This window comes from Pseudomonas sp. Y24-6 (assembly GCF_020295325.1).
GTDB lineage: Bacteria > Pseudomonadota > Gammaproteobacteria > Pseudomonadales > Pseudomonadaceae > Aquipseudomonas > Aquipseudomonas gregormendelii.
This window is the reverse complement of the sequence record NZ_JACBXG010000013.1, coordinates 54,972-110,339: the sequence shown is the minus strand read 5'-3', so window position 1 is coordinate 110,339 and position 55,368 is coordinate 54,972. Positions and strand designations below refer to the sequence as shown.

The window sequence follows — 55,368 nt, the reverse complement described above, 5'->3', positions numbered from 1 at the left end:
CCCGTACCCACGGCAACCTGTACCAGGCGATTCGCATGGAAAAAGCCATGATCGGCCTGCTGTTGCTGCTGATTGTGGCCGTGGCCGCGTTCAACATCATCTCCACCCTGGTGATGGTGGTGAACGACAAGAAGGGTGACATCGCGATCCTGCGCACCCTGGGTGCGACGCCACGCACCATCATGGCGATCTTCATGGTGCAGGGCACGGTGATCGGGGTGTTCGGTACGCTGATCGGCGCCGTGGTCGGGATTTTCGCCGCGCTGAACGTCAGCGCAGCGATCTCGGCCCTCGAAGGCCTGATTGGCCACAAGTTCCTGAACGCCGATGTGTACTTCATCGATTACCTGCCGTCGCAAGTGCAGAGCCAGGACGTGGTGATGGTCTGTGCCGCCGCGTTGATCCTGAGTTTCCTCGCCACCCTGTATCCAGCCTGGCGTGCCGCGCGCACCCAGCCTGCGGAGGCGCTACGTTATGAGTGAATTGGGCATGAGTGAAAAAGCAATCCTGAGCTGCCGCAACCTGGGCAAGTCCTACGAGGAAGGTCCGGAATCGGTCGAGGTCCTGGCGGGGCTGCAACTGGAGTTGCACCCAGGTGAGCGTGTCGCCATCGTCGGCACCTCGGGTTCGGGCAAGAGTACCTTGCTCAACCTGTTGGGCGGCCTCGATACGCCGACCCAGGGCAGCGTGTGGCTCGACGGGGAAGAGCTGTCGGCCCTGAGCGAGAAGAATCGCGGCCTGTTGCGCAATCGGTCGCTGGGTTTCGTCTACCAGTTCCACCACTTGCTGCCGGAATTCACCGCGCTGGAAAACGTCTGCATGCCGCTGCTGATTGGCAAGACTGCGATCCCCGAGGCGCGCCAGCGTGCCACGGCGTTGCTGGAGCGGGTAGGGCTGGGCCATCGCCTGGAGCACAAGCCGGCCGAACTGTCCGGTGGCGAACGCCAGCGTGTGGCCATCGCTCGCGCCCTGGTGAACAAGCCTGGCCTGGTGATGCTCGACGAGCCCACCGGCAACCTCGACTCCCACACCGCCCAGGGCATCCAGGACTTGATGCTGGAACTCAGCACTTCGATGCGCACGGCGTTCCTGGTGGTGACTCACGACATGAACCTGGCCCGCCAGATGGATCGCGTCCTGCATCTGCAGGAAGGCCGCCTGACGCCTATCTGACTGGTCGAAACCCGGGGTCTGCAACGACCTCGGGTCATTTATTTTTATACGGTGCCCCAGCGAATGTTCAGACCGTTATCGATCTTCATCGGCGCGCGCTACACCCGCGCCAAGCGTCGCAATCGCTTCGTGTCCTTCATCTCGATGACCTCGATGATCGGTCTCGCCCTGGGCGTGCTCGCCATGATCGTGGTGCTGTCGGTGATGAACGGCTTCCAGCGCGAGATGAGCTCGCGCATCCTCGGCATGGTGCCGCATGCGACCATCGTCGGCGTCAACCCGATCGACGACTGGCAGCCGGTGGCCGCCGCCGCCATGAAAAACCCCGAAGTGACCGCCGCCGTGCCGTTCACCGAGATGGAAGGCATGCTGTCCTACAAGGGCACGATGCAGCCGATCCAGGTCAGCGGCGTCGACCCGGCGCTCGAAGGCCAGGTGTCGATCGTCGCCAAGCATATCGTCCAGGGGCGCCTGGATGCGCTCAAGCCAGGTGAGTTCGGCGTGGTGGTCGGTGAAATCACGGCCCGGCGTTTTCGCTTGAACGTGGGCGACAAGATCACCCTGATCGTGCCGGAAGTGAGCACGGCGCCGGGCGGCATCACGCCGCGTATGCAGCGCCTGAACGTGGTGGGTGTGTTCAAGGTTGGCGCCGAGCTGGACGGCTCGATGGCGCTGATTCATGTGGCCGATGCCGCGCAGATGCAGCACTGGCAGCCGAACCAGGTACAAAGCGTGCGCCTGGCGGTGAAGGACTTGTACGCGGCACCGAAGGTCTCCAGCGATATTGCCGGCAGTCTCGGCAGCGCCTACCGGGCGGATGACTGGACCCACACCCAGGGCAGCCTGTTCAGTGCGATGAAGATGGAAAAGACCATGATCGGCCTGCTGTTGCTGATGATCGTCGCCGTCGCCGCCTTCAACATCATTGCCACCCTGATCATGGTGGTGAACGACAAGGGCGCGGACATCGCGATCCTGCGCACCATCGGCGCCACGCCACGGCAGATCATGGCGATCTTCATGGTGCAGGGCACCGTGATCGGGATCGTCGGGACCATGATTGGTGGGGTGCTGGGCGTGATTGCAGCGCTGAACGTCAGCGAGCTGGTGGGTTGGGTGGAGCGCGTGAGCGGGCAGCACATCTTCAGTTCGGATGTGTACTTCGTCAGCAACCTGCCTTCGGAACTGCAGGCTGGTGATGTGCTGTTGATCTGCTCGGCGGGGTTCGTGTTGAGCTTTTTGGCCACGGTGTACCCGGCGTGGCGAGCGGCGAAGATCGAGCCGGCGCATGCTCTACGGTATTCGTAAGCCCTGACCCCGCCCCCCCGTAGGAGCTGCCGCAGGCTGCGATCCTTTGATCTTGCTCTTAAAAAACAGGATCAAAAGATCGCAGCCTTCGGCAGCTCCTGCCGGGGCGGGGGTCAGACTCCTTTTGGCAGCTCAATCAAAAACCGCGTCCAGCCATCCCCCGATTCACACCGAATCTGCCCGCCATGGGCCCTGATGATCGACTGGGTAATCGCCAGGCCCAGCCCCGCATGTTCACTGCTGCCTTCCTGCCGCGCAGGGTCCGCCCGATAAAAGCGGTCAAACAAGCGCGGCAGCAGCTCGGCGGCAATCCCTTCGCCCGTGTTCTCGACCACCAGTTCCAACACCTTGGGTTGCTGGCTGATCCGCACGCGCACCTCACCCTCCGCCGGGGTAAACCGCAAGGCATTGTCCAGCAGATTGGAGAGCGCGCCGCGCAGCATGTTGCGATCACCCTCCATACTGGCAGTGCCTTCACGGCTCAATGTCACCCGTGCGTCTTCCGCCAGGGGGGCGAAAAACTCCAGCAGCACATCCACTTCCTGTCCAAGGTCGAGCGGTTCGCGGGTGGGCATCAACAACCCGTGATCGGCCTTGGCCAGGTACAGCATGTCGTTGACCAGCTGCGCCATCCATTGCAGCTCTTCAAGATTGCTGTGCAGCGCCTCGCGGTAATCCTCCAGCGGTCGCGGGCGCGTGAGGGTGACCTGGGTGTGGGTCAGCAAGTTTGACAGCGGCGTGCGCAGCTCATGGGCGATGTCGGCGGAGAAAGCCGACAGTCGCTGGAATGAGTCGTCGAGACGTTCCAGCATGGCGTTGAAGTGGTGGGCCATTTGCGCAAGTTCGGGTGGCATCTGCTCTTCGGGCAATCGGGCGTTCAGCGACTGGGCCGACACCCCGCGCGCCACTTCGCTCATGCGCCGCAGCGGCCGCAAGCCACTGCGCGCCGCCCAGGCCCCAAGCAGCGCAGTGGCCAGCGCCGAGAGGCCGACGGTCAGCCAGATCAGGCGCTGCATGCGCTGCAGGAAGTGCTGGTGATGGGTGATGTCGAGCAGCAGGGTCAATTGCGGCGAGTCGGGTTGGCCCGGATAGAGCGGGGCGCTGAGCACTCGATAGTCGGTGCCTGCGTGGCGGGTGGTGGACAAGCCTGCTGTCAGTGGAAGTTGTTCCGGCAGCTGCGCCGAGCTGTCGTACCAGCGCCGGCCGTCAGCCCCGGTGATGCGCAGTGCCAGGTCGGCCTGGCGGCTCAATTCATCGGCGAGCCTGGCCTGGCTGTCGCTCGATTGAATGTCGTGCAGCGCCCGACGCAAGCCAATCAATTTGCCGTCCAGCAACTGTTGATCCAACTCGATGAAATGCGCCTCGCTGGCACGGCTGAACAGCACGCCGGCGATCAGTGAAACCACCGCCGTACAGGCAGCAAACAGCAGCGCCAGGCGGCTGCTCAAGGACAGACGAGGCATCAGGCAGAGCGCTCTTCGAGGACGTAACCCATGCCGCGCACGGTGTGGATCAGCTTGTTGGGGAAGTCATCATCAATCTTCAGGCGCAACCGGCGGATCGCCACTTCGATAACGTTGGTGTCGCTGTCGAAATTCATGTCCCACACCTGTGAAGCGATCAGCGACTTGGGCAACACCTCGCCCTGACGGCGCAACAGCATTTCCAGCAAGGCAAATTCCTTGGCGGTGAGGTCGATGCGCTGCCCACTGCGTTCAACCCGGCGCCGGATCAGGTCCAGGCGCAGGTCCGCCAGTTGCAAGCTGGTGTCCTGGGGCGGGGCGCTGCCACGGCGTAACAGGCTGCGCACCCGCGCCAGTAATTCGGAGAAGGCAAAGGGTTTTACCAGATAATCGTCGGCCCCCAGCTCCAGGCCATGGACCCGGTCCTCCACGGCGTCACGGGCGGTGAGAAACAGCACTGGCGTGTCGAGGCCTGCGCCGCGCACGGCCTGCAAAATTTGCCAGCCATCGCGCCCGGGCAGCATCACATCAAGAATCAACAACGCGTATTCGCCGCTCAGTGCCAGCTGTTGACCAGTGCTGCCGTCGGCCACCAACTCGGTATTGAACCCGGCCTCGGTCAGGCCCTGGCGCAGGTATTGGCCGGTTTTCGCTTGGTCTTCGACGATCAACAGTTTCATGGAGAGCTCGGGGTCAATGGAACGAAGGCTTTATACCGTGGGCCGCGCGAGTGCAGGCCAACCTGACAAAGTTGTAATCTGCCTGTCAGGTTATGGGCAGTCGTGGCAGTTTAGAGTTTTCTACAGGCTGAACCTTATCTTGTTGGAGAAGACCCATGTTTTTGCGCAAACCCGTGCTGTTGACCGCATGCCTGCTGGCGCTGAGCGCCCCGGCGTGGGCGTCGCCGGCGCACTCCGTCGATTTTGGTCAGCCGGCCCCGGCAGCCAAGGCGACCCGCAGCATTGAAGTGGTCATGGGTGACATGTCGTTCGATCCTCGGGCAATCAAGGTCAAGGCGGGGGAGACCGTCCGTTTTGTGTTGGTCAATAAAGGCCAGTTGCTGCACGAGTTCAACCTCGGCGATGCAGCCATGCATGCCCAACATCAACAGGCCATGCTGCAGATGCAGCAAAGCGGCATGCTGACACCGACCGGCATGAAGGGCATGGATCACGCCGCCATGGGGCATGGCATGAAGCACGATGACCCCAACAGCGTGCTGGTCGAGCCCGGCAAAACCGCCGAACTGACCTGGAACTTCACCAAACCCACCAGCCTCGAGTTCGCCTGCAACATCCCCGGCCACTACCAGGCCGGCATGGTCGGCAAACTAACCATCGAATCCCCGTAGCCGCTGCGCATGAGCTGTGTAGGAGCTGTCGAGTGCAACGAGGCTGCGATCTTTCCAAAACCACCCAATTCCCAATCCCCAACCCCCAACAAAACCCCTGAACACTGATAGAATCCCCTGATTCTTCAGTCAGGTTTCCGCCATGCATCCCGCAGCCGAACACTCGCCGCTGGGTAAATCCAGCGAATACATCGCCACCTACACGCCGTCCCTGCTGTTCCCGATCCCGCGCACCGCAAAATGGGCCGAGCTCGGCCTGACGGCGCAAACCCTGCCGTACACGGGTGTGGACTTCTGGAACTGCTTCGAGCTGTCGTGGTTGCTGCCTTCCGGCAAGCCCGTGGTGGCGATCGGCGAATTCAGCATTCCGGCGGACTCGCCGAATATCATCGAGTCGAAGTCGTTCAAGCTGTACCTCAACTCGCTGAACCAGACGCCATTCGCTGACACGGCAAGCCTTGAGGCAACCCTTGCCAAGGACTTGTCCGCTGCCGCCGGCAAACCGGTGGGCGTGCGCATCCGCAGCCTGAAGGAGGTGGAGGCCGAAGGCGTCGTCGCATTGCCGGGCGTGTGCATCGACGACCTCGATATCAGTGTCAGCAACTACGAACACCCGCGTCCGGAGCTGCTGCGTTGCGATGATTCGCGCATCGTCGAGGAGAGCGTCCACAGCCATCTGCTCAAATCCAATTGCCCGGTCACCAGCCAGCCGGATTGGGGCAGTGTGGCAGTCGAATACCGTGGTGCGGCGCTGGATCACGCGAGCCTGCTGGAGTACATCGTCAGCTTCCGCCAGCATTCGGACTTCCATGAGCAGTGTGTTGAGCGGATCTTCCTTGACCTGCAACGGTTGCTCAAACCCGAGAAGCTGACCGTGTATGCGCGTTATGTGCGCCGTGGCGGTCTGGATATCAACCCGTATCGCAGTACCGAAGCCGTGCAACTGCCGAACCACCGCCTGGTCCGCCAATAAAGAACTCGTGCTCCCACTGGGAAAGCATTGCACATTGCGCACAATAAAAAGCCCCGCCATCACTGGCGGGGCTTTTTTGTCTCGGGCGAATTCAGATACCCATGTTGCCCAGCGCCTGCACAATGTTGCGCAAGGTGCCAGCAAGGGTCGGGTGCTCGATTTCGAAGCGCTCGACCGCCAGGTTCACATTATCGGACAAGCTTGAATCCTGGGTTTTGGTCTCAAGCTCAAGCTCAAGTTCGATCTGCTGCATCAGTACGCGCAGGTCTTCACGCTCCACTTCCGTCAGTGGCGGATTCTGTTCCAGTTGCTCGCGCAGGGTATTGAGCTGTTCTTGCAGTTCGCGGGCAGGCATGACGTTCTTCCTTTTATCGATAGGCACTGGCATAGACCGCAGCAGCGCGCCAAAGGTCTATGGCTTGCCTTTAGATTAATCCACTCGCGGGCAACCTGCATGCGTTGATCGTGGCGAGGCGCCAATCAGGGCTTTTCGCCCTTGAGCCGGCGCAGGCTGATGTCCGCCAGGCAAGTGTCGAGTTCGCCCAGGTGGTCGATCACTGAATGCACGCCCAGGCCGAACAGTTGCACGGTGGCCTTGCCGCGTTTGAGCTCGCGCTGCTGTGCGCTCAACGCCTGCCATTCATTCGGCGCCAGCCCGCACAGCGATCCGCAGGAGGCCAGGCCGATGGTCCACAAACCGGCGTTCAGGCCTGACTGCAGCAGCCGCGGCTCACCGCTCACCAGCACGCAGCCATCCAGTTGGGCAACGTTGAGGGCCATCAAGGCTTCCCAGCAGGCATGGGGGGACGGCCATGGATTGTTTGTTGCAAGTTGTGTCGAAGGTTTGATCCATTCCGGCAACGCGAGCGCCAGGGAGTGGCTGAGGGCAGGGGGCAGTTCATCGAGCCAGGCACAGGGGATTTGCTGTCGCTGCAAGCTGTGCAGACTGTCCAGGGCGCCAGGCGTGGCTTCGGCATGCTCCCCTTGATGGCCGGCGTGTTGGCGGGTGCGCGCGCCGAAATCCACCAGGCAGCCACTGAGGCCAAACAACACGGCGGTCAGGCGGGGCGCGGCGAGGGGCAAGGGTTCGGCGTGCGGCATTTCAGCATCCTTGAAATAGTACCGAGGCTATTGGACGCGGGTGACAGTTGAGTGACACTGCTGTTATCGACCGTAAGGCCACCTGTACTTGCGCGCGGGCTTACGGCGATGCTGCCTAAAACGGCCTTTACGTCTTATACTAGCCAGCTCAACGCTTGGGCCCAGAGCCCGCGTCAGTACAATCCAAGGAGTTTTTCTATGCGCTGGAGCAACCTTCTAGCTCAGCTGTGTGTGTGTTCCAGCGTGTTGCTGGTGCCTTTCGTTGCCCAGGCAGCCACGGAAGAAGACCCTTGGGAAAGCGTCAACCGCCCGATCTACAAATTCAACGACGTACTCGACACCTATGCGCTGAAGCCATTGGCCCAGGGTTACCAGTACGTGACGCCGCAGTTTGTCGAAGATGGCATTCACAACTTCTTCCGCAACATCGGTGACGTGCGCAACCTCGCCAACAATGTGCTGCAGGCCAAGCCGGCTGCAGCGGGCGTCGATACTGCGCGCCTGATCTTCAACACCACGTTTGGCCTGCTGGGCTTCATTGACGTCGGTACCCGCATGGGCCTTCAACGTAACGATGAAGACTTTGGCCAGACCCTGGGTTACTGGGGTGTCCCGAGTGGCCCGTACGTGATGCTGCCGTTACTCGGCCCGAGCACCTTGCGCGATGCGCCGGCCAGGTACCCGGACTCCTATGTCGGCGCCTATCGCTATGTCGACGACGTCGCCGTGCGCAACTCGTTCATGGCGCTGGATGTGGTCGATGCCCGCGCCAGCCTGCTGTCGGCCGAGAAGCTGATCAACGGCGACAAGTACGTGTTCATCCGTAACGCCTACCTGCAGAATCGTGAATTCAAGGTCAAGGACGGTCAGGTCGAAGACGATTTCTGATTTCGACCAGGCATAAGGAAAGGCGGCCATTGTGCCGCCTTTTTCAATGTCCGGATCACGCAAACTCCAGGTTTTACGGGGCTGGGCATGCGTTTTGCGCACCGAGTCTTACCTAACATTGAGTTACGGTTTTAGCGGTTCTTATAACTACTGGTCATTTGCCAGGTAAAGTCCTCAAGTGACCTTCGCCACGAGCTTGAAACGCCCAGCGGATGGGAGTACCGTCTGCGCCTTAGAGGGCACCTCTGGTGTGAGCTGTGCGTAGGGCAAAAGCCCGAAACCGGCGCGTCAGAGAGGCTAGAAAGCGAATCCAGTAGTGAGAGCCGGGTCTGAACCCCGCCTGCTACGCCAACCTAATTCTGGCGCCGTTTGCCCACATGCCAAAAACCAGTGCCACGCTGCTGATAATCGATGATGACGAAGTAGTGCGCGCGAGTCTCGCCGCCTATTTGGAAGACAGTGGTTTCAGCGTCCTGCAGGCCAGCAATGGCCAGCAAGGTCTTCAGGTATTCGAGCAAGACAAGCCCGACCTGGTCATCTGCGATCTGCGCATGCCACAGATGGGCGGACTCGAACTTATCCGTCAGGTCACCGAGCGGTCTGCGCAAACCCCGGTCATTGTGGTTTCGGGTGCCGGCGTGATGAATGACGCGGTCGAGGCCCTGCGCCTGGGCGCGGCTGACTACCTGATCAAGCCTCTCGAAGATCTGGCTGTGCTCGAGCACTCCGTGCGCCGGGCCCTGGATCGCGCGCGCCTGCTGCTGGAGAACCAGCGCTACCGTGAGAAGCTGGAGAAAGCCAACCGCGAGCTGGCAGCCAGCCTCAACCTGCTGCAGGAAGATCAGAACGCCGGTCGCCAGGTGCAGATGAACATGCTGCCGGTCAGCCCCTGGACCGTCGATGAGTTCCAGTTCGCTCACCAAATCATCCCGTCGCTGTACCTGTCGGGTGATTTTGTCGACTATTTCCGTGTCGATGAGCGTCGGGTAGCCTTCTACCTGGCGGACGTTTCCGGTCACGGCGCTTCGTCAGCCTTCGTCACCGTGCTGTTGAAGTTCATGACCACGCGCTTGCTGTTCGAATCCAAGCGCAGCGGTACATTGCCGGAATTCAAGCCTTCAGAGGTGCTTGGTCATATCAACCGAGGCCTGATCAGTTGTAAGCTGGGTAAACACGTCACAATGGTCGGTGGAGTCATCGACGAGGAGACAGGTTTGTTGACCTATAGCATCGGTGGTCATTTGCCGTTGCCTGTGTTGTACACGCCAGACAGTGTTCGTTATCTGGAAGGGCGCGGTCTGCCGGTGGGCCTCTTCAATGAAGCCACCTACGAAGACCACGTACTGGAACTGCCACCGACCTTCAGCTTGACGCTGATGTCCGATGGCATCCTGGACCTTCTGCCAGAGCCTACACTGAAGGAAAAAGAAGCGGCTTTGCCCCAGCGGGTCAAGGCAGCGGGCGGCACCCTGGATGGGTTGCGGCAGGTTTTTGGATTGGCCACGCTTGGGGAGATGCCGGATGATATCGCCCTGTTGGTGTTGAGCAGGAATCTTTAATGAGTACCGGTAGAATCCAGTTCGCCGAGCAGGACGGCACCTTCGTCCTGAAGTTCGTCGGTGAAGTTCGCCTGACCCTGTGTTCGGCGTTGGATGCGACTATTGAGCGGATCTTCACGGCGTTGAATTTCAACGCCATCGTGATCGACCTGACCGAGACCCGTAGCATCGACAGCACCACCCTTGGCCTGCTGGCCAAATTGTCGATCCTGTCGCGGCAAAAAGTCGGCCTGCTGCCGACCGTCGTCACCACCCACGAAGACATCACCCGTCTGCTGCAGTCCATGGGCTTCGAGCAGGTGTTCAACATAGTTGACCGCCCGATCCCGTGCCCTGAGTGCCTGACCGACCTGCCAGACCAGGATCAGTCGGAAGAAGTGGTGCGGATCAAAGTGCTGGAAGCGCACAAGATTCTGATGGGGCTCAACGACTCCAACCGTGAAGCCTTCCATGACCTGGTGAACGCGCTCGAGCGCCACTGATACTGTCAAATTCCCACACTGGAATTCACACACAAAAAAGGCGAACCCCTGAGGGTTCGCCTTTTTGCACTGCCTTGGACTAGATCACAGCTTGGCTTGCAGAAGCGACTCAAGCTTTTCCTGATCCCGGGCAAACTGGCGAATCCCCTCAGCCAGCTTCTCCGTCGCCATTGCATCCTCGTTGGACAACCAACGGAACTGCGCTTCATTCAAGCTCAGGCGCGCCTCACCGGCATGCCCAGGGGCCAACTTGCGCTCCAGCTTGCCGTTGTCCGCCGCCAGTTTCTCCAGCAGCTCCGGGCTGATGGTCAGGCGATCACAGCCTGCCAGTTGCTCGATCTGGTTCAGGTTGCGGAAGCTCGCGCCCATGACCACGGTCTTGTAGTCATTGGCCTTGTAGTAGTTGTAGATACGGGTCACCGACTGCACGCCCGGATCGTCCGCGCCGGTGTAGTCGCTGCCATTGGCTTTCTTGTACCAGTCGTAGATGCGGCCCACGAACGGCGAAATCAGGAACACGCCAGCGTCGGCACAGGCCGCTGCCTGGGCGAACGAGAACAGCAGGGTGAGGTTGGTCTGGATGCCTTCCTTCTCCAGCTTCTCGGCGGCACGAATGCCCTCCCAGGTAGAGGCGATCTTGATCAGCACGCGGTCACGGCCCACGCCTGCCTTGTCATAGAGCTCGATCAGGCGGTGCGCGCGCTTCAATACCGCGTCAGTGTCGAACGACAGGCGCGCATCCACTTCAGTGGAAATCCGCCCCGGTACTACCTTGAGAATTTCCTGCCCGACCGCGACGCCAAAACGATCGCTGGCCAGCCCTACGTCACCTTTGCAGTCATGCACACACGCATTCAGCAACTCGGCGTAGCCAGAGATTGCAGCGGCTTTGAGCAGCAGCGAAGGGTTAGTGGTAGCGTCTACCGGCTTGACCCGGGCAATGGCTTCGAAGTCGCCAGTGTCGGCAACCACGGTGGTCATTTGTTTCAGTTGTTCCAGCTTGGAAGTCATGGGCGTGCTCTGTCCTTTGGATCTGATGACATTACCCGAGCGCTGACAGCCACTCAAGGGCGCGTGTACCTATCGAAGGCCCCAGCGGCAACAACCTGAAAACGGCTGTTTGAAAGGTGGGGCACGGTGTTGATAAATACGATGCCGAAATGCGGAACTGGTTCAACCGAGCTGACCAAGCAGTAAAAGCCGTAGCAGCGTATAAGCGTAGGAGCGTAGGAGCTGTCGAGTGAAACGAGGCTGCGATCTTTTTAAAAACGGCTGCGATCACCCCCCCCCCCGGCATCAACGCCCCTCCAGCAACTCCGCCGCCTGATCCAGCAACGCCAAAGGCTCCTTGGCCTTGTGAATATCCACCGACAACAACTGCCGAAACCTGCGCGCGCCAGGGAATCCCGTACCCAACCCCAGCACATGCCGGGTGATATGGTGCATCGACCCACCCGCAGCAATATGCGCCGCAATATACGGCCGCAACTGCGCCAGCGCCTCAGCCCGGCTGATCACCGGCGCAGTGCTGCCGAACAGCTGTTGATCCACCTCGGCCATCACATAGGGATTGTGATACGCCTCGCGCCCCAGCATCACCCCGTCGAAAGTCTGCAAATGCTCACGGCAGGCCTCCAGCGTCTTGATCCCGCCATTCAGGATGATCTCCAGATCCGGGAAGTCAGTCTTCAACTGCGCCGCCACGTCATAACGCAGCGGCGGAATATCGCGGTTCTCCTTCGGCGACAACCCCTCCAGGATCGCAATCCGCGCATGCACGGTAAAACTCGTGCACCCGGCATCCCGCACAGTGCCTACGAAGTCGCATAACTGCTCATAACTGTCCCGGCCATTGATGCCGATCCGATGCTTCACCGTCACCGGAATCGACACCGCATCACGCATCGCCTTCACACAATCCGCCACCAACTGCGGATGCCCCATCAACACCGCGCCAATCATGTTGTTCTGCACCCGATCACTCGGGCAGCCCACATTCAGGTTCACCTCGTCATAGCCGTGCTCCTGGGCCATGCGAGCGCAGGCAGCGAGGTCCAGCGGGACGCTACCGCCCAACTGCAGGGCCAGCGGGTGCTCGGCTGCGTTGTGACGCAGGAAACGCTCGTGATCGCCATTGAGGAGCGCGCCGGTGGTGACCATCTCGGTGTAGAGGAGGGCGTGCTTGGAGAGCAGGCGCAGGAAGAATCGGCAGTGGCGGTCTGTCCAATCCATCATCGGCGCGACGGAAAAGCGACGGGAGAGCGGTGCAGGTGTGGCAATGGCTGAAGGCATCGGGGGAATCTGGAATCGACAGGGCTGGGAGATGGGAGTTTATCAGGGTTAAGCCGCCTGCCGAATCATTCACCTCGGGCGCCACCGTCACCAGTCCTCAGGACGCCACCAGCCGCTAATGGGAGTGTGGGAAATAGACGCTGAACTCAGTCCCGCCTTCCTCACTGGAGTGCACGCCGACATCGCCGCCATGCGCCTTGGCAATTTCCCGGACGATAAACAATCCCAGGCCGACGCTGCGCACTTCACTGTCGCTGTCGGTGCCGCGGGTCATGGGTTCGAACAGGACGTCCATCAGGGAGGGCGGGATGGCGGGGCCCTGGTTGTGCACTGACAGGATGGCGGTATGGTGTTCGATGCGTGAGGTGATGATGACCGGCTGCAGCGGATCGCCATAGGCCACGCTGTTGGCGACCAGGTTGCCGATGATTTGCTGCACTCGGTCGCCGTCGAGCAGGGCGCTGCCGCTGCCGCTTTCCTGGTGGATGAGGTTTGCGGCCGGGAAGGCCACCCTCAGTTCGTCGACGCTCAGGCGGGTGACGCCGTGCAGGTCCGCAGGGGCGACGGCGATGCTCAGGCCTTGGCCGACCCGGGCGAGGGCGAAGTCCAGCAGGTCGGCGATCATCCGTTGGGCGCGTTCGGAGGATTGGCTGATGTGGCCGAGCAGGGTGGTTTCCCGGGCGGTGCGCTCGCTGCGGGCGAGGAGGTCCGAGGCCATGTTGATTGCGGTGAGCGGGTTTTTCAGGTCGTGGCTGACGATGGCGACCATCTGTTCAGCAAATTGGGCGCGGCGCTGGGCCTTTTCGTAGGCGTCGCTGAGTTCGTCCTGTGCTTGCTGCAAAGCCGCTTCGGTGGCGGTCTTTTCTTTCAGCAGGGCCTCGGCGAGCTTGCGGGCGTTGAGCAGTTCGCGCTCGTATTTGTCGCGGTCAGTGGTGCCGAACAATGCCAGTTCGTAGAAGGCGCCGCTGGCGTGCTCGCGCCGGACGCCGTTGAGCAGCATGGTAATGATGTGCCGGTCGCGGTGAACCAGGTCGAGCTTCACTTCCGCGACCGAGCCCTGCATGCGCATCAGCGGTGCCCAGTGGGTCTGGTGAAAGATCCGCCCGCCCATCGTCAGCAGTTCCTGGAAGCGACGCCCGCACAGCTCCTCCTGGCTGAAACCGATCCAGGTGCAGAAGGTCAGGTTGGCTCGCAGGATGCTGCCATCTTCACGGGTGACCACGAGGGCGCAAGGGGCGCCTTCAAACAGCGAGTGGGCATCCGGCAGGTACGACTCTTCAGTCATCGGTTCCGGCCCAGGGCTGCAGGAAATCGTCCATGGCGATGGAACAGGCTCCCGGTGCGCTCATGTGCGGGCAGTGGCCGACGTTGTCCACCAGGCAATAGCGGCTGTTGGGGATTACGGCGCGCAGGTATTCGCCCACGGCAACAGGCGCGATCAGGTCGTCGGTGGACTGCAGGATCAAGGTGGGCGTGGTCAGCCCTGCGACGTCCTTGCGGTTGTCGGACATGAAGGTGGTGCGGGCGAACTGCTTGGCGATTTCCGGTTCGGTGCGGCAAAAGCTGTTGGTCAGTTCTTCGCTCAGGTCCGGCTGCCCCGGTGCGCCCATGATGACCGGCGCCATGGTGCTCGACCAGCCAAGGTAGTTGCTGTCGAGGGTGTCGAGCAACGAATGGATGTCTTCGAGCTTGAAGCCGCCCACGTAGTCATCGGAATCGATGTAGCAGGGCGATGGGCCAATCATGACGTGGGCGGCGATTCGATCAGGCAATTGGCGATCAGCGATGACGCCGATCATGGCGCTGACGGAGTGGCCGACCAGGATCACCGGGCCTTGGGCATACTCGTCGATGATTTCGTTGAGGTCCTGGGCATAACCCGCCAGCGAGCTGTATTTTTGTGGATCGTAGGCGCCTAGATCCGACCGGCCGGCACCGACCAGGTCAAGCATCACCACACGAAAACGCCCGGTAAAGTGAGGATACAGGTAGTTCCACATGCTCTGGTCGCAGCCGAAGCCGTGAGACAGGATCAGTGTCGACGGACCGTCACCCAGCACAGTTACGTTGTTACGATGCTGAAGGTCCATGCTTGATTCCCGGGCAGGCCAAAGAAAGTAATGGCGCCCCGGGAGTTTAAATAGTCAGGGCCGGCAGGTCACGCTTCGCGAGCGCTGATTACACTTTTGCAACGAGTTCGGGAGGGCGCCCCACCTACTTCCGAGACGTAGCCTTGCCCGCCGAAGCAACCGTAGCGCCACTGCAGTTGATATAAGGCGATGACTTCAGCCAGCGCTGGTCCGGATAATAAGAAAACAACAACTGCCCATTTTTCATCGAGTCAATCAACGGGCGTGCAACGGCAGGTCTCACGGCCGGGCAGCCCAGGCTGCGGCCAATCCGGCCGTTGGCGCGGGCCAGTACCGGGCTGACGTATGGCGCGCCGTGGATGACGATTGCCCGGTCAAACGCGTTATCGTTAAAGCCTGGGTCCAGGCCTTGCATGCGCAGGGAGTAACCGTTCTGCCCGACGTAACTGGCTTGGGTGCGATACAACCCTAAACTGGTGGCGAAACTCTCGTTCTGGTTGGAAAAGTTGACCGCCATGTTCTCGCCGCTGTTACGGCCATGGGCGACCAGTTCACGAAACAGCAACTTTCTCTTTTTCAGATCGAACACCCACAGGCGTTGTTCGGTCGAAGGCAGGGAGTAATCGATCACTGCCAAGCGTTGGGCTGGAGCTGAACCCTGGGCCTGCGTACATTGTGAAGCACGTACTGCCAGGTTTATAACGGTGGCGTTGGCATCTGGAGCCGCTTTGACGAGGGCGGCGGCAAGCGAATCGGCGTAGGCTGCCGGTACTGAAAAGGATGTCAGCAGCAGGGCCGAGATAAGCAGACGAATGCGAGCTGGCGCCATATAGATGTCTCATCGTGATAGGTTCGAGTCTAGCTGTTTGCGGGAAGCTAGCCGTTGAAATCGGGAGATTAAGGATTATCCATGGTGCAATTAACAAGGTTATTCGTCATAAGCCGCGTCTTTTTTATGGTCTTTCTGATCAGCGGTGCTGCGCATGGAGAAAATTCGTCGAACGAGGAGGTAATTGCACCCATCATCCAAAGGGATGCAGCAGCGGATGACAACGTCGGGCTGGCGATCCAGGCACACCTGTCGCCGCTGACGACATCTTTTCCTCCGTTACTGACTGCACCGCGGCATAAGCGGGTCGATGTCAGCCGCATGGTCCTGGATTTCTACTCCCATCGCGGCTATCGCGCGGCGTGGACCAACGAGGGCGATACCGCGCAATTGTTTGCCAGCTTGCGGGCCACTCAGGTCGATGGCTTGAACCCGGCGGATTTTCATATCGACGAGTTGGCTGCGTCGCGGACATTGATGCAGGCTGATTCGGCGACACCTGAACAGCGTGCGGCATTCGATGTTGCGGCCACTCATACTTTTCTCACGGCATTGCTGCAGTTGCGTCGCGGCAAGGTCGATCCTTCCCGATTGGATATCCATTGGAATTTCGACCCTGCGGACGTCGATCCCCGGGAAGACGTGAATAAATTCTTCATCGCCCTGAATGCCCATGACGTGGCCGGCGCCTTCGCCCAGGCGCCACCGCAAGAGGCGGTGTATCGCGGCTTGCGCGAAGGCCTGGCGCAGTTGCGCAAGGTGCACGACGCGGGTGGCTGGCCAAAAGTGGCCGAAGGTCAATCGCTCAAGCCGGGCATGGATGACCCCGCCGTCGCCCAGTTGCGGGCCAGGTTGGTGGCCGGTGGTTTTCTCGAACCGCGCCTGGTCCGTGGAACCAAATATGACGGCGCAGTGATTGCGGCAGTGAAGAAATATCAGGCCGAGCAGTACCTGGGGGCTGATGGTGTGGCCGGGGCGACCACGCTGGCGGCGCTGAATGTGTCGGTCGATGCGCGCATCGATCAGGTCCGGGTGAACATGGAGCGGGCGCGCTGGCTGCTGTACAAGCTGCAAGGCACCTTCGTGATTGTTGATATCGCCGGGTATAAAGTCGCGATGTACCGCGACGGCAAGCCCATCTGGCGCTCGCGGGTGCAGGTAGGCAAGCCGTTCCGTAATACGCCGGTGTTCCAGTCCGAGATCACCTATGTCACGTTTAACCCGACCTGGACGGTGCCCCCCACCATCCTCAAGGAAGACGTGATCCCCAAGATCCAGAGGAATCCCGGGTATCTCGCCGCCAACCACATTCGCGTGATCGATCGCGAGGGTGCGGTGCTGGATCCGTCGAGCGTCGACTGGAGCAACCCGCGTGGCGTCAGCCTGCGCCAGGATGCGGGGCCCGACAGTTCGCTGGGGCAGGTGGTGATTCGTTTTCCCAACGACTATGCGATTTATTTGCACGACACGCCCCATCGCGAGTTGTTCTCCAAGTCGATGCGCGCCACCAGTTCCGGCTGCATTCGCGTGGAAAACCCCTTGCAGCTGGTAGAACTGTTGTTCAACGATCCGGTGCGCTGGGACAGTGCCGGTATCCAGAGACAGTTGGCCAAGGGCAAGACCGAAAATATTCGGCTGCCGGTGAAGGTGCCGGTGCTGTTGGCGTACTGGACGGTAGACCTGAGTAATGACGGGCGAGTGACGTTCAAGCCCGATGTGTACGGCTACGATTCGGCTGTCCTGCGGGGGCTGAACCTGCCCTCCAGGTTACCGATTCTGGATTTGCTGCGGGCAGGGGCTCCCGCCGTGGTGCTCAACCCGAAATAAGGGGGCTGAATATGGATGTTGCGCAAAAAACCACGGAACTGGTCAAGAGTCCGGTCCAGGTCCGTGACCTGGATGAGTGTCGCAATATAGGTAACGGGGCGGTGTTTATCATCGCCTCGGGTGCGTCAGCCAAGGACTTTCCTCTCAAGAAGTATGCTGACATGCCGATGATTACCATGAACGGTGCGATATCGATGTTCATCGGCACGGGCATCAAACCGTACTTTTTCATGTGCTCGGATGACGCGTTCTACAGGGAGCAGCCGCGTCTGTTCGCTGAAGCCATGCGCTTGAGCCAGCGGGTTGCGGTGCCGCAAAGTCACGCTTATTACCAGGCGCTCAACCCCAAGGGGGAGCTGTACCTGTTGACTCGTGCTCCCAGGCTGTCATGGCTGGGGCTGCTGGGCCGGCGTGACAGGGAACTGATCCGAAGCCGCAAGCTGGGGGCAGGGCGTAATCGCAGCCTGGGTTTCAGCAAGAACCTCAAGCGTGGTTTTTTTGATGCGCGCACGGTGGCTTATGTGGCCCTGCAGGTTGCTTATCACCTGGGTTTTTCCAAGGTGTTCCTGGTGGGCGTCGATCTGAATCAATCAGTGAAACGTTTCTACGAGACCCCGGGGACCTTCGTTTCGCCTTGCACGCTGGACGAGCATTTCCATACCCGGATCCTGCCGTCGTTCAAGATTCTGTCGAAATACGTGATGAATCCGGACTTCCAGGTCTACAACCTGTCCAGCACTTCGAGGATCCCTGCTGAACTGGTGCCCCGTGTGACCTTTGAAGATGTCGACAGAATGATCGGCGCCTGACGCGCCTTCCCCAGGATGAAGTTTTTTTGCCAATTCCCATATACGACCCCCAGCACAGCCCCGGCCGGCCGCTGAAACGATTGCCGCTGCTCAAGGCGGCGGTGCTGTTCATCGTAGCCGTGTGCCTGACCCTTGTGGGTTTACTGTACCTGCAACTGGACCAGTCGCGCCGTTACGATCTGGAACAGGCGCAAGTGGCGTCGCAGAATCTGACCCGTGCCATGGCGCAGCAGGCTGAAGATACCTTCATGAAGGCTGACCTGGTGTTGAGCAGCCTGGCCGACTGGATTCAGGCTGACGGCTACGGCGCTGCGCAAGTGCCAAGGCTGCAGAGGACCTTCGCCCGGCGAGTGGCGGCGCTGAATCAGTTGCACGGCATTTTCCTGTTCGACCGCCAGGGGCAATGGGTGGTGACGTCGTTCGAAGACCTGCCCCGTGGCAAGGGCGTGGCGGATCGTGACTACTTCAAGTTTCACCAGCAGAACATTTCTTCGCAGGCGCACATCGGCCCGGCGATTCGCAGTCGCGAGAATGGCGAGTGGATCATTCCGCTGTCCAAGCGGGTAAACGACAAGGATGGCAAGTTCCTGGGCGTGTTGATGGCCGGGATCAAGATGTCGTATTTCGACCAGTTCTTCAAAAGCTTCAGCATCGATGACAACGGCTCGATGTTCCTTGCCATGGCCGATGGCACCCTGCTCGCACGCAGGCCTTTCGTGGAAGCGCAGATTGGCTCGAGCCTGGCCCAGGGGGAAATCTTCCAGAAGTGGCTGCCCGGTGCGCCTTCGGGCAATGCCATGGTCAGCTCGGTAGTGGACGGCGTGATGCGGCTGCACGGTTACCGGCAGCTGGACGCCTATCCGCTGGTGGTGTCGGCGGCGTCTTCGCAAACGGCGATTCTCAAGCGCTGGTCAGACACTGCATTCCAGTCCAGCATGATCGTCGGCCTGGTGGTGTTGGGCGTTAGCCTGTTCGGTTGGGTGTTCATCCATCAGGTGCGTAATGGCGAGCGCATCGAGGCGGATTTGCGCGCGGCCCAGGAAACGCTGGAGCTGATCGCCACCCACGACAGCCTGACGGGGCTGGCCAATCGGAGGTTGTTCGAGCGCGCGCTGGACATCGAGTTCGGGCGCGGGGCACGGCAAGCCAGTCCGCTCAGCCTGATCATGCTCGACATCGATTTTTTCAAGCGCTACAACGATACCTACGGCCACGTGGTCGGTGACCATTGCCTGGCTGAAGTGGCGGGTGCGGTGAAAGCATGCTGTCAGCGCAAGGCTGATTTGGCGGTGCGTTATGGCGGTGAGGAATTCGCGGTACTGCTGCCAGACACTGATCTGCGCGGGGCCAAGATTATCGCAGAGGAAATTCGCCATAAAGTCATGGGCAAGAACATCACCCATTCCGAATCGCCCACGGGATACGTCACCGTGAGCCTGGGGTGCTACTCGTTCGTGCCAAACGGGCGCGACAGTATCGAAGTGTTTATCGGGCGCGCGGATGCAGCGCTGTATCAAGCCAAACATTCCGGTCGCAACCGGGTGGCGGTGCTTTCGATGGAAGGCGCCGAAGAGGCGCTGATGCGCTCAGATCGCTGATACAGCGAGTGTTCGGTCAGGGCAACGCAGGCAGTCGAGTTCATCGGCTGCCTTTACGCGTTCAGCTGCCCGTTCCACCGCCCGCACCGCCCGTGCCACCACCCGGAGCCCCGGTGCCGCCGCCTGCACCCGAGCCGCTGGTGCCGCCATTGGTGCCGGTACCGCCGCCAGTACTGCTGCCGCTACCGCTGCCGGTAGAAGGGGTCGAGCTACTTTTGCTGCCGCCCGAGGTGCCCGACGGCATGGCAGGGTTGTTATTGGGGGACATCGTCGAGCCACCGACGGATCCCGATTTGGTCCCGGTAGCGTCCGCTCCATCGCCGGACGCCGCATAGGCACCCAGTGACGCCACGGACATCAACCCGGCCAGAAGCAATGAGGAGATCTTGAGATTTTTCATGGTTCGTCTCCGAAAATGAGTCGTTACCTGATGTTGGGGTGGTGAGGGAGGCGGTTGGTGCCGATTGGATGACGAGTGGTCGCGAGGTGAGCGCAGCGGGCAGGGTGCAACCCCATCCCGACGCAACCCCGTAAACGGCCTGCTGTCACAACCTGGACACCTCGCCGCTTACGTTTGCCAGCAGGAGCGCCGGCCTATGAAAAAATTGCGAATCGCCACGTTCAACGTCAATGGCATGCGCGCGCGTTTGCCGAACCTGCTCGCCTGGCTCGAGCGCGAGCAACCGGACGTTGTCTGCTTGCAGGAGCTCAAGTCAGTGGACAGCGCTTTTCCCGCCGCCGAGCTTGAAGCTGCCGGATATGGCGCGATCTGGCAGGGCCAGTCGTCGTGGAACGGGGTAGCGATCCTGGCGCGGGATGCGCAACCGCTGGAAAGCCGGCGCGGGTTGCCAGGCGATGACAGCGACACGCACAGCCGCTACATCGAGGCCGCCGTTCACGGGGTGTTGGTGGGGTGTCTTTACTTGCCTAATGGCAACCCCCAGCCCGGGCCGAAGTTTGATTACAAGCTGGCCTGGTTCGAGCGATTGATCGCCTACGCCAAGGATCTTCAGGCCAGCGACCATCCTGTGGTGCTGGCCGGGGATTACAACGTAGTGCCCACCGACATGGATATCTATAACCCGCGCTCCTGGCTCAAGGACGCCTTGCTGCAGCCGGAAAGTCGCGAGTGCTACCAGCGCCTGCTCGACCAGGGCTGGACCGATTCCCTGCGTCACCTCTACCCGGAGGATCGGCTCTATACCTTCTGGGATTACTTTCGTCAGCACTGGCAAAAGAACTCGGGCCTGCGCATCGACCACCTGTTGCTCAACCCGGCGTCGAGTCCTTACCTGGAGGAGGCTGGCGTGGACGCCTGGGTGCGCAATGAACCCCACGCCAGCGACCATGCCCCGACCTGGATTCGCCTGGGCTCACGCAAGCGTCGTTGATTTCAAAACAGGCTGATTGGTGAAATCAATTGTCGGTCCGGGGCGTTTTTGGCCTATACCTGTGGCCCATCGGCGGAGCGATCCGCAGCACCGGTACAGGATTGAGCAATGAGCGAGACACGCCTGAGCAACCTTGCGCACTATCTGCAACTTCTAGGGTTCGAAGCACCGCCCGCGCCGACACTCGATACCTTGCGTCAGCTGCAACTGCGTCACACGGGCGTATTCCCGTTCGAAAACCTGGCGACGCTGGCGGGCGAACCGGTGCCGATCGACTTGCCGTCCATCGAGCGAAAACTGCTGCAGGAACAGCGCGGCGGCTATTGCTACGAACTCAACCACATCTTTTTCGCCTTGCTCCAAGAGCTGGGCTTCGATGTTCGGGGCATTACCGGTCGGGTGGTAATGGGCCAGCCCGAAGGCGCCTGGACCGCCCGCACTCACCGCTTGAGCCTGGTGCACCTGGACGGCGTACGCTACATCACCGACGTTGGCTTCGGCGGCATGGTGCCCACTGCGCCACTGCTACTCGACTCCAGAGCCGAGCAGCCCACCTTCCACGAACCCTACCGGATCGACCAGCATGAGGATGGCTATACCTTGCGCGCCAAGGTCGGGGATGAATGGCGGCCGATGTACATCTTCGACCTGCAGCGCCAGGAGGACGTCGATTACGCGGTCGGCAACTGGTACGTCTCGACTCATCCGGACTCGTCTTTCTCCAGGCAACTCATGGTGGCGCGGACCGGGGATGGCTGGCGGCGCACCCTCAACAACGGCAGTTTTGCCATCCATCGAACCGGCCATGCCAGCGAGCGGCATGAAGTGACCGACGTCGCAGAGCTCATCGACTTGCTACAGCGCGAGTTCGGCATTCGGTTGCCCGCGCATGCGGGATTGAGGCTAACCCTGGCCCGCCTGGTGAGCGGCGCTTAGAGGCCGTACTTTCCAGCTGCGGGATGCAGCGAGCGACTCAGGGTTTGAGCACTCGCTGGATCTCGCTCAACGCCTCTACCAGTTTTTTCTCCAGACTTAGCAGCTCGCAAGGCTTGAGCCCTTCCTTGAAATGCCCGGCATTGACAATGGCGCTGCGCGGATCCGACTCGCAAGCACTGGATGTTTCGCTGAGTAAAGCCTGGCGCAAAGTGTTGTTGATCACCGTCTGATAGCCATAGCCCTCGCTTTCGGCGAGGGCTCTAGCGGCAGCGATGACCACATCGTCGAGCATGATGGTGATCCGGGTTTTTCCTTTGGTAGAAGCAATCGCTCCCCGTTTGGCGTGGCTGAAGTCGTACTCGTTTTTCATGGCTCAAATTCCTTGTATGTATCGCGCTCGCGTCTGGTGGCCAGTCGCGCAGAGATAACTCGAACGACATTCGGATCGCGGTAGGTGTAGGCGACTACCAGCAATCGGCCTTTGACATCCATGCCCATGATCACCCAGCGATGCTCGTTGTGATCGCGGTCCTGCACCGTAAGTGCTCGCTCGTCATAAAACACTGCCTCCGTTTCGGCGAGGCTGATGCCCCGATGCTTTAATTTATTGGCGGCATTTTTCGCCTTGTCATATTGAATCTCGAATAAGTTCATTATGCATACTTTATATGTATATTCTAGATGGCGTCCGTGCCAATGATCGCGTGGAATGCAAAAGACTAGCGGGGGCGGGGACATGGGCCGTGCAAGATTTGTTTGCTGATTTTTCGAGAAAAGCCAGCGTAGTAAGGGGTGGGATGGACATGTGTCCATAATCTGACTGGTGAGTTGTATACAACTCTATAGACATTTGTCCTGAGTCTTGCATACAGTGTGCGCATAACAAAAAACCAGGGAACCCCCCAATCATGAAAACGCCCCATGTTTCACACCAACGGCCTGAGGATGAAAACCTTGGGATCGGCGCGAATATGGCTTATGGCCTGCAACACGTTCTGACCATGTACGGTGGCATTGTTGCGGTGCCGTTGATTATCGGACAGGCGGCCGGGCTGTCGCCGGCGGACATCGGTTTGTTGATTGCTGCGTCACTGTTTGCAGGGGGCCTGGCAACGTTGCTGCAGACCCTTGGTTTACCGTTTTTTGGCTGCCAGTTGCCGCTGGTCCAGGGCGTCTCGTTTTCCGGCGTCGCGACAATGGTGGCGATTGTCAGCAGCGGCGGGGAGGGCGGATTCCAGTCGATCCTGGGGGCGGTGATTGCCGCGTCGTTGATCGGGTTACTGATAACCCCGGTGTTCTCGCGTATCACCAAGTTTTTCCCGCCGCTGGTGACCGGCATCGTGATCACCACCATCGGCCTGACGCTGATGCCGGTGGCCGCGCGCTGGGCCATGGGGGGCAACAGTCACGCGCCTGACTTCGGCAGTATGGCCAACATCGGTTTGGCGGCAGTGACGCTGGTGCTGGTACTGCTGCTGAGCAAGGTCGGCAGCGCGACCATCTCCCGCTTGTCGATCCTGCTGGCCATGGTGATCGGCACGGTCATCGCGGTGTTCCTTGGCATGGCAGACTTCTCGTCCGTGACCCAGGGCCCGATGTTCGGTTTCCCGACACCGTTCCACTTCGGTATGCCAACGTTCCACTTCGCCGCAATCCTGTCGATGTGCATCGTGGTCATGGTGACGCTGGTGGAAACCTCGGCCGACATTCTCGCCGTGGGCGAAATCATCGAGACCAAAGTCGACTCCAAGCGCCTGGGCAACGGTCTGCGCGCTGACATGCTGTCGAGCATGATCGCGCCGATCTTTGGCTCGTTCACCCAAAGCGCATTCGCCCAGAACGTAGGGCTGGTGGCGGTGACCGGAATCAAGAGTCGCTTCGTGGTAGCGACGGGCGGGTTGTTTCTGGTGATCCTCGGCCTGCTGCCCTTCATGGGGCGGGTGATTGCCGCAGTGCCGACCTCTGTGCTCGGTGGTGCCGGTATTGTGCTGTTCGGCACTGTGGCGGCCAGTGGCATTCGGACGCTGTCCAAGGTTGATTACCGCAACAACGTCAACCTGATCATCGTCGCCACCTCGATCGGTTTCGGCATGATCCCCATCGCTGCGCCCAACTTCTATGACCAATTCCCGAGCTGGTTCGCGACCATCTTCCACTCGGGCATCAGCTCTTCGGCGATCATGGCCATCGTACTCAACCTCGCGTTCAACCACCTGACGGCGGGCAACTCCGACCAGCAGTCGGTGTTCGCTGCGGGTACCGAGCGGGTGTTGCGTTACCAGGACCTGGCCGCACTGCGTGAAGGCGATTACTTCAGCGACGGCAAGCTGCACGACTGCGATGGCAAGGAGATCCCGGTGGTGGAGGTTGACCATGGGCATGGAGAACCGCGACCGGTGCAGGCCAAGACGGGTGAGCATGTCTGAATAATGCAGGAGCTCGCTCCTGCAACAGACTGAAGCCCACAAAAAAGCCCCTGAATCTTTCGATTCAGGGGCTTTTCAGTTCTTGCAGTCTGGCTCCACGACCTGGACTCGAACCAGGGACCCAGTGATTAACAGTCACTTGCTCTACCAACTGAGCTATCGCGGAATGGCGTGTATGTTACTGATTCAAAAAGAGAAGTCAAGCACCTGTGGTTAAATTCGACAATTCGTCGAGACCCGCAGTGGTTTTTCCGGTTTTGGCGGTTACCAGAATCCCCTCAGGGGTCTACCATGGCCGCCCGGAAGTGGTTACACGCGCTGCCGGCCATTCGCCGAAAAGGTACGCGCCATGAATCACCCAGTTTTCACCTGTCCAGCCAACGGGGTGTTCGCATGAGCATCGCCCAGATCAGCCTGCCAAAAGGCGTTGGCCCACACGCTGAAAAGCTGTTCGACGCCATCACCCAGGCCAGCACCGCCGAAGAATTGAATCGTGCGGGCGGCAAGGCCGAAGGTTTCGTCCTAGGCCTGGAAAGCACCAAGGCCATCAAGAGCCAGGTCGCCGAATCGCTCTACGTCGCTTATGACGATGCGGCCAGCCAGCGGGCCGGCGAACTGGTTTAACCGCCGAAGGTAAAAGTGCCAAGCATCAGCTTGCCATACACCATCGTCACCGCCAGTTGCACCAGCCACAGGGCCAGGCCGCCAAGAAACACCCCGGCGGCCACTTGCAGCACCAGGTTGTTGCCGCGTTTGGCCGCAGGGCGAGGGACGAAGTGGTCCAGTTCATCCAGGTCATCGCGCTCGGCGCGCAGGTCATCATTTTTCATCTACGTTCTCGCAGGAATTCAGGCTGTACACAAAGCTGTAGGAGCTGCCGAGTGCAACGAGGCTGCGATCTTCTGATCTTGATTGTAAAAGGGTCAAAAGATCGCAGCCTCGTTGCACTCGGCAGCTCCTACGGTTAGTTGAGATCTGATGCAGTCTAGAGGTTTCGAGCCGCATTCTTCAGACAAATAAAAACGGGAAGCCCAAAGGCTTCCCGTTTTTCGTCAACAAGCCGAATCAGATCACCTGAACGATGGCATCCGTGACTGCCTTGATGTTGCTCTGGTTCAGCGCCGCAACGCAGATGCGGCCCGTGTCCAGCGCGTAGATGCCGAACTCGTTGCGCAAGCGGTGAACCTGTTCGGTGGTCAGGCCGGAGTAGGAGAACATGCCCCGCTGGCGACCGACGAAGCTGAAGTCACGCTGCGGCGCTTTTTCCGCCAGCAGGTCGACCATCTGGGTGCGCATGCCGCGAATGCGCAGGCGCATCTCAGCCAGCTCCTCTTCCCACTGCGCGCGCAGCTCAGGGCTGTTCAGTACAGCAGCGACGATGCTTGCACCGTGGGTCGGCGGGTTGGAGTAGTTGGTGCGGATCACGCGCTTGACCTGCGACAGCACTCGCGCGCTTTCTTCTTTCGACTCGCTGACGATCGACAGGGCGCCAACGCGCTCGCCGTACAGCGAGAACGACTTGGAGAAAGAGCTGGAGACGAAGAAGGTCAGGCCCGATTCAGCGAACAGGCGCACGGCCGCCGCGTCTTCGTCGATGCCGTCGCCAAAGCCCTGGTAGGCCATGTCGAGGAATGGCACGTGGCCTTTGGCTTTGACCACGTCGAGCACGTTTTTCCAGTCCGCCGGGCTCAGGTCCACGCCGGTCGGGTTGTGGCAGCAGGCGTGCAGTACGACGATCGAGCCGGACGGCAGGGCGTTGAGGTCTTCCAGCAGGCCGCTGCGGTTAACGTCGTGGGTCGCGGCGTCATAGTAGCGATAGTTCTGCACCGGGAAGCCGGCGGTTTCGAACAGCGCGCGGTGGTTTTCCCAGCTTGGGTCACTGATCGCCACGACGGCGTCGGGCAGCAGCTGCTTGAGGAAGTCGGCACCGATTTTCAGTGCACCAGTGCCGCCGACGGCCTGGGTGGTCAGAACACGGCCAGCGGCGATCAGTGGCGAATCGTTGCCAAACAGGAGTTTTTGCACGGCCTGGTCGTAGGCTGCGATGCCGTCGATTGGCAGGTAGCCACGGGACGCGTGTTGAGCGACGCGAATCGTCTCGGCTTCGACAACGGCGCGCAGGAGTGGAATTCGCCCCTCCTCGTTGCAGTAAACACCGACCCCCAGGTTGACCTTGGTGGTGCGTGTATCGGCGTTGAATGCTTCGTTGAGGCCCAGGATTGGATCGCGTGGTGCCATTTCGACAGCGGAGAACAGGCTCATTTTTGCGGCGGCTCTGAATGGGGAGTGGAGGGACGTGTCGCGCTCCAGCCGAATGCACTAGAGCGGTGCACAAACGGGGAGCTAGTATAGAGGCCATCAACGAGTGAAGGCGACAGACGATTCGGTTTTTCCTGTAAGTTTTTTGCATTATTTTTCGACCGTTAGTCGCACTGCGTCGTCAAAGACCCAGAGTGATGTAGGACGTTTGCCTTGAAAGCGCAGGCAATCGGCTCCACATTGAGCACAATCCAGTTTTTTCCTCGGGCGGCGTCAGTCGTTTGCGGCTTTTCTCGTTCCAGCCGGTTTAACCTGCAGGCGCGATTCCCTGCTTCGAGAACCCAGAGGTATGCATGTCTGAATTCCAGCTAGTCACCCGCTTCGAGCCCGCCGGCGATCAGCCGGAAGCCATCCGCCTGATGGTCGAAGGCATCGAGGCCGGGCTGGCGCACCAGACGTTGCTCGGTGTGACCGGCTCGGGCAAGACCTTCAGCATCGCCAACGTCATTGCCCAGGTTCAGCGCCCGACCCTGGTGCTGGCGCCGAACAAAACCCTGGCCGCGCAGTTGTATGGCGAATTCAAGGCGTTTTTCCCCAACAACGCCGTCGAATATTTTGTTTCCTACTACGACTACTACCAGCCCGAAGCCTATGTGCCGTCCTCGGATACCTTTATCGAGAAGGACGCCTCGATCAACGACCACATTGAGCAGATGCGACTGTCGGCGACCAAGGCCCTGCTGGAGCGCAAGGACGCGATCATCGTGACGACGGTGTCGTGCATCTACGGCCTGGGCAGCCCCGAAACCTATTTGAAGATGGTGTTGCACGTGGATCGCGGCGACAAGCTGGATCAGCGCGCCTTGCTGCGCCGCCTGGCGGACCTGCAATACACCCGCAACGACATGGATTTCGCCCGGGCGACATTTCGGGTTCGCGGCGACGTGATCGATATCCATCCGGCGGAATCGGACTTTGAAGCGATCCGCATCGAGCTGTTCGATGACGAAGTCGAGCGGATTTCCGCGTTCGATCCGCTGACTGGCGAGGTGACGCGCCAGCTGCCGCGATTCACCTTCTATCCAAAGAGCCACTACGTGACCCCGAGAGAAACCCTGCTCGGCGCCATCGAGGGGATCAAGGTCGAACTGCAGGAACGCCTGGACTACCTGCGCTCCAACAACAAGCTGGTGGAAGCCCAGCGCCTTGAGCAGCGCACGCGTTTTGACCTGGAGATGATTCTCGAGCTGGGCTACTGCAACGGTATCGAAAACTACTCGCGCTACCTGTCCGGGCGTGCTTCCGGCGAGGCGCCGCCGACCTTGTTCGATTACCTGCCGGCCGATGCGTTGCTGGTGATCGACGAATCCCATGTCAGCGTGCCCCAGGTGGGGGCCATGTATAAGGGTGACCGTTCGCGCAAGGAAACCCTGGTGGAGTACGGCTTCCGCCTGCCATCGGCCCTGGATAACCGGCCGATGCGCTTCGACGAATTCGAACACATCAGCCCGCAAACCATTTTCGTCTCCGCGACGCCTGGCAACTATGAGGCCGAACATGCGGGGCGGGTGGTCGAGCAACTGGTGCGGCCGACCGGCCTGGTGGACCCGCAGATCGAAATCCGTCCGGCGCTGACCCAGGTCGACGATTTGCTGTCGGAAATCTCCAAGCGTGTCGCGCTGGAAGAGCGGGTGCTGGTCACGACTTTGACCAAGCGCATGTCCGAGGACTTGACCGACTACCTGGCCGATCACGGTGTACGCGTTCGTTACCTGCACTCGGACATCGACACGGTGGAGCGCGTGGAAATCATCCGCGACCTGCGGCTGGGGACGTTTGACGTGTTGGTGGGGATCAACTTGCTGCGAGAAGGCCTGGACATGCCGGAGGTCTCCCTGGTGGCGATTCTTGACGCGGACAAGGAAGGTTTCCTGCGGTCCGAGCGGTCGCTGATCCAGACCATTGGCCGCGCGGCGCGTAACCTCAATGGCCGGGCGATCCTGTATGCGGACCGCATCACCGGATCCATGGAGCGGGCGATCGGCGAGACCGAGCGTCGCCGGGACAAGCAGATAGCCTTCAACCTGGCCAACGGCATCACGCCCAAAGGGGTGTTCAAGGACGTTGCCGACATCATGGAAGGTGCCACTGTGCCAGGTTCGCGCAGCAAGAAGCGCAAGGGCATGGCCAAGGCTGCCGAGGAAAGCGCCAAGTACGAAGCCGAACTGCGCTCACCGGGCGAAGTGGCCAAGCGGATCAAGGCGCTGGAGGAGAAAATGTACGCCTTGGCGCGGGATCTCGAGTTCGAGGCTGCGGCGCAGATGCGCGATGAGATTGGCAAGCTGCGCGAGCGCCTGATCACTGTTTGAGGTGTGCGGTGCCTGACTGGCCTGATCGCGGGCAAGCCCGCTCCCACAGGTTTTGTGTCGATCCACAAATCCTGCGAACGGCTCTGAATCTTGTGGGAGCGGGCTTGCCCGCGATGAGGTCAGTCGCCGCACTACAAAATCAGTGCGCCTCCCCAGCCTTGATCCCCGCCGGCAATGCCTTGGTCAGCAACACCGCAATCATGCTGATCCCCAGCGCAATCCCGACAAAGTGAAACGCATCGTTGTACGCCATGATCGAGGCCTGCTGATGCGCGATCTCGCTCAGTTTGCCCAAGGCCGCCGTCTCGCTGCCAAACCGGTCCGTCATCGACGCCATGCGCTCCGCCACCTGCGGGTTGGTCGGTACGATCGCCTCGCGCAAATAATCGAAGTAGGTCTTGGTTCGCGCATCCAGCAATGTGGCGAGGAGGGCGATGCCAATCGCGCCGCCCAGGTTGCGCAGGATGTTGAACAGGCTCGACGCCGACCCCGCATCCTGGGGCAAGATGTAGGCGGTGGCGATCAGTGAAATGGTGACCATGATCAGCGGCTGGCCCAGGGCGCGAATGATCTGGATCTGATTGAACTGTGGCCCGGCAAAATCCGGATTCAACACCCCCGATGAGAAGCTCGCCAGCCCGAACAGCCCGAAACCCAGCGTGCACAGCCATTTGGGTGAGATGTACTTCATCAGTTTTGGCACCAGCGGAATCAGAAACAGCTGGGGTACACCCATCCACATGATCACTTCGCCGATCTGCAGGGCGTTGTAGTTCTGGATCTGCGCCAGGTACAACGGCAGCAGGTAAATCGAGCCATACAAGCCCACCCCCATGCCCAGGCTGGAAATGCTCGACAGGCCAAAATTGCGATTGCGCAGGATGCCCAGGTTGATCAGGGGGTTGGGCCTGGATACCTGCACGATCACAAAGGTGATCAGGCTGATCAGCGCGATGCTGCCCAGGGTCACGATCAGGCTCGATTCCAGCCAGTCCTTGCGGTGGCCTTCTTCAAGAAAAACCTGCAGGCAACCAAGGCCGACGCCCAGGGTGAGAATGCCCATGTAGTCGGTGCTTTTGAGCAGTTCCCAGTGCGCCTCTTTTTTCTCCAGGCCGTACATCAGCCCGGCAATCATGATCAGGCCCGGGGGGATGTTGATGTAGAAGATGTATTCCCAGCCCCAGTTCTCCGTCAGCCAGCCGCCCAGCGTCGGGCCAATGGAGGGCGCGAAGGTGGCGGTCATGGCAAACATGGCCATGCCCTTGGCGCGATGGTGTTCGGGGAGTTTGATCAGGGTCAGGGTGAACGCCAGCGGAATCAGTGCGCCGCCGGTGAAGCCCTGCAAGGCGCGGAACACGATCATGCTTTCCAGGCTCCAGGCCATGGAGCACAGCAGCGAAGCCACCAGGAAACCCAGCGAGACCCAGACCGCCAGGCGACGTGCTGACAGCAACTGCACCAGCCACGCCGTCAGCGGGATCATGATGATTTCCGCGACCAGGTAGGAAGTGGAAATCCACGAGCCTTCCTCCAGGGTCGCCGAGAGCGCGCCCTGGATGTCCTTGAGTGACGAGTTGGTGATCTGGATATCGAGCACGGCCATGAAGGCGCCGAGCATCACGCTCATGACCGCAATCCAGTCCCGCCGCGTCGGCTCGCCGACCGGGCGGATCAGTGGGTCACCGGCCATCGTCAGGGGCGTCTTTGATGTTCACTTTGGCGGTGACCGACATCCCCGGACGAATCTTGCCGTGCAGCGGGTTATCCGCGGCGAAGGTCAGTTTGACCGGGATCCGTTGTACGACTTTGGTGAAGTTGCCGGTGGCATTGTCCGGTGGCAGCAGGCTGAATTGCGCCCCGGAGGCAGCAAACAGGCTGTCGACCCGCGCTTCAATCGGCGTATCGCTGTAGGCGTCGAAGGTCAACTCGGCCTTCTGCCCTGGCTGCATGTGGCCGATCTGGGTTTCCTTGAAGTTGGCCTGGATCCAGATGTCCTGGTCCGGCACGATCGACAGCAGGTACGCGCCGGCCTGCACGTATTGGCCGTTGCGCGCGGCGCGCTGGCCGATCAGGCCGCTGATGGGCGCGTGGATCTCGCTGCGGGTCAGGTTCAGCTCGGCCTGGGCCAGATCGGTCCGGGCATTGGCGATCATCGCATCCAGGCGCTTGATTTCGGCGCTCAGGGAGTTGACCTGCTGGCGCTGGCTCTGGGCATCCGCCTGGGCCTTGGTCACTTGGGAGCGGGCAATATGGTTGTCGGCGGAGAGGGTGGTCACCCGTTCTTCTGATACGTAGCCGGGTTTGCGCAAGGTTTCGGCGCGGGACAAATCGATTTGCGAACGGCTGAGGCTGGCCTGGCTGGAGGCCACCTGCGCCTCGCTGGCCGCAATCAGGCTGGCCTGTTGCGTGAGTTTGCTCTGGGCTTGCAGGCGCTCGGCCTGGCGGGTTGCAAGGGCGGCGTTGGCGCGGTCGACGGCCAGGTGGAAATCATCACCTTCGAGTTTGACCAGCAGCTGGCCTTTTTCAACGTGCTGGTTGTCCTGCACCAGAACCTGATCGATGCGCGCACCGAGCTGGCTCGACACGCGGGTGATCTCGCCCTGCACATAGGCGTTGTCGGTGCTCTCGTAAAAGCGCCCTTTGAAAAACCAGTGAGCAAAAAATGCCCCGGCGATGAGCAGGACGAGCAACAGGAAAATAAACAGGCGACGCTTGAGTTGGGCAGGCATGGGCAGACTGTAGTCGAGAAATTGTAAGGAAAGGTATCAGCAGCCAAATCTGGCATACAGCCGATAAACGGTAAATGCCGACCGTTGATAATCGGCCATTCACGGGTGCAAAGCGCGTTGCAGACGCAAACTTGGCTTAAATGCCCTGCTCACTGGAGCCGGGCCGGTGTCGCCTGTTACCATTCGCCCTTTGTTTTATCTTCATTTCGAGACTTGCCATGACCACCGTCCGCACTCGCATCGCGCCATCGCCTACCGGGGATCCCCACGTAGGTACCGCTTACATCGCATTGTTCAACTACTGCTTTGCCAAGCAGCACGGCGGTGAGTTCATCCTGCGGATCGAAGACACCGACCAATTGCGTTCGACCCGCGAGTCCGAGCAGCAGATTTTCGACGCCCTGCGCTGGTTGGGCATCGACTGGAGCGAAGGCCCGGACGTTGGCGGCCCGCACGGTCCTTACCGGCAGAGCGAACGTGGCGAGATCTACCAGAAGTACTGCCAGCAGCTGGTGGAAATGGGCCACGCTTTCCCGTGCTTCTGCACCGCCGAAGAGCTGGATCAGATGCGCGCCGAACAACAGGCCCGCGGCGAAACCCCGCGCTACGATGGGCGTGCGCTGCTGCTGCCTGCGGAAGAAGTGGCCCGTCGTCTGGCCGCTGGCGAGCCGCACGTTATCCGCATGAAGGTGCCGAGCGAAGGCGTGTGCGTGGTGCCGGACATGCTGCGTGGCGACGTCGAGATCCCGTGGGATCGCATGGACATGCAGGTGCTGATGAAGACCGACGGACTGCCGACCTACTTCCTGGCCAACGTGGTCGACGATCACCTGATGGGCATCACCCACGTGCTGCGCGGCGAAGAATGGCTGCCATCGGCGCCCAAACTGATCCTGCTCTACGAGTACTTCGGCTGGGAACAACCGGAGCTGTGCTACATGCCGCTGCTGCGTAACCCGGACAAGAGCAAGCTGTCCAAGCGCAAGAACCCGACCTCGGTGACGTTCTACGAGCGCATGGGCTTCATGCCCGAGGCGATGCTCAACTACCTGGGGCGCATGGGCTGGTCGATGCCGGATGAGCGCGAGAAGTTCTCGCTGCAGGAAATGGTCGACAACTTCGACCTCAAGCGCGTCTCCCTGGGCGGGCCGATCTTCGATATCGAGAAGCTCTCCTGGCTCAACGGCCAGTGGCTGCGTGACCTGCCGGTGGACGAGTTCGCCTCGCGTCTGCAGACCTGGGCGTTGAACCCTGAATACATGATGAAGATCGCGCCTCACGTGCAGGGCCGCGTTGAAACCTTCAGCCAGGTCGCACCGCTGGCCGGGTTCTTCTTCGCCGGCGGGGTCAACCCGGATGCGAAGCTGTTCGAGTCGAAGAAGCTGTCCGGCGATCAGGTGCGTCAGTTGATGCAGTTGATCTTGTGGAAGCTCGAAAGCCTGCGTCAGTGGGAGAAGGACAGCATTACCGCGACGATCCAGGCGGTGGTCGAATCCCTGGAGTTGAAACTGCGTGACGCCATGCCGCTGATGTTCGCCGCGATCACCGGGCAAGCAAGCTCGGTCTCGGTGCTCGACGCCATGGAGATTCTCGGGCCGGACCTGACCCGTTTCCGCCTGCGCCAGGCCATCGATTTGCTCGGTGGCGTGTCGAAGAAGGAAAACAAGGAGTGGGAAAAGCTCCTGGGCAATATCGCCTGATTACGGGCAGCGCCTAAAAAGATCGCAGGCTTCGCCAGCTCCTACAGTTGAAATGCAATCCCGTAGGAGCTGCCGAAGGCTCGGGCCGCGATCGGACGATTTTTTGATCTGGCTGTTGCCAGCACCCCCATTTTCCGGGGGAGAGCGGTAAGTGATTGTTATCCCGGCAAAAAACTTTGAAATATTTTAAAAATAAGTTTGACAGCCTTTCGATCCGCCATTAAGATTCGCCCCGTCCTCAGCGATGAGGGGCTATAGCTCAGCTGGGAGAGCGCTTGCATGGCATGCAAGAGGTCGACGGTTCGATCCCGTCTAGCTCCACCAATTTACACTTCAAGGTCTGGCCACACCGGCCTTGAAGCGATCAACACTCAGCGTTGATCTGTTGTATAGAAGGGTTTGCGTCCCCTTCGTCTAGTGGCCTAGGACACCGCCCTTTCACGGCGGTAACAGGGGTTCGAGTCCCCTAGGGGACGCCAGTTTTACAGAAGTGATGTTGCAAGATGTCACTCCGCCGCGAGGCGAAAAATCCGGGGCTTTAGCTCAGCTGGGAGAGCGCCTGCATGGCATGCAGGAGGTCAGCGGTTCGATCCCGCTAAGCTCCACCAATTTTACAGTTCAAGGTCTGGCCACACCGGCCTTGAATCGATCAGTACTCAGCACTGATCAGTTGTATAGAAGGGTTTGCGTCCCCTTCGTCTAGTGGCCTAGGACACCGCCCTTTCACGGCGGTAACAGGGGTTCGAGTCCCCTAGGGGACGCCAGTTTTACAGAAGTGATGTTGCAAGATGTCACTCCGCCGCGAGGCGAAAAATCCGGGGCTTTAGCTCAGCTGGGAGAGCGCCTGCATGGCATGCAGGAGGTCAGCGGTTCGATCCCGCTAAGCTCCACCAATTTTACAGTTCAAGGTCTGGCCACACCGGCCTTGAATCGATCAGTACTCAGCACTGATCAGTTGTATAGAAGGGTTTGCGTCCCCTTCGTCTAGTGGCCTAGGACACCGCCCTTTCACGGCGGTAACAGGGGTTCGAGTCCCCTAGGGGACGCCAGTTTTACAGAAGTGATGTTGCAAGATGTCACTCCGCCGCGAGGCGAAAAATCCGGGGCTTTAGCTCAGCTGGGAGAGCGCCTGCATGGCATGCAGGAGGTCAGCGGTTCGATCCCGCTAAGCTCCACCAATTTTACAGTTCAAGGTCTGGCCACACCGGCCTTGAATCGATCAGTACTCAGCACTGATCAGTTGTATAGAAGGTTTTGCGTCCCCTTCGTCTAGTGGCCTAGGACACCGCCCTTTCACGGCGGTAACAGGGGTTCGAGTCCCCTAGGGGACGCCACGATTACCCGCTCTGCGGGATTTTATAAGGGTCATTCAATTATTGAATGGCCCTTTTGTTTGTCTGGCGTTTGGCCAAATCCCCCTCTCTACCTCAAACTGATCTTCAGACCAGCGGTCACATCCACGACTTGCGGAAAATTATTATGAGAATAATATTCTAGTCGTAATATTCGGAGGCAACGATGAACGATAAAAAAGCTCAAACCCGCGAACGCATTCTCAAGGCCGCCAGTGCAGCGCTGATCCAGCGCGGCCCGGCCGAACCGAGCGTGGGCGAAGTGATGGGCGCAGCCGGCCTGACGGTTGGCGGCTTCTATGCGCACTTCGAAAGCAAGGACGCCATGATGCTGGAAGCGTTCAAGCAGTTGCTGGGTCACCGTCGTGGCCTGATCGCCGACATGGACGCCGAACTGACCGGCGAAGAACGCCGCGCCCTGGTGGCCGCGTTCTACCTGTCACGCAAGCACCGCGATTCGTCTGACTCCGCGTGCCCAATCCCCGCGTCCGTCGGCGAGTTGGGCCGGCTGCCCGACGAATTTCGGGTGGCCTTGAACGAACACGTGGAAATGATGGTCGCGCAGTTGGCGGCCAGCCCGGAAGAAACCGACAAGGCCCTGGCCGACATGGCCTTGATGGTGGGTGGCCTGGCACTGGCGCGGGCGCTGGGGCCAGGAGAATTATCCGATCGACTGTTGCGCGCCGCCAAATCGGCGGTGCTATGACCTGAAGGCCTGGGCCTGGGGAGTGAGAGCGATGAGCGGGTTAAAGTGGGTTCGTGGCGTCAACGGCACGTTGGGCTGGTTTGCCCCTCAACTGGTCGCAAGCAAGATGCGACTGGCGTTCATGACTCCGCGAGAGCTGCCCCCGCGGGATTGGGAGCTGCCCTTGCTGGCCAGGTCGGAGCGCATCACCTTGCGCTTCGGTCTCTCGGCACTGCGCTGGGGACAAGGGCCGACGGTCTTGCTGATGCATGGTTGGGAAGGGCGCCCAACCCAGTTCGCCAGCCTGATCAACGCACTGGTGGACGCCGGCTACACCGTGGTCGCCCTCGACGGTCCCGCCCACGGGCGCTCGCCGGGCAGCGAAGCGAATGTCGTCCTGTTCGCCCGCGCCATGCTTGAAGCCGCCGCGGAGCTGCCGCCGCTGCAAGCCGTGATCGGCCACTCCATGGGCGGCGCCAGTGCGATGCTGGCGGTGCAGTTGGGTCTGCGTACCGAAACCCTGGTGACCATTGCCGCTCCGTCGCGAATACTCGGGGTTTTGCGCGGATTTGCCCGGTATGTGGGCCTGCCGCCCAAGGCCCGGTCGGCGTTCATTCGCCAGGTCGAGCAAGACGTCGGCATGCGCGCCGCGACGCTGGATGTCGCGCACTACCAGCTCGATATGCCCGGGCTGATCGTGCATGCCGAAGATGACCGTCTGGTCTCGGTCAAGGAGTCCCAGCTGATCAACGACGCCTGGTTCGACAGCCGTCTGCTGCGCCTTGAAGAAGGCGGTCATCAGCGGGTGCTGGCCGACCCACGGGTCATTGATGGCGTGCTGTCACTGCTGGCTGGCCGCAGTCTGCAATCGCGCCAATCGGCCTGAGCATCCGTTACACTGCCCAGGTGACTATCTGACTGGAGTGGGGCATGGGCTGGGATCGGGCAACGCCGTTTATCATTGACCTGGAAGTGGGCGCCGAGGACATCGACGGGCTGGGGCACGCGAACAACGCGGTGTATGTCACCTGGCTCGAACGCTGCGCCTGGCGCCACTCCCAGCGCCTGGGCCTGGACCTGGTCGAGTATCGGCGCCTGGATCGGGCAATGGCGGTGGTGCGGCACGAGATCGATTACCTGGCCGCCGCCTACGAAGGCGACGGCTTGCAATTGGCGACCTGGATCGTCGACTGGGACCAACGCCTGAAAATGACCCGGCACTTCCAGCTCAAGCGCCCGAGCGACAACACCACGCTGCTGCGTGCGCAGACCACTTTCGTGTGCATCGAACTTTCCACGGGCAAGCCCAAGCGCATGCCGGCGGAGTTCATCGGAGGTTATGGTCCGGCGTTGCAAGTCGCGATCTAAGCGACCCCTTCGCGGGCAAGCCGCGCTCCCACAGGTCTTGGGTCGTTCATCTTTTGTGTGAGCGACGCAAGACCTGTGGGAGCGCGGCTTGCCCGCGAAAGCGTCGGCACAATCAACACCTTCCGGCCTTACGAAATACCTTCTCTCAGCCGAAACCAGTAAACTGCCGCACGTTTTTCGTAGAGTGTGTTTTTCATGCAAATTGCCTTGGCGCCCATGGAGGGTTTGGTCGACAACATCCTGCGGGACGTGCTCACTCGTGTCGGTGGTATCGATTGGTGTGTGACCGAGTTCATCCGCATCAACGACCAACTGCTCACGCCTGCCTATTTCCACAAGTTCGGCCCTGAATTGCTGACCGGAGCGCGCACGGCCTCTGGCGTGCCGCTGCGCGTGCAATTGCTCGGCTCGGACCCGGTGTGCCTGGCAGAAAATGCCGCACTGGCCTGCGAATTGGGTTCCGAGGTGATCGACCTGAACTTCGGCTGCCCGGCCAAGACCGTGAACAAGTCCCGCGGTGGCGCGGTATTGCTCAAGGAGCCGGAACTGCTCAACCAGATCGTCGAGCACGTGCGCCGCGCGGTGCCGGCACACATTCCTGTGACCGCAAAAATGCGCCTGGGCTTTGACAGCCCCGACGGCGCGCTGGTCTGCGCCACGGCCCTGGCCGAAGGTGGTGCGGCGCATATCGTCGTGCATGCGCGCACCAAGACCGATGGCTACAAGCCTCCGGCCCACTGGGAGTGGATCCCGCGGGTGCAAGAAGTGGTCAAGGTGCCGGTGTTTGCCAACGGCGATATCTGGGATGTCCAGGACTGGCGTCGTTGCCGCGAAATCAGCGGCGTCGAAGACATCATGCTCGGTCGTGGCCTTGTCTCGCGCCCGGACCTGGCGCGGCAAATCGCGGCGGCGCGGGCGGGTGAAGAGGTCGTCGAAATGACCTGGGCCGAGCTGTTGCCGTTGATCCAGGACTTCTGGCTGCAAGCCAAGGCGCAAATGACGCCACGCCAATCGCCGGGGCGTTTGAAGCAGTGGCTGGCAATGCTGACCCGCAATTATCCCGAAGCGGTCGAGCTGTTTACGGTGCTGCGCCGCGAGACAGAGCTGGATAATGTCTCGCGTTTACTGGGGCTTCAGGTGTCCGAAGCGGCCTGAAAAAAATTTTCAGATAATCTCTTGAAATGCAATCAGCGGTCCCTATCTAAGGGGTACGCGATGCCGAATTCGGGTCGCGGAGACATAAAACCTTGCTGATTGTTTTCAGGAGATTTGAATCATGAGTACTGCATTTTCCCTGGCCCCACTGTTCCGCTCCTCGGTAGGCTTCGACCGTTTTAACGACCTGTTCGAAACCGCCCTGCGTAATGAGCCAGGCAGCACCTATCCGCCCTACAACGTGGAAAAACACGGTGACGACCAATACCGCATTGTGGTCGCCGCAGCCGGTTTCCAGGAAGAAGACCTGGACCTGCAAGTCGAGAAGGGCGTGCTGACCATCAGTGGCGGCAAACGCGACGCTACCGAAGGCGTGACCTTCCTGCACCAGGGCATTGCCCAGCGTGCATTCAAGCTGTCGTTCCGCCTGGCGGATCACATCGAAATCAAGGCCGCTGACCTGCGTAACGGGTTACTGAGCATTGATTTGCTGCGGGTGATTCCGGAGGAGGCGAAAGCCAAACGCATCCCGATCAACGGGATGGAACAGCCGGCTTTGCAGCACTAAGGCCGAGCAATGAAAAGGGCGCCATTGGCGCCCTTTTTTATGCGCGTTCAGCGGCTATTGCAGGAGTTTTTGGAAGGCTTCCACCGGCAACGGCCGGCTGTGCAGATACCCTTGGTAAAAATAACACCCCAGTCCCTGCAGAAATTCCAGCTGCTCCAGGGTTTCCACCCCCTCGGCGATCACCTTCAACCCCAGGCTGCGCGCCATGGCGACGATGGCACGGATGATTTCGGCGTCGTTGGGGTCGGTGGTGGCGTCGCGGATGAAGGACTGATCAATTTTCAGGGTGTCGACCGGCAGGCGTTTGAGGTAGGTCAGGGACGAGTAGCCGGTGCCAAAATCGTCCATGGCGAAGCTCACGCCGAGTTTTTTCAGGCGGCACATCTTGCTGATGGTGTCCTCCAGGTTCTGGATGACGATGCCTTCGGTGATTTCCAGTTTCAGCAGCGAGCAGGGCAGGCCGTGGCTGCGCAGGCTGTGTTCGACGCGTTCGACGAAGTCATTCTGGCGAAATTGGCGCGGGCTGATGTTGACGCACAGGCTGAAGTCGAGCGGGTCGATCAGACCTTCGGCCATCAGGTGCTGGAATGCGCGACAGGCTTCGTCGATGATCCAGTTGCCGACTTCCAGGATCAGTCCGCTGTCCTCCAGCACCTTGATGAACTCGCTGGGTGACTGGGCGCCCAGTTCGGGGTGGCTCCAGCGCACCAGGGCCTCGGCCCCGACGATGCGGTTGTCCCGGGCGTCGATCTGGGGCTGGAAGTGCACGCGAAATTCGTTGCGCGACAGGGCCAGGCGCAGGTCGGTTTCCATCCGCAGGCGTTCGCTGGCGGCCTTTTGCATGGTGTTGTGGTACATCTGCGCGGTATTGCGGCCTGAGTCCTTGGCCCGGTACAGGGCGATGTCGGCGCGCTTGAGCAGGTCGGTGGGGGTCGAGCCGTGGTCGGGAATCAGTGCGATGCCGATGCTGGGCGTGACTTGCAGGCGTTGTCCGTCGAGGAACATGGGCTCCGACAGCAGTTCGCGCAGGGTGTCAGCCAGGCTGCGCACCTGGGTGCTGACCTCCTCGCGCGAGCCTTCCAGGCCGCTGAGCAGCACCACGAACTCGTCACCCCCCAGGCGTGCCACGGTGTCTTCCATGCGCACGCTGGCTTCGAGGCGCGCGGTGATGATTTTCAGCACGGTGTCGCCCACGGGATGTCCCAGGGAATCATTGATGTGCTTGAAGTGGTCGAGGTCGAGAAACAGCAGGGCGCCGCGCAGGTTGTGGCGCTTGAGCAGGGCGATCTGCTGGCTCAGGCGGTCCATCAGTAATGCGCGGTTGGGCAGGTTGGTCAGGGGGTCGTGATAGGCCAGGTGGCGAATCTGCGCTTCGGCGTTTTTCAGCAGGCTGACGTCCCGCGCGGTCAGCAGCAGGCAGGCGGTTTCGTTGAGGGTGATGGGCTCTACCGACACTTCAACGGTGAGCAACTCGCCGCGCTTGTTGCGCCCGAGCATTTCCTGGTGATGCACCCGGCCGTTGAGCTGCAGTTCGGCCAGCAGTGAGGAGCGCTGTTTCTCCTCGGCCCAGATGCCGACCTGATACACCGTGCGCCCGACGACTTCATCGGCCTGGTAGCCGGTCAGGCGGCAGAAGCCGTCGTTGACCTCCAGGTAGCGTCCGGTGTCGCGCTCGGTGATGGTGATGGCGTCCGGGCTGGAGTGAAACGCCTTGGCAAATTTCTCTTCGCTGGCCTTGAGTGCCGCTTCGGACCGCTGCTGCTGGGTGATGTCGCGCAGGGTGGTGACCACGCAGGGATGGTCGCTGACACTGATCTGGCGGCTGGAGATCACACAGGTGAGCGAATGCCCATCTTTGTGCTGGACCTGGATGGCCACGTTACTCAAGCCCTGTTCGCGGATTACCTGTTCAATGCGGTGCAGGCTTTTCGCCGAGGCGTCCCACAGGCCGATTTCGTCGGCGCTGTGCCCGATCACATCGGTGGCGCTCCAGCCAAATGTCTGGGTGAAGCTGGAGTTGATCTCGATGAACTGGCCGCTGTCCTGGCGAGTGACGCAAATTGGATCGGGGCTGACCTGGAACAGGCTGGCAAATTTCTCTTCCGACGCGACCAGCTGTTGCTCACGCTCCACCTGATCAGTGATGTCGAGCAGGGTGCCGGCCATGCGCAGCGGGGCACCGTTTTCGTCGCGGTACAGCCGCGCGCGGCTTTCCAGGAAGCGCGAGCTGCCGTCGGCCAGTTGCACCCGGTAGGTCAGCTGATAATTGCCTGCCGGGCCCTCGCGCAAGCTGCGGTAGGCGTCGCGCATGCTGCCGCGCTCTTCATCGGGTACGCCTTCGAAAAACTCGTCGAAGGACTCGTGGAAAGGGATTGCCTCCAACCCGTGCAACTGCGCAGCGCGTGCCGAGCCATAGAGCATGCCGCTGGGGATGTGCCAGTCCCAGGTACCCAGTTGCGCCGAATCCAGCGCCAGGTCGAGGCGTTCCTGGCTGTCTTTGAGGGCGTGCTCGGCGGCTTTGCGTTCGGTGGTGTCGAGGAAGGTGCTGAGCAGATAGGGTTGGCCTTCGAGTTCGACCTTCTGCGCGCTGAGAATGCCGTCGTGTATCTGCCCGTTGCTGGCGCGAAACTGCACCTCCATGCTGATGAGTTCACCTTTGGCCTTGGTCGCCTTGACCAGTCGCTCGCGCTGCTCGGGATGCACCCAGAGGCCCAGCTCCAGGGTGGTGCGGCCGATGGCGTTCTGTACCGGCCAGCCGAACAGGCTTTCAAAATACTGGTTGGCCTCGGTGATCAGGCCGTCCTCCTGGCGGGTCAGCAGCACCATGTTCGGGCACAGGTGAAACAGCGTCGCGAAACGTTTCTCCGAGCTGCTCAGGGCCTGTTCGCGCTGGCGCTGGTGGGTGATTTCGCGGATCACGCCGATCATTCGCGGGCGGCCGTCCTTGTCTGGCAGCAGGCTGCCATTGATCTCCAGCCAATGCAGGCTGCCATCGGGCCAGCGAATGCGGTGGTGCATCGCCTGTTCCAGCGGTGCGCCGGCGATCACTGCATGGAAGGCGCGTACGGTTTTTGCCCGGTCTTCCGGCGGCAGCAGGTCGAGGTATTCCAGGTCGGCGGGCAGCGGCGCATGGGGGTCGAAGCCAAACAGCGCCTGGGTACCCCGCGACCAACTGATCTGCCCACGCTCGATGTCCCAATACCAGGCGCCCAGGCGGGCACCGTTGAGGGCCGCCAGCAACTGTGGCGCGCTTTCCCAACTTTGCTCGGACCGTTTGGGGTCCAGCGCCTGGATACGCGGCATCGGCGGAATACGGTCAACAGATTTCGGCATTGGCAAGCCTTGGACTGAATTGGGCGTTAGGCGCTGGGTCTCGCGGCACTATAGGAGTAGCACAAGTTAGCCATGTGTCCCTGGCTGATCGATTTGTGCGTCCAGCAAAGCCATGAAAGCCCGTGCCGCGTTCGACAGCGTCCGTTCTGTGTGCAGGATATAGCCTAGCTGGCGAGTGAGCTGTATGCCCGGCAAAGGGATGCTTGCCACCTGCTCATCAAGCATGGTGCGCGGCAACACGCTCCAGGCCAGGCCGATGGACACCATCATCTTGATGGTTTCGAGGTAGTTGGTGCTCATGGCGATGTTCGGCGTCAGCCCTTGAGCCTCGAACAGGCGCTGGACGATGTGGTGGGTAAAGGTGTTGCCGCCGGGGAACACGGCCGGGTGCAGGGCTATGTCTGCCAGGCTCACCGCGCCATTGCTGATCAGCGTGTGTTCCGGCGCGACCACGAAATCCAGCGGGTCGTCCCACACAGGGGTGGCTTTGACCAGGGTGTGAGGTTCGGGGGCCAGGGTGATGACCGCCAGTTCCGCGCGGCCATGGAGGATTTCTTCGTAAGCCACTTCCGAATCGAGGAACTGAATATCCAGCGCTACTTGCGGGTAGCGTCGGGTGAACTCCCTTAATAAAGGCGGCAGGCGGTGCAGGCCGATGTGGTGGCTGGTGGCCAGGGTCAGGCGCCCGCTGACTTCGCCGGTCAGGTTGGTCAGGGCGCGGCGTGTATCGTCCAGCACGTTGAGAATCTGGTAAGCCCGCGGCAACAGGGCGCGGCCAGCTTCGGTCAGGCCGACTTCGCGGCCCAGGCGATCGAACAGCCGAACTTTAAGTTGTTGTTCCAGCCCGGCGATGCGTTTGCTGATCGCCGGTTGCGTCAGGTGCAGCCGTTCGCCCGCGCCAGAGAAGCTGCCCGTCTCGGCAATCGCGATAAAAGCATTAAGGTTGGCCAGGTCCATTGCAGTATTCCAGATGGTTATCCAAAGCATAAAAAATATGAATTTGAGTTATTTAATGTAACCCCCTAGGATCGACCTCACAAGCCAAAGGGTTATTGAGTCGTTCAAAACCCGGGGCATAGAAACAAATGATGAGGAAACCGTCTGATGGCCGGCAAAACGCTCTACGACAAGCTCTGGGATTCGCATTTGGTCAAACAGCGCGACGATGGTTCTGCGCTGATCTACATCGACCGTCACATCATCCATGAAGTGACTTCGCCGCAAGCCTTCGAAGGGCTGCGTCTGGCCGGGCGCAAGCCTTGGCGCATCGATGCCAATATCGCGACCCCGGACCATAACGTACCGACCACGCCGGAGCGCAAGGGCGGCATCGAAGCGATTGCTGACCAGGTCTCGCGCCTGCAGGTCCAGACCCTCGACGACAACTGCGATGAATACGGCATTGTCGAGTTCAAGATGAACGACGTGCGCCAGGGCATCGTCCACGTCATTGGCCCGGAGCAGGGCGCCACCTTGCCGGGCATGACGGTGGTCTGCGGCGACTCCCACACCTCGACCCACGGCGCATTCGGTGCTTTGGCTCACGGTATTGGCACTTCCGAGGTCGAGCACGTGCTCGCCACCCAGTGCCTGGTCGCCCAGAAAATGAAGAATATGCTGGTGTTGGTCGAGGGCGAACTGCCGTTCGGCGTGACGGCCAAGGACATCGTGCTCGCCGTGATCGGCAAGATCGGCACGGCCGGCGGTAATGGCCACGCCATCGAGTTCGCTGGCAGCGCGATCCGCGCCCTGTCGGTGGAAGGGCGCATGACCATCTGCAACATGTCCATCGAGGCCGGCGCACGCGTGGGCCTGGTGGCGGCGGATGAAAAAACCGTGGCCTACGTCAAGGGCCGTCCATTTGCGCCGAAAGGCGCGGAGTGGGACTTGGCTGTCGAGGCGTGGAAAGACCTGGTGTCTGACGCGGACTCGAAGTTCGACACCGTCGTCGAGCTCGATGCCACGCAGATCAAGCCGCAAGTCAGCTGGGGCACTTCGCCGGAGATGGTCCTGGCCGTTGATCAGAACGTGCCAGACCCGGCTCAGGAACCGGACCTGGTCAAGCGCGGCTCCATCGAGCGCGCCTTGAAATACATGGGCCTCACTGCCAATCAGGCGATTACTGATATCCAGCTGGACCGCGTGTTCATCGGCTCCTGCACCAACTCGCGCATCGAAGATTTGCGCGCCGCTGCCGTGATCGCCAAAGGCCGCAAAGTGGCGTCGACCATCAAGCAGGCCATCGTGGTGCCGGGCTCGGGCCTGGTGAAGGCGCAAGCTGAATCCGAAGGCCTGGACAAGATTTTCCTCGAGGCCGGTTTTGAATGGCGCGAGCCAGGCTGCTCGATGTGCCTGGCGATGAACCCGGACCGTTTGGAGTCGGGCGAGCATTGCGCGTCCACCTCGAACCGCAACTTCGAAGGCCGTCAGGGTGCCGGTGGTCGTACCCACCTGGTGAGCCCGGCCATGGCCGCCGCCGCCGCAGTAAACGGTCGTTTCGTCGACGTCCGTGAATTGATCTAAAGGAGCGCAGAATGAGAGCTTTTACCCAGCACACTGGACTTGTCGCGCCTCTGGATCGTGCCAACGTCGACACCGATCAGATCATCCCGAAGCAGTTCCTCAAGTCGATCAAGCGCACCGGTTTCGGCCCGAACCTGTTCGACGAATGGCGCTATCTGGATGTGGGGCAGCCGTATCAGGACAATTCCAAGCGTCCGCTGAACAAGGACTTCGTGCTTAACGCCGAACGTTATCAGGGCGCCAGTGTATTGCTGGCCCGCGAGAACTTCGGTTGCGGCTCCAGCCGTGAACACGCGCCGTGGGCCCTGGAAGAATATGGCTTTCGCAGCATCATCGCGCCGAGTTACGCCGACATTTTCTTCAACAACAGCTTCAAGAATGGCTTGTTGCCAATCATCTTGAGCGACGCTGAAGTCGATGAGCTTTTCCAGCAGGTTGAAGCCAGCCCTGGGTACCAGTTGCAGGTTGACCTGCAAGCGCAGACGGTGACTCGCCCGGATGGCAAGGTGCTGAGCTTCGAGATCGATGCGTTCCGCAAGCATTGCCTGCTCAATGGCCTGGACGATATTGGCCTGACGTTGATGGACCACGAGGCAATTGCGTCGTTTGAAGCCAAGCACCGGGCGAGCCAGCCTTGGCTGTTTCGCGACGCCTGATGTTTTGAGGTGACCGTTGAAAAGATCGCAGCCTTCGGCAAGGCGTACACCCGTAGGAGCTGCCGAAGGCTGCGATCTTTTGATCTTGAAACTACAACCCCAACAGGAAGTCCCCATGACCCGCACCGCCCAGCACAGCCAGGTAGTCCAGAAGCAATTCGGTGAACAGGCCTCGGCCTATCTGAGCAGCGCCGTCCACGCGCAAGGCACTGAATTCGCTTTGCTACAGGCTGAATTGGCGGGGCAGGGCAACGCCCGCGTGCTGGACCTTGGCTGTGGCGCCGGCCACGTGAGTTTTCACGTGGCGTCGCTGGTGAAAGAAGTAGTGGCGTACGACCTGTCGCAGCAAATGCTCGATGTGGTGACCGCCGCGGCTGTCGATCGTGGTCTGGGCAATGTCACCACCGTCAATGGTGCCGCCGAGCGCCTGCCGTTTGCCGATGGCGAGTTCGAATTCGTCTTCAGTCGGTACTCGGCGCACCATTGGAGCGATCTCGGTGTGGCGTTGCGGGAAGTTCGGCGGGTGCTGAAACCGGGTGGCGTGGCCGCTTTCATCGATGTGTTGTCACCGGGCAGCCCGTTGTTCGACACTTATCTGCAAAGCGTTGAAGTGCTGCGCGACACCAGCCATGTGCGCGATTATTCCGCCGGCGAGTGGTTGCGCCAGGTCAGCGAGGCAGGATTGCACACCCGCAGCACCACGCGTCAACGCCTGCGGCTGGAATACAGCAGCTGGGTCGAGCGCATGCGCACACCCCAGGTGATGCGCGCCGCGATCCGCGAGTTGCAGCAGGCGATGGGCAGCGAGGTGCGCGAGTATTTCGAGATTGAGGCCGATGGTTCGTTCAGCACCGATGTGCTGGTGCTGTTCGCCGAAAAATGAGTCACGCAACGATAGAATTTTTCCGGGTGTGCTCCAAGGGCGCACCGACTGATGACAAGAGGAAAGCATGAGCAAGCAGATTCTGATTCTCCCAGGTGACGGTATTGGCCCGGAAATCATGGCCGAAGCGGTCAAGGTCCTGGCATTGGCCAGCGACAAGTTCAACCTGGGTTTCGAGCTGAGCCACGACGTGATCGGCGGTGCTGCCATCGACAAGCATGGCGTGCCCCTGGCTGACGAAACCCTGGAGCGTGCCCGCGCGGCCGACGCCGTGCTGCTGGGCGCCGTGGGCGGCCCGAAGTGGGACACCATCGAGCGTGACATCCGCCCTGAGCGCGGCCTGCTGAAAATCCGTGCGCAACTGGGCCTGTTCGGCAACCTGCGCCCGGCGATCCTCTACCCGCAACTGGCCGAGGCGTCGAGCCTGAAGCCGGAAATCGTCGCGGGCCTGGATATCCTGATCGTTCGCGAACTGACCGGCGGCATCTACTTCGGCGCGCCACGCGGCACCCGCACCCTGGAAAACGGCGAGCGCCAGGCCTACGACACCCTGCCGTACAGCGAAAGCGAAATTCGCCGCATTGCCCGTGTCGGTTTCGACATGGCCATGGTGCGTGGCAAGAAGCTGTGCTCGGTGGACAAGGCCAACGTCCTGGCATCCAGCCAGCTGTGGCGTGAAATCGTCGAGCAAGTGGCCAAGGATTACCCTGAAGTCGAACTGAGCCACATGTACGTCGACAACGCTGCCATGCAGCTGGTGCGCGCACCCAAGCAGTTCGACGTGATCGTCACCGACAACCTGTTCGGCGACATCCTGTCCGACCAGGCGTCGATGCTCACCGGGTCCATCGGCATGCTGCCATCGGCGTCCCTGGACACCAACAACAAGGGCATGTACGAGCCTTGCCACGGTTCGGCGCCGGACATCGCCGGCCAAGGCATTGCCAACCCGTTGGCGACCATCCTGTCGGTGTCGATGATGCTGCGTTACAGCTTCAACCAGCAGGTTGCGGCCGATGCCATCGAGAAAGCGGTCAGCCTGGTTCTGGACCAGGGGCTGCGCACCGGCGACATCTGGTCGACCGGTTGCACTAAAGTCGGAACGCAGGAAATGGGTGACGCAGTAGTCGCCGCGCTGCGGAATCTGTAATCTCTCGGGCCCGCTGCCACTTTCAACTTCGAAAGCAGCGGCCCACTTTTTAAAGAAGGTGTAGTTGCGATGAAACGTGTAGGTCTGATCGGTTGGCGCGGTATGGTCGGTTCCGTGCTCATGCAGCGGATGCTGGAAGAGCAGGATTTCGATCTTATCGAGCCGGTGTTTTTCACCACTTCGAATGTCGGTGGCCAAGGCCCGTCCGTGGGCAAGGACATTGCTCCGCTCAAGGACGCTTACAGCATTGAAGAGCTGAAGACCCTCGACGTGATTCTGACCTGCCAGGGTGGCGACTACACCAGCGAAGTCTTCCCGAAACTGCGCGAAGCCGGCTGGCAGGGTTACTGGATCGACGCCGCTTCCAGCCTGCGGATGCAGGATGACGCGGTGATCGTGCTGGACCCGGTGAACCGCAAGGTCATCGACCAGCAGCTCGATGCGGGCACCAAGAACTACATCGGCGGCAATTGCACCGTCAGCCTGATGCTGATGGGCCTGGGCGGCCTGTTCGAAGCCGGCCTGGTGGAGTGGATGAGCGCCATGACGTATCAGGCGGCTTCCGGTGCCGGCGCGCAGAACATGCGTGAGCTGATCAAGCAGATGGGCGCCACCCACGCCGCTGTCGCTGATCAACTGGCTGACCCGGCCAGCGCCATCCTCGACATCGACCGCCGTGTCGCCGAAGCCATGCGCAGCGACGCGTACCCGACCGAAAACTTCGGCGTACCGCTGGCCGGCAGCCTGATCCCGTGGATCGACAAGGAACTGCCGAACGGTCAGAGCCGTGAAGAGTGGAAAGCCCAGGCCGAGACCAACAAGATCCTCGGTCGCTTCAAGAGCCCGATCCCGGTGGACGGCATCTGCGTGCGGATCGGCGCCATGCGCTGCCACAGCCAGGCGCTGACCATCAAGCTGAACAAAGACGTGCCGATCGCCGATATCGAAGGGCTGATCAGCCAGCACAACCCATGGGTCAAGCTGGTGCCGAACAACCGTGAAGCCAGCATCCAGGAACTGAGCCCGACCAAGGTCACCGGCACCCTGAATGTACCGGTGGGCCGTCTGCGCAAGCTGAACATGGGTTCTCAGTTCGTCGGCGCATTCACCGTGGGCGACCAGCTGTTGTGGGGCGCCGCGGAGCCGCTGCGTCGCATGCTGCGGATCCTGCTTGAGCGTTAATCGACTGAAGTAGACAAAGAGCCCGCGCCTTGAAAGAGGTGCGGGTTTTTTTATGAAATTGCCTGCGCTCCCACCACCCGGTAAAGTGCCGCTCCCCCCGTTCCGCCAGAGGTAGCACCATGACCCAGTCCTTTGATATTGCCGTAATTGGCGCCACCGGAACGGTCGGCGAAACGCTGGTGCAGGTTCTCGAAGAGCGCGACTTCCCGGTGGGCAACCTGCACCTGCTCGCCAGCAGCGAGTCAGCCGGGCATTCGGTGCCGTTTCGCGGCAAGAACGTGCGGGTGCGTGAAGTCGACGAGTTCGACTTCAGCAAGGTCCAGCTGGTGTTCTTCGCCGCCGGCCCCGCTGTCACCCTCAGTTTCGCATCGCGCGCCACGGCTGCCGGGTGCTCGGTGATTGACTTGTCCGGCGCCTTGCCGGCCGATCAGGCTCCGCAAGTGGTGCCCGAAGCCAACGCCCACCTGCTCGACGGGATGAAAACTCCGTTTCAGGTCAGCAGCCCGAGCCCGTCGGCCACCACGCTGGCTGTGGTGCTGGCACCCTTGCTGGGCATTATCGACCTGCAGCGCATCAATCTGACCGCTTGCCTGGCTGTGTCAGCCCAGGGCCGCGAAGCCGTCACCGAGCTGGCCCGGCAGACCGCCGAGCTGCTCAATGTGCGCCCTCTGGAGCCCAGCTTCTTTGATCGGCAGATGGCATTCAACCTGCTGGCCCAGGTCGGCAAGCCTGACGAGCAGGGCCACACGCAGCTGGAAAAACGCCTGGTACGCGAAGTGCGTCAAGTCATGGCGCTGCCTTCGTTGAAAATTTCCGTCACCTGCATTCAAGCCCCGGTGTTTTTCGGCGATAGCTATAGCGTGACCCTGCAGACTGCAGGCGAGGTCGATCTGGCGCAAGTCAACACCGCCCTGGACGATGCGCCGGGGATTGAACTGGTCGAGGCCGGTGATTATCCGACTGCGGTCGGTGACGCAGTAGGGCAGGACGTTGTCTATGTCGGCCGGGTTCGCCGGGGAATCGACGACCCGTCGGAACTAAATCTGTGGCTGACGTCAGATAACGTACGCAAAGGTGCGGCCCTCAATGCAGTGCAGGTGGCCGAATTGTTGATAAAAGACCTTTCGTAAAAGATACTTGCCAATAATTTGTCGACTGAATGCTGTCGGGCGCTATGCTTGCCCGCAGTGCTCGACAGCGCGGTTCAAACTAAGGATGAGGCTATGGTTCAAGTTCGCAAACTGGTGTTAGCAATAGCGGCCGCCTCGGCGCTGTCCTCCGGTATGGCGCATGCCCTCGGGCTCGGGGAGTTGACCCTGAAGTCCACCCTGAACCAGCCGCTGGTCGCGGAGATCGAGCTCCTTGATATCAAGGAGCTGACGGCGGCCGAAGTGGTGCCTAGCCTTGCTTCGGCAGAAGATTTCGCCAAGGCCGGGGTCGATCGCCAGGCGTTCCTCAACGACCTGACCTTTACCCCGGTGCTCAACCCCGGCGGCAAAAGCATCCTGCGCGTCACGTCGAGCAAGCCATTGTCCGAGCCGATGGTGAAATTCCTCGTGCAGGTCATGTGGCCCAACGGCCGCTTGCTGCGCGACTACAGCGTATTGCTTGACCCATCCAAGTTCTCTCCGCAGACCGCTGATGCCGCTGCGCAGCCAGCGCCGAGCCAAACTGTCACCGCACCGGTCACGGGTGCGACCAAGCCGACCGAGTACACCACCACTCGCCGCGACACCCTGTGGGAAATCGCCGCGAAGGCGCGCAATGGCGGTTCGGTGCAGCAGACCATGCTGGCGATCCAGGCGCTCAACCCGGATGCGTTTATCGACGGCAACATCAACCGGTTGAAAACCGGGCAGGTGCTCCGTCTGCCAGACCAGGCGCAGAGCACCAGCCTGCCGCAATCCAAAGCCATCGCCGAAGTCGCCGCGCAGAACACCGCCTGGCGTCAGGGCCGTCGTTATGCGCCGCAGCCCGGTGCCGGGCAGCAGCAGCTCGACGCGACCAATCGGCCTCGCGGTGACGCCCCTTCAACGCAGGCTGCCCGGGATAACCTCAGCCTGGTCTCGGCCGAAGCCGGCAAGGCGGGTGCGAAAGGCGCGGGGGGCGACGCGAAGAATTTGAGCAACAAGCTGGCGGTGACCCAGGAAAGCCTCGACACCACCCGTCGCGACAACGAAGAACTGAAAAGCCGCATGGCCGATCTGCAGAGCCAGCTGGACAAGCTGCAGAAGCTGATCGAACTGAAGAACAATCAGCTGGCCAAGTTGCAGGCAGAAGGCGGTCAGGACGCGCCTGCGGATGTGGCGGCCGCCCCGGCGATCAACGCCGAACTGGCCACCGATCCTGCCGTGACTGCTCCGGAACAAGGCCTGGCACCAGAAGCCGTGCCACCAGTACCCGCAGCGACCCCCGAAGCTACACCGGTGGTCGAGGACAAGCCGGTCGAGCCAGCACCGGCGACGGCCACGGACGAGCAGAAATACAACGACCTGCTGACCAACCCGTGGCTTCTGGGCATGGTTGGCGGTGGGGCAATCGTTCTGCTGCTCCTGCTGTTGCTGCTGGCCCGTCGCCGCAAGGCCCAGCAGGAAGCAGAGAAACACCTGCGCATGGCTCGCGCCTTGTCCGAAGAGCAAGAGTTCTCTGTCGATCACGACCTGCCGGAGAGCAGCTTCGAAGGCCTTGAAGTTCCACCGCCGAGCGTGAAAATGGCGACTATGCCCGAGCCGACTCCGGCGCCAGCACCTGCACCCGCGCCGGTGATCGCTCCGGTAATCGTTACTCCACCCATCGCAGCGCCACTGATCTCGCCGGCTGCAGAGCACTCCGACGACGTCTTGCCCCGGGCTCAGTCGCACATCAACGCCGGTCGGTTTAACCAGGCGGGCGCGTTGCTGGAAGACGGCATCAAGCAAGAGCCTCAGCGCAGCGACTTGCGCCTCAAGCTGATGGAAATCTACGGCCGGCAAGGCGATCGCGAAGCCTTCGTCGCTCAAGAGCGCAAGCTGGTGGCCAATGGCGATAACTACGCCCAGGTCGAACAGCTCAAAAGCCGCTTCCCGGCCATGGCGATGGTCGCCGCGGGCGGCATTGCTGCCGCAGCCCTGGCTGCGCAAATGGATGCGCAGTACGTCAAGGACCTCATGCTGGACGAGCCACAGGAACCAGCCGCAGAGCCGGCGCCAGTGGCCGATGAGGCGCTGGACCAAAGCTTCGACCTGAGCCTGGATGACCTGGAAGCCGCCTCTCCAGCAGTGGTTGCACCCGAAACTGAGCCGGATACCCTCGGTGAGCTGGACGAATTCCCGTCCGACGATGACCTGAGCTTCCAGTCGGTGTTGCAACAGCAGACCGAGATTAAGGAAAACCTCGACGACCTGTCGGATTTCGATCTGGACATGGACCTCGGCGGTGATACCTCCCCGGCGATCCTGGCCGAGGATGACTTCCTCCTGGACCTGGATGAAGGCGTCAAGGACCTGCCTGTCGCTGACGTGTCAGGTATTCCAGAAGTGCCGCAGGACGACCTGGAACTGCCGGATGACTTCGACTTGTCGCTAGCCGACGAGATGGATGCGCAGGGGGCGTCTGAAGCCTTGCCTGCCGAGCCGGACGACCTGAGCGCCGAACTGGATCGTCTGTCCCGGGATATTAGCGCGCCGACCTTTACCGCCGACGACGCGCTGGTTTCCGCAGACGACGAGCCCGAGTTCGATTTCCTCTCGGGCACCGACGAAGTCGCAACCAAGCTCGACCTGGCCCAGGCCTACATCGACATGGGCGACAGCGATGGCGCGCGCGATATCCTCAATGAGGTCGTGAGCGAAGGCGATGACGGGCAGAAGAGCGAAGCGAAGGACATGCTGTCGCGGCTGGTCTGATGGCAGGGGGGTAAACAACAGCGGCAGCCATTGAGGCTGCCGTTTTTTGTTATAGAAGACGATCTTTTGACTTTGGCTGGCATCCCCGCCCCACAGCCTTATAATGCCCGCCTTTGCGCACATCAGCAGGCTGTCACCCCTTGGCAAATATAGATAATCCGGCCGCCGAAATGGTGCCTGAAGGTTTTTTCCGCATCGCACTGGGCGTCGAGTACAAAGGTTCGCGCTATCGCGGCTGGCAGCGCCAGGCATCCGGTGTGCTCACCGTGCAGGAAACCCTGGAAAATGCCCTGTCGAAAGTCGCCAACTCGCCGGTCTCGCTGCTCTGCGCCGGGCGCACTGATGCCGGTGTGCACGCTTGTGGCCAGGTGGTGCACTTCGACACCCAGGTCGAGCGCTCGATGAAAGCCTGGGTCATGGGCGCCAACATCAACTTGCCCCACGACGTCAGCGTCAGCTGGGCCAAGGTCATGCCTGCGCATTTTCACGCGCGGTTCAAGGCCATCGCCCGGCGCTATCGCTACGTTATCTACAACGATCAGATCCGTCCGGCCCACCTGAACGAAGAGATCACCTGGAACCACCGGCCGCTGGACGTCGAGCGCATGGCCGAAGCGGCGCAATACCTGGTTGGCACTCATGACTTCAGCGCCTTCCGCGCCGGCCAGTGCCAGGCCAAGTCTCCGGTCAAGGAACTGCACCACCTGCGCGTCACTCGCCACGGCAAGATGATCGTGCTGGACATACGTGCCAGCGCGTTCCTGCACCACATGGTGCGCAACATTGCCGGCGTATTGATGACCATTGGCGCCGGAGAGCGTCCGGTGGAGTGGATGAAGGAAGTGCTGGAAAGCCGCATCCGTCGCTCCGGCGGGGTAACAGCACATCCGTTCGGGCTGTATCTGGTGCAGGTGGAATACCGCGACGAGTTCCAGTTGCCCGAGCGTTACATTGGCCCACACTTCCTTACCGGTTTCGCCGAACTTGACGGCTGACGCCCTCGAACGCATTTGTTACCATCCGGAACTTTCCCGGAATTAGCTTGGGGTTTTATCGACATGTCAGCCGTTCGCAGCAAGATTTGCGGGATCACCCGCTTAGAGGATGCGCTGGCAGCGGTCGAGGCGGGGGCGGATGCCATAGGTTTTGTGTTCTATGCCAAGAGCCCGCGCGCCGTTACCTTTCAGCAGGCACGCTCGATCATCCAGGCACTGCCGCCGTTCGTCACCACCGTTGGCCTGTTCGTCAACGCCAGTCGCTGCGAACTGGGGGAAATCCTCGACGCCGTGCCGCTGGACCTGCTGCAGTTCCACGGCGACGAGACTGCGGCCGAGTGTGAGGGCTGGCATCGACCGTACATCAAGGCGCTGCGGGTCAAGGCCGGCGATGATATCGCGGCAGCCTGCAATGCATTTCCCAGCGCCAGCGGTATTCTGCTCGATGCCTATGTCGAAGGCGTGCCGGGCGGAACCGGGCAGGCGTTCGACTGGTCTCTGATTCCCCAAGGCCTGAGTAAGCCGATCATCCTGGCGGGCGGCCTGACACCGGATAACGTCGCCGAGGCGGTCAGCCGTGTGCGGCCTTACGCGGTGGACGTCAGCGGCGGGGTGGAAGCGAGCAAGGGCGTCAAGGATCACGCAAGGATTCACGCGTTCATCGCCGCAGTACGCGGCACGTTGATGTGACGGCTGGCAGACTGCCGCCGTCCACAGGCATGGCTGAGGGTTTTTGGGTGGTACGCAGGTCACGATTCGCTGATCCGGCCATCCATGGATCATCGCCGCACATATGAATTTAGCTCAAGGGCATACGCGGGGCTGCGAACCAGAGCGTTCGAGCCGCCGGTACTGGAGAAAGAAAGCATGAGCAACTGGTTGGTAGACAAACTGATCCCTTCGATCATGCGTTCCGAGGTCAAGAAGAGCTCGGTGCCTGAAGGTCTGTGGCACAAATGCCCATCTTGCGAGGCGGTGCTTTACCGTCCGGAGCTGGAAAAGACCCTGGATGTTTGCCCAAAGTGCAATCACCACATGCGTATCGGCGCACGTGCGCGCATCGACATCTTCCTCGACGCTGAAGGCCGTGCCGAACTGGGCGCTGACCTGGAGCCAGTGGACCGTCTCAAGTTCCGCGACGGCAAGAAGTACAAGGACCGCCTGGTCGCGGCCCAGAAAGCCACCGGCGAGAAAGATGCGCTGGTGTCCATGAGTGGCACCCTGCTGGGCATGCCAGTGGTGGTTTCGGCGTTCGAATTCTCCTTCATGGGCGGTTCCATGGGTGCCATCGTGGGCGAGCGCTTTGTTCGCGCCGCCAACTACGCCCTGGAAAACAAATGCCCGATGATCTGCTTTGCCGCTTCCGGCGGCGCGCGGATGCAGGAAGCCCTGATTTCCCTGATGCAAATGGCCAAGACCTCCGCGGTACTGGCGCGTCTGCGTGAAGAAGGCATTCCGTTCATCTCCGTACTGACCGACCCGGTGTACGGTGGTGTTTCCGCCAGCCTGGCGATGCTGGGCGACGTGATTGTCGGTGAGCCAAAGGCCCTGATCGGCTTCGCCGGCCCGCGCGTGATCGAGCAGACCGTGCGCGAAAAACTGCCGGAAGGCTTCCAGCGCAGCGAATTCCTGCTGGAACACGGTGCGATCGACATGATCATTCACCGTCAGGAACTGCGTCCACGCCTGGGCAACCTGCTGGCACAGATGATGGGCCTGCCGACGCCGAAGTTCGTCGCCGCGCCAATCGAGCCAATCGTGGTTCCGCCGGTGCCTGCCAACATATGACCCAACGTACCCTTGGCGAGTGGCTCGCCTACCTGGAACAGTTGCACCCTTCGGCCATCGACATGGGGCTGGAGCGCTCGCAACAGGTAGCGTCCCGCATGGGACTGGGCAAGCCGGCGCCTCGGGTGATCACGGTCACCGGCACCAACGGCAAGGGGTCTACCTGTGCATTCGTGGCTTCATTGCTGCGCGCGCAGGGCCTCAAAGTCGGTGTCTACAATTCTCCGCACCTGCTGCGTTACAACGAGCGGGTGCAGGTCAACGGCGTCGAAGCGACTGACGCCGAGCTGTGC

Annotated in this window: 51 protein-coding genes and 9 tRNA genes (2 of these 60 running past the window's edge); 41 read left to right on the top strand and 19 right to left on the bottom strand. The window is 60.8% G+C overall.

Translation table 11 applies throughout. The features are described 5' to 3' along the window. The 3 genes from HYI44_RS23080 to HYI44_RS23070 form a co-directional block, all read left to right on the top strand. A protein-coding gene (locus tag HYI44_RS23080; protein ID WP_045062466.1) for a lipoprotein-releasing ABC transporter permease subunit crosses the window boundary here: on the top strand, nucleotides 1-482 show its final stretch. It extends 769 nt beyond the left edge of the window; only the last 482 of its 1,251 coding nucleotides appear in the window; its start codon lies beyond the left edge, outside the window; its stop codon occupies nucleotides 480-482. Between the two features lie 7 nt (nucleotides 483-489). Continuing rightward, a complete protein-coding gene (gene lolD, locus HYI44_RS23075) occupies nucleotides 490-1,173 on the top strand; it encodes a lipoprotein-releasing ABC transporter ATP-binding protein LolD (protein WP_163019364.1) in 684 nt (227 codons plus the stop codon). A gap of 63 nt (nucleotides 1,174-1,236) precedes the next feature. Beyond that, the gene (locus HYI44_RS23070; protein WP_225570609.1) at nucleotides 1,237-2,481 is read left to right on the top strand and encodes a lipoprotein-releasing ABC transporter permease subunit; all 1,245 of its coding nucleotides are present in this window, start codon (nucleotides 1,237-1,239) and stop codon (nucleotides 2,479-2,481) included. A 113-nt stretch (nucleotides 2,482-2,594) separates the two neighbouring features. Here the strand turns inward: HYI44_RS23070 and HYI44_RS23065 are convergent, their stop codons facing one another. Both HYI44_RS23065 and HYI44_RS23060 read right to left on the bottom strand, forming a co-directional pair. After that, a complete protein-coding gene (locus HYI44_RS23065) occupies nucleotides 2,595-3,944 on the bottom strand; it encodes a heavy metal sensor histidine kinase (protein ID WP_225570608.1) in 1,350 nt (449 codons plus the stop codon). After that, nucleotides 3,944-4,624, bottom strand: a complete 681-nt coding sequence (locus HYI44_RS23060) for a heavy metal response regulator transcription factor (RefSeq protein ID WP_122838178.1) — start codon at nucleotides 4,622-4,624, stop codon at nucleotides 3,944-3,946. The genes HYI44_RS23065 and HYI44_RS23060 overlap by 1 nt, the downstream gene beginning before the upstream one ends. A 155-nt stretch (nucleotides 4,625-4,779) precedes the next feature. Between HYI44_RS23060 and HYI44_RS23055 the strand changes: the two genes are divergently transcribed. Both HYI44_RS23055 and queF read left to right on the top strand, forming a co-directional pair. Then, nucleotides 4,780-5,295, top strand: a complete 516-nt coding sequence (locus HYI44_RS23055; protein WP_225570607.1) for a plastocyanin/azurin family copper-binding protein — start codon at nucleotides 4,780-4,782, stop codon at nucleotides 5,293-5,295. Between the two features lie 142 nt (nucleotides 5,296-5,437). Further along, entirely contained in the window at nucleotides 5,438-6,268 is an 831-nt protein-coding gene (gene queF, locus HYI44_RS23050; protein WP_045062474.1) for an NADPH-dependent 7-cyano-7-deazaguanine reductase QueF, read from the top strand. 91 nt (nucleotides 6,269-6,359) lie between these two features. Here queF and HYI44_RS23045 read toward each other — a convergent pair whose 3' ends face one another. Continuing rightward, complete coding sequence (locus HYI44_RS23045) at nucleotides 6,360-6,623, bottom strand: DUF4404 family protein (RefSeq protein ID WP_122838181.1); 264 nt, start codon at nucleotides 6,621-6,623, stop codon at nucleotides 6,360-6,362. Between the two features lie 125 nt (nucleotides 6,624-6,748). Further along, nucleotides 6,749-7,369 carry an HAD family phosphatase gene (locus HYI44_RS23040; protein ID WP_225570606.1) on the bottom strand — a complete coding sequence of 207 codons (621 nt, stop codon included), beginning with the start codon at nucleotides 7,367-7,369 and terminating at the stop codon, nucleotides 6,749-6,751. 198 nt (nucleotides 7,370-7,567) lie between these two features. On the opposite strand from HYI44_RS23040, the gene HYI44_RS23035 reads away from it, so the two are divergent. The 3 genes from HYI44_RS23035 (at nucleotide 7,568) to rssC (ending at nucleotide 10,298) form a co-directional block, all read left to right on the top strand. Further along, complete coding sequence (locus HYI44_RS23035; RefSeq protein WP_122838183.1) at nucleotides 7,568-8,257, top strand: VacJ family lipoprotein; 690 nt, start codon at nucleotides 7,568-7,570, stop codon at nucleotides 8,255-8,257. Between the two features lie 377 nt (nucleotides 8,258-8,634). Further along, nucleotides 8,635-9,816: a two-component system response regulator RssB gene (rssB, locus tag HYI44_RS23030; RefSeq protein WP_045062484.1), complete on the top strand. Its 1,182-nt coding sequence runs from the start codon at nucleotides 8,635-8,637 to the stop codon at nucleotides 9,814-9,816. Beyond that, on the top strand, nucleotides 9,816-10,298 hold the full coding sequence (gene rssC, locus HYI44_RS23025) for an anti-sigma factor antagonist RssC (protein WP_007935262.1): 483 nt from the start codon (nucleotides 9,816-9,818) through the stop codon (nucleotides 10,296-10,298). The genes rssB and rssC overlap by 1 nt, the downstream gene beginning before the upstream one ends. An 84-nt stretch (nucleotides 10,299-10,382) precedes the next feature. Here the strand turns inward: rssC and tal are convergent, their stop codons facing one another. The 5 genes from tal to HYI44_RS23000 all read right to left on the bottom strand — a co-directional run bounded on the left by tal (nucleotide 10,383) and on the right by HYI44_RS23000 (nucleotide 15,509). After that, nucleotides 10,383-11,309 carry a transaldolase gene (gene tal / locus HYI44_RS23020; RefSeq protein ID WP_122838184.1) on the bottom strand — a complete coding sequence of 309 codons (927 nt, stop codon included), beginning with the start codon at nucleotides 11,307-11,309 and terminating at the stop codon, nucleotides 10,383-10,385. A gap of 285 nt (nucleotides 11,310-11,594) precedes the next feature. Next, on the bottom strand, nucleotides 11,595-12,590 hold the full coding sequence (gene dusA / locus HYI44_RS23015) for a tRNA dihydrouridine(20/20a) synthase DusA (protein ID WP_225570605.1): 996 nt from the start codon (nucleotides 12,588-12,590) through the stop codon (nucleotides 11,595-11,597). 115 nt (nucleotides 12,591-12,705) lie between these two features. Continuing rightward, the gene (locus HYI44_RS23010) at nucleotides 12,706-13,875 is read right to left on the bottom strand and encodes a PAS domain-containing sensor histidine kinase (protein ID WP_225570604.1); all 1,170 of its coding nucleotides are present in this window, start codon (nucleotides 13,873-13,875) and stop codon (nucleotides 12,706-12,708) included. Next, on the bottom strand, nucleotides 13,868-14,680 hold the full coding sequence (locus HYI44_RS23005; protein WP_122838187.1) for an alpha/beta fold hydrolase: 813 nt from the start codon (nucleotides 14,678-14,680) through the stop codon (nucleotides 13,868-13,870). Before HYI44_RS23005 ends, HYI44_RS23010 begins: the two co-directional genes overlap by 8 nt. Before the next feature lie 124 nt (nucleotides 14,681-14,804). After that, nucleotides 14,805-15,509, bottom strand: coding sequence for a murein L,D-transpeptidase catalytic domain family protein (locus HYI44_RS23000; protein ID WP_122838188.1), 705 nt, complete (start codon nucleotides 15,507-15,509; stop codon nucleotides 14,805-14,807). Between the two features lie 81 nt (nucleotides 15,510-15,590). Here HYI44_RS23000 and HYI44_RS22995 point away from each other — a divergent pair, with 81 nt between their 5' ends. The 3 genes from HYI44_RS22995 to HYI44_RS22985 are packed head-to-tail and all read left to right on the top strand — an operon-like array spanning nucleotide 15,591 to nucleotide 19,743. Further along, nucleotides 15,591-17,336: a L,D-transpeptidase family protein gene (locus HYI44_RS22995; RefSeq protein WP_225570603.1), complete on the top strand. Its 1,746-nt coding sequence runs from the start codon at nucleotides 15,591-15,593 to the stop codon at nucleotides 17,334-17,336. 11 nt (nucleotides 17,337-17,347) lie between these two features. Continuing rightward, nucleotides 17,348-18,145: a lipopolysaccharide biosynthesis protein gene (locus HYI44_RS22990; protein WP_225570602.1), complete on the top strand. Its 798-nt coding sequence runs from the start codon at nucleotides 17,348-17,350 to the stop codon at nucleotides 18,143-18,145. A gap of 26 nt (nucleotides 18,146-18,171) precedes the next feature. Continuing rightward, nucleotides 18,172-19,743 (top strand): GGDEF domain-containing protein, encoded by a 1,572-nt coding sequence (locus HYI44_RS22985; protein WP_122838191.1) that lies wholly within the window; start codon nucleotides 18,172-18,174, stop codon nucleotides 19,741-19,743. 61 nt (nucleotides 19,744-19,804) lie between these two features. Here the strand turns inward: HYI44_RS22985 and HYI44_RS22980 are convergent, their stop codons facing one another. Then, a complete protein-coding gene (locus tag HYI44_RS22980; RefSeq protein ID WP_225570601.1) occupies nucleotides 19,805-20,143 on the bottom strand; it encodes a hypothetical protein in 339 nt (112 codons plus the stop codon). Nucleotides 20,144-20,339: 196 nt separating this feature from the next. On the opposite strand from HYI44_RS22980, the gene HYI44_RS22975 reads away from it, so the two are divergent. Further along, on the top strand, nucleotides 20,340-21,134 hold the full coding sequence (locus HYI44_RS22975; protein ID WP_122838193.1) for an exodeoxyribonuclease III: 795 nt from the start codon (nucleotides 20,340-20,342) through the stop codon (nucleotides 21,132-21,134). A gap of 108 nt (nucleotides 21,135-21,242) precedes the next feature. Next, entirely contained in the window at nucleotides 21,243-22,070 is an 828-nt protein-coding gene (locus HYI44_RS22970) for an arylamine N-acetyltransferase family protein (RefSeq protein ID WP_225570600.1), read from the top strand. A 37-nt stretch (nucleotides 22,071-22,107) separates the two neighbouring features. Here the strand turns inward: HYI44_RS22970 and HYI44_RS22965 are convergent, their stop codons facing one another. After that, nucleotides 22,108-22,440, bottom strand: coding sequence for a BrnA antitoxin family protein (locus HYI44_RS22965; protein WP_225570599.1), 333 nt, complete (start codon nucleotides 22,438-22,440; stop codon nucleotides 22,108-22,110). Beyond that, nucleotides 22,437-22,724, bottom strand: a complete 288-nt coding sequence (locus HYI44_RS22960) for a BrnT family toxin (RefSeq protein ID WP_225570598.1) — start codon at nucleotides 22,722-22,724, stop codon at nucleotides 22,437-22,439. Before HYI44_RS22960 ends, HYI44_RS22965 begins: the two co-directional genes overlap by 4 nt. A 254-nt stretch (nucleotides 22,725-22,978) precedes the next feature. On the opposite strand from HYI44_RS22960, the gene HYI44_RS22955 reads away from it, so the two are divergent. Continuing rightward, nucleotides 22,979-24,496, top strand: a complete 1,518-nt coding sequence (locus tag HYI44_RS22955) for a nucleobase:cation symporter-2 family protein (protein ID WP_122838195.1) — start codon at nucleotides 22,979-22,981, stop codon at nucleotides 24,494-24,496. Nucleotides 24,497-24,586: 90 nt separating this feature from the next. Here the strand turns inward: HYI44_RS22955 and HYI44_RS22950 are convergent. After that, nucleotides 24,587-24,662 (bottom strand) — tRNA-Asn (locus HYI44_RS22950). Nucleotides 24,663-24,889: 227 nt separating this feature from the next. Between HYI44_RS22950 and HYI44_RS22945 the strand changes: the two genes are divergently transcribed. After that, the gene (locus tag HYI44_RS22945; protein WP_045057788.1) at nucleotides 24,890-25,120 is read left to right on the top strand and encodes a hypothetical protein; all 231 of its coding nucleotides are present in this window, start codon (nucleotides 24,890-24,892) and stop codon (nucleotides 25,118-25,120) included. On the opposite strand, the gene HYI44_RS22940 is transcribed toward HYI44_RS22945, so the two are convergent. Both HYI44_RS22940 and HYI44_RS22935 read right to left on the bottom strand, forming a co-directional pair. Beyond that, nucleotides 25,117-25,326, bottom strand: a complete 210-nt coding sequence (locus HYI44_RS22940) for a hypothetical protein (protein WP_045057781.1) — start codon at nucleotides 25,324-25,326, stop codon at nucleotides 25,117-25,119. The genes HYI44_RS22945 and HYI44_RS22940 overlap by 4 nt on opposite strands. Nucleotides 25,327-25,561: 235 nt before the next feature. Beyond that, on the bottom strand, nucleotides 25,562-26,758 hold the full coding sequence (locus tag HYI44_RS22935; protein ID WP_122838196.1) for an amino acid aminotransferase: 1,197 nt from the start codon (nucleotides 26,756-26,758) through the stop codon (nucleotides 25,562-25,564). 350 nt (nucleotides 26,759-27,108) lie between these two features. On the opposite strand from HYI44_RS22935, the gene uvrB reads away from it, so the two are divergent. After that, nucleotides 27,109-29,124, top strand: coding sequence for an excinuclease ABC subunit UvrB (gene uvrB / locus HYI44_RS22930; protein WP_045057783.1), 2,016 nt, complete (start codon nucleotides 27,109-27,111; stop codon nucleotides 29,122-29,124). Nucleotides 29,125-29,263: 139 nt separating this feature from the next. Here uvrB and HYI44_RS22925 read toward each other — a convergent pair whose 3' ends face one another. Together HYI44_RS22925 and HYI44_RS22920 are read right to left on the bottom strand one after the other, a co-directional pair. Beyond that, nucleotides 29,264-30,814 (bottom strand): MDR family MFS transporter, encoded by a 1,551-nt coding sequence (locus HYI44_RS22925; protein WP_205893228.1) that lies wholly within the window; start codon nucleotides 30,812-30,814, stop codon nucleotides 29,264-29,266. After that, nucleotides 30,804-31,853: an HlyD family secretion protein gene (locus HYI44_RS22920; protein ID WP_225570597.1), complete on the bottom strand. Its 1,050-nt coding sequence runs from the start codon at nucleotides 31,851-31,853 to the stop codon at nucleotides 30,804-30,806. Before HYI44_RS22920 ends, HYI44_RS22925 begins: the two co-directional genes overlap by 11 nt. A 218-nt stretch (nucleotides 31,854-32,071) precedes the next feature. Here HYI44_RS22920 and gltX point away from each other — a divergent pair, with 218 nt between their 5' ends. The 14 genes from gltX to HYI44_RS22850 all read left to right on the top strand — a co-directional run bounded on the left by gltX (nucleotide 32,072) and on the right by HYI44_RS22850 (nucleotide 38,681). Then, complete coding sequence (gene gltX / locus HYI44_RS22915) at nucleotides 32,072-33,553, top strand: glutamate--tRNA ligase (RefSeq protein ID WP_122838199.1); 1,482 nt, start codon at nucleotides 32,072-32,074, stop codon at nucleotides 33,551-33,553. A 248-nt stretch (nucleotides 33,554-33,801) separates the two neighbouring features. Beyond that, nucleotides 33,802-33,877 (top strand) — tRNA-Ala (locus HYI44_RS22910). 79 nt (nucleotides 33,878-33,956) lie between these two features. Continuing rightward, nucleotides 33,957-34,032: transfer RNA gene (locus tag HYI44_RS22905), tRNA-Glu, on the top strand. Nucleotides 34,033-34,085: 53 nt separating this feature from the next. Further along, a tRNA-Ala gene (locus HYI44_RS22900) sits at nucleotides 34,086-34,161 on the top strand. Between the two features lie 80 nt (nucleotides 34,162-34,241). Continuing rightward, nucleotides 34,242-34,317, top strand: a tRNA-Glu gene (locus HYI44_RS22895). Nucleotides 34,318-34,370: 53 nt separating this feature from the next. Beyond that, nucleotides 34,371-34,446, top strand: a tRNA-Ala gene (locus tag HYI44_RS22890). Between the two features lie 80 nt (nucleotides 34,447-34,526). Beyond that, nucleotides 34,527-34,602, top strand: a tRNA-Glu gene (locus tag HYI44_RS22885). A gap of 53 nt (nucleotides 34,603-34,655) precedes the next feature. Then, nucleotides 34,656-34,731 (top strand) — tRNA-Ala (locus HYI44_RS22880). 80 nt (nucleotides 34,732-34,811) lie between these two features. Then, nucleotides 34,812-34,887, top strand: a tRNA-Glu gene (locus HYI44_RS22875). Nucleotides 34,888-35,071: 184 nt separating this feature from the next. Continuing rightward, nucleotides 35,072-35,611: a TetR/AcrR family transcriptional regulator gene (locus HYI44_RS22870; protein WP_122838200.1), complete on the top strand. Its 540-nt coding sequence runs from the start codon at nucleotides 35,072-35,074 to the stop codon at nucleotides 35,609-35,611. Between the two features lie 31 nt (nucleotides 35,612-35,642). Further along, the gene (locus tag HYI44_RS22865; RefSeq protein ID WP_225570596.1) at nucleotides 35,643-36,476 is read left to right on the top strand and encodes an alpha/beta fold hydrolase; all 834 of its coding nucleotides are present in this window, start codon (nucleotides 35,643-35,645) and stop codon (nucleotides 36,474-36,476) included. A 44-nt stretch (nucleotides 36,477-36,520) separates the two neighbouring features. Next, the gene (locus HYI44_RS22860; RefSeq protein WP_225570595.1) at nucleotides 36,521-36,958 is read left to right on the top strand and encodes an acyl-CoA thioesterase; all 438 of its coding nucleotides are present in this window, start codon (nucleotides 36,521-36,523) and stop codon (nucleotides 36,956-36,958) included. Between the two features lie 195 nt (nucleotides 36,959-37,153). Then, nucleotides 37,154-38,113 (top strand): tRNA dihydrouridine synthase, encoded by a 960-nt coding sequence (locus HYI44_RS22855; RefSeq protein ID WP_122838203.1) that lies wholly within the window; start codon nucleotides 37,154-37,156, stop codon nucleotides 38,111-38,113. A gap of 121 nt (nucleotides 38,114-38,234) precedes the next feature. Beyond that, nucleotides 38,235-38,681: an Hsp20 family protein gene (locus HYI44_RS22850; RefSeq protein WP_122838204.1), complete on the top strand. Its 447-nt coding sequence runs from the start codon at nucleotides 38,235-38,237 to the stop codon at nucleotides 38,679-38,681. A 54-nt stretch (nucleotides 38,682-38,735) separates the two neighbouring features. Here HYI44_RS22850 and HYI44_RS22845 read toward each other — a convergent pair whose 3' ends face one another. Then, nucleotides 38,736-42,014, bottom strand: a complete 3,279-nt coding sequence (locus HYI44_RS22845; protein WP_225570594.1) for a PAS domain S-box protein — start codon at nucleotides 42,012-42,014, stop codon at nucleotides 38,736-38,738. Nucleotides 42,015-42,080: 66 nt separating this feature from the next. After that, nucleotides 42,081-42,971: a LysR family transcriptional regulator gene (locus HYI44_RS22840; protein WP_122838206.1), complete on the bottom strand. Its 891-nt coding sequence runs from the start codon at nucleotides 42,969-42,971 to the stop codon at nucleotides 42,081-42,083. A gap of 147 nt (nucleotides 42,972-43,118) precedes the next feature. Between HYI44_RS22840 and leuC the strand changes: the two genes are divergently transcribed. From leuC to folC, 11 genes are all read left to right on the top strand, one after another. Next, entirely contained in the window at nucleotides 43,119-44,537 is a 1,419-nt protein-coding gene (gene leuC / locus HYI44_RS22835) for a 3-isopropylmalate dehydratase large subunit (RefSeq protein WP_225570593.1), read from the top strand. A gap of 11 nt (nucleotides 44,538-44,548) precedes the next feature. After that, nucleotides 44,549-45,193 carry a 3-isopropylmalate dehydratase small subunit gene (leuD, locus tag HYI44_RS22830; RefSeq protein WP_225570592.1) on the top strand — a complete coding sequence of 215 codons (645 nt, stop codon included), beginning with the start codon at nucleotides 44,549-44,551 and terminating at the stop codon, nucleotides 45,191-45,193. A 115-nt stretch (nucleotides 45,194-45,308) separates the two neighbouring features. Next, on the top strand, nucleotides 45,309-46,076 hold the full coding sequence (locus tag HYI44_RS22825; RefSeq protein ID WP_225570591.1) for a class I SAM-dependent methyltransferase: 768 nt from the start codon (nucleotides 45,309-45,311) through the stop codon (nucleotides 46,074-46,076). Between the two features lie 67 nt (nucleotides 46,077-46,143). Beyond that, a complete protein-coding gene (gene leuB, locus HYI44_RS22820) occupies nucleotides 46,144-47,226 on the top strand; it encodes a 3-isopropylmalate dehydrogenase (protein WP_045057949.1) in 1,083 nt (360 codons plus the stop codon). A gap of 69 nt (nucleotides 47,227-47,295) precedes the next feature. Beyond that, nucleotides 47,296-48,408 (top strand): aspartate-semialdehyde dehydrogenase, encoded by a 1,113-nt coding sequence (asd, locus tag HYI44_RS22815; protein ID WP_045057948.1) that lies wholly within the window; start codon nucleotides 47,296-47,298, stop codon nucleotides 48,406-48,408. 119 nt (nucleotides 48,409-48,527) lie between these two features. Then, a complete protein-coding gene (locus tag HYI44_RS22810; RefSeq protein WP_225570590.1) occupies nucleotides 48,528-49,538 on the top strand; it encodes an aspartate-semialdehyde dehydrogenase in 1,011 nt (336 codons plus the stop codon). 93 nt (nucleotides 49,539-49,631) lie between these two features. After that, nucleotides 49,632-52,292 carry a FimV/HubP family polar landmark protein gene (locus HYI44_RS22805; protein ID WP_225570589.1) on the top strand — a complete coding sequence of 887 codons (2,661 nt, stop codon included), beginning with the start codon at nucleotides 49,632-49,634 and terminating at the stop codon, nucleotides 52,290-52,292. Nucleotides 52,293-52,462: 170 nt separating this feature from the next. Beyond that, nucleotides 52,463-53,287, top strand: a complete 825-nt coding sequence (gene truA / locus HYI44_RS22800) for a tRNA pseudouridine(38-40) synthase TruA (RefSeq protein ID WP_122838212.1) — start codon at nucleotides 52,463-52,465, stop codon at nucleotides 53,285-53,287. A gap of 63 nt (nucleotides 53,288-53,350) precedes the next feature. Then, a complete protein-coding gene (locus HYI44_RS22795) occupies nucleotides 53,351-53,977 on the top strand; it encodes a phosphoribosylanthranilate isomerase (RefSeq protein ID WP_225570588.1) in 627 nt (208 codons plus the stop codon). A gap of 177 nt (nucleotides 53,978-54,154) precedes the next feature. Beyond that, nucleotides 54,155-55,075 carry an acetyl-CoA carboxylase, carboxyltransferase subunit beta gene (accD, locus tag HYI44_RS22790; RefSeq protein WP_045057943.1) on the top strand — a complete coding sequence of 307 codons (921 nt, stop codon included), beginning with the start codon at nucleotides 54,155-54,157 and terminating at the stop codon, nucleotides 55,073-55,075. Further along, nucleotides 55,072-55,368: the 5' portion of a bifunctional tetrahydrofolate synthase/dihydrofolate synthase gene (folC, locus tag HYI44_RS22785; protein WP_225570587.1), read on the top strand. It continues 1,011 nt past the right edge of the window; only the first 297 of its 1,308 coding nucleotides appear in the window; it begins with the start codon at nucleotides 55,072-55,074; its stop codon lies off the right edge, out of view. Before accD ends, folC begins: the two co-directional genes overlap by 4 nt.

Bases quoted from the DNA above. Each gene is read 5' to 3' on its own strand.
- lolD (WP_163019364.1), top strand. From the start codon at position 490: ATGAGTGAAAAAGCAATCCTGAGCTGCCGCAACCTGGGCAAGTCCTAC.
- HYI44_RS23070 (WP_225570609.1), top strand. From the start codon at position 1,237: ATGTTCAGACCGTTATCGATCTTCATCGGCGCGCGCTACACCCGCGCC.
- HYI44_RS23065 (WP_225570608.1), bottom strand. From the start codon at position 3,944: ATGCCTCGTCTGTCCTTGAGCAGCCGCCTGGCGCTGCTGTTTGCTGCC.
- HYI44_RS23060 (WP_122838178.1), bottom strand. From the start codon at position 4,624: ATGAAACTGTTGATCGTCGAAGACCAAGCGAAAACCGGCCAATACCTG.
- HYI44_RS23055 (WP_225570607.1), top strand. From the start codon at position 4,780: ATGTTTTTGCGCAAACCCGTGCTGTTGACCGCATGCCTGCTGGCGCTG.
- queF (WP_045062474.1), top strand. From the start codon at position 5,438: ATGCATCCCGCAGCCGAACACTCGCCGCTGGGTAAATCCAGCGAATAC.
- HYI44_RS23045 (WP_122838181.1), bottom strand. From the start codon at position 6,623: ATGCCTGCCCGCGAACTGCAAGAACAGCTCAATACCCTGCGCGAGCAA.
- HYI44_RS23040 (WP_225570606.1), bottom strand. From the start codon at position 7,369: ATGCCGCACGCCGAACCCTTGCCCCTCGCCGCGCCCCGCCTGACCGCC.
- HYI44_RS23035 (WP_122838183.1), top strand. From the start codon at position 7,568: ATGCGCTGGAGCAACCTTCTAGCTCAGCTGTGTGTGTGTTCCAGCGTG.
- rssB (WP_045062484.1), top strand. From the start codon at position 8,635: ATGCCAAAAACCAGTGCCACGCTGCTGATAATCGATGATGACGAAGTA.
- rssC (WP_007935262.1), top strand. From the start codon at position 9,816: ATGAGTACCGGTAGAATCCAGTTCGCCGAGCAGGACGGCACCTTCGTC.
- tal (WP_122838184.1), bottom strand. From the start codon at position 11,309: ATGACTTCCAAGCTGGAACAACTGAAACAAATGACCACCGTGGTTGCC.
- dusA (WP_225570605.1), bottom strand. From the start codon at position 12,590: ATGCCTTCAGCCATTGCCACACCTGCACCGCTCTCCCGTCGCTTTTCC.
- HYI44_RS23010 (WP_225570604.1), bottom strand. From the start codon at position 13,875: ATGACTGAAGAGTCGTACCTGCCGGATGCCCACTCGCTGTTTGAAGGC.
- HYI44_RS23005 (WP_122838187.1), bottom strand. From the start codon at position 14,680: ATGGACCTTCAGCATCGTAACAACGTAACTGTGCTGGGTGACGGTCCG.
- HYI44_RS23000 (WP_122838188.1), bottom strand. From the start codon at position 15,509: ATGGCGCCAGCTCGCATTCGTCTGCTTATCTCGGCCCTGCTGCTGACA.
- HYI44_RS22995 (WP_225570603.1), top strand. From the start codon at position 15,591: ATGGTGCAATTAACAAGGTTATTCGTCATAAGCCGCGTCTTTTTTATG.
- HYI44_RS22990 (WP_225570602.1), top strand. From the start codon at position 17,348: ATGGATGTTGCGCAAAAAACCACGGAACTGGTCAAGAGTCCGGTCCAG.
- HYI44_RS22980 (WP_225570601.1), bottom strand. From the start codon at position 20,143: ATGAAAAATCTCAAGATCTCCTCATTGCTTCTGGCCGGGTTGATGTCC.
- HYI44_RS22975 (WP_122838193.1), top strand. From the start codon at position 20,340: ATGAAAAAATTGCGAATCGCCACGTTCAACGTCAATGGCATGCGCGCG.
- HYI44_RS22970 (WP_225570600.1), top strand. From the start codon at position 21,243: ATGAGCGAGACACGCCTGAGCAACCTTGCGCACTATCTGCAACTTCTA.
- HYI44_RS22965 (WP_225570599.1), bottom strand. From the start codon at position 22,440: ATGAAAAACGAGTACGACTTCAGCCACGCCAAACGGGGAGCGATTGCT.
- HYI44_RS22960 (WP_225570598.1), bottom strand. From the start codon at position 22,724: ATGAACTTATTCGAGATTCAATATGACAAGGCGAAAAATGCCGCCAAT.
- HYI44_RS22955 (WP_122838195.1), top strand. From the start codon at position 22,979: ATGAAAACGCCCCATGTTTCACACCAACGGCCTGAGGATGAAAACCTT.
- HYI44_RS22945 (WP_045057788.1), top strand. From the start codon at position 24,890: ATGAGCATCGCCCAGATCAGCCTGCCAAAAGGCGTTGGCCCACACGCT.
- HYI44_RS22940 (WP_045057781.1), bottom strand. From the start codon at position 25,326: ATGAAAAATGATGACCTGCGCGCCGAGCGCGATGACCTGGATGAACTG.
- HYI44_RS22935 (WP_122838196.1), bottom strand. From the start codon at position 26,758: ATGAGCCTGTTCTCCGCTGTCGAAATGGCACCACGCGATCCAATCCTG.
- uvrB (WP_045057783.1), top strand. From the start codon at position 27,109: ATGTCTGAATTCCAGCTAGTCACCCGCTTCGAGCCCGCCGGCGATCAG.
- HYI44_RS22925 (WP_205893228.1), bottom strand. From the start codon at position 30,814: ATGGCCGGTGACCCACTGATCCGCCCGGTCGGCGAGCCGACGCGGCGG.
- HYI44_RS22920 (WP_225570597.1), bottom strand. From the start codon at position 31,853: ATGCCTGCCCAACTCAAGCGTCGCCTGTTTATTTTCCTGTTGCTCGTC.
- gltX (WP_122838199.1), top strand. From the start codon at position 32,072: ATGACCACCGTCCGCACTCGCATCGCGCCATCGCCTACCGGGGATCCC.
- HYI44_RS22870 (WP_122838200.1), top strand. From the start codon at position 35,072: ATGAACGATAAAAAAGCTCAAACCCGCGAACGCATTCTCAAGGCCGCC.
- HYI44_RS22865 (WP_225570596.1), top strand. From the start codon at position 35,643: ATGAGCGGGTTAAAGTGGGTTCGTGGCGTCAACGGCACGTTGGGCTGG.
- HYI44_RS22860 (WP_225570595.1), top strand. From the start codon at position 36,521: ATGGGCTGGGATCGGGCAACGCCGTTTATCATTGACCTGGAAGTGGGC.
- HYI44_RS22855 (WP_122838203.1), top strand. From the start codon at position 37,154: ATGCAAATTGCCTTGGCGCCCATGGAGGGTTTGGTCGACAACATCCTG.
- HYI44_RS22850 (WP_122838204.1), top strand. From the start codon at position 38,235: ATGAGTACTGCATTTTCCCTGGCCCCACTGTTCCGCTCCTCGGTAGGC.
- HYI44_RS22845 (WP_225570594.1), bottom strand. From the start codon at position 42,014: ATGCCGAAATCTGTTGACCGTATTCCGCCGATGCCGCGTATCCAGGCG.
- HYI44_RS22840 (WP_122838206.1), bottom strand. From the start codon at position 42,971: ATGGACCTGGCCAACCTTAATGCTTTTATCGCGATTGCCGAGACGGGC.
- leuC (WP_225570593.1), top strand. From the start codon at position 43,119: ATGGCCGGCAAAACGCTCTACGACAAGCTCTGGGATTCGCATTTGGTC.
- leuD (WP_225570592.1), top strand. From the start codon at position 44,549: ATGAGAGCTTTTACCCAGCACACTGGACTTGTCGCGCCTCTGGATCGT.
- HYI44_RS22825 (WP_225570591.1), top strand. From the start codon at position 45,309: ATGACCCGCACCGCCCAGCACAGCCAGGTAGTCCAGAAGCAATTCGGT.
- leuB (WP_045057949.1), top strand. From the start codon at position 46,144: ATGAGCAAGCAGATTCTGATTCTCCCAGGTGACGGTATTGGCCCGGAA.
- asd (WP_045057948.1), top strand. From the start codon at position 47,296: ATGAAACGTGTAGGTCTGATCGGTTGGCGCGGTATGGTCGGTTCCGTG.
- HYI44_RS22810 (WP_225570590.1), top strand. From the start codon at position 48,528: ATGACCCAGTCCTTTGATATTGCCGTAATTGGCGCCACCGGAACGGTC.
- HYI44_RS22805 (WP_225570589.1), top strand. From the start codon at position 49,632: ATGGTTCAAGTTCGCAAACTGGTGTTAGCAATAGCGGCCGCCTCGGCG.
- truA (WP_122838212.1), top strand. From the start codon at position 52,463: ATGGTGCCTGAAGGTTTTTTCCGCATCGCACTGGGCGTCGAGTACAAA.
- HYI44_RS22795 (WP_225570588.1), top strand. From the start codon at position 53,351: ATGTCAGCCGTTCGCAGCAAGATTTGCGGGATCACCCGCTTAGAGGAT.
- accD (WP_045057943.1), top strand. From the start codon at position 54,155: ATGAGCAACTGGTTGGTAGACAAACTGATCCCTTCGATCATGCGTTCC.